This window comes from Saccharomonospora cyanea NA-134 (assembly GCF_000244975.1).
In the GTDB taxonomy this organism is placed as follows: domain Bacteria; phylum Actinomycetota; class Actinomycetes; order Mycobacteriales; family Pseudonocardiaceae; genus Saccharomonospora; species Saccharomonospora cyanea.
This window is the reverse complement of sequence record NZ_CM001440.1, coordinates 331875-388290: the sequence shown is the minus strand read 5'-3', so window position 1 is coordinate 388290 and position 56416 is coordinate 331875. Positions and strand designations below refer to the sequence as shown.

General features: G+C 70.2%; 59 protein-coding genes (2 of these 59 only partly in view). 9 read left to right on the top strand and 50 right to left on the bottom strand.

What is annotated here, in order from left to right; all coding sequences use genetic code 11:
• From SACCYDRAFT_RS01980 to SACCYDRAFT_RS01910, 15 genes are all read right to left on the bottom strand, one after another.
• Window positions 1–1148, bottom strand: partial view of an NADH-quinone oxidoreductase subunit M gene (locus SACCYDRAFT_RS01980; protein ID WP_005453110.1) — the 5' portion only. Its footprint begins 445 nt before the window's first position; 1148 of the gene's 1593 nt are visible here — the first part of the coding sequence; its start codon is at window positions 1146–1148; its stop codon lies beyond the left edge, outside the window.
• Complete coding sequence (gene nuoL / locus SACCYDRAFT_RS01975) at window positions 1145–3043, bottom strand: NADH-quinone oxidoreductase subunit L (protein WP_005453109.1); 1899 nt, start codon at window positions 3041–3043, stop codon at window positions 1145–1147. Before nuoL ends, SACCYDRAFT_RS01980 begins: the two co-directional genes overlap by 4 nt.
• Window positions 3044–3065: 22 nt before the next feature.
• The gene (gene nuoK, locus SACCYDRAFT_RS01970) at window positions 3066–3365 is read right to left on the bottom strand and encodes an NADH-quinone oxidoreductase subunit NuoK (protein ID WP_005453108.1); all 300 of its coding nucleotides are present in this window, start codon (window positions 3363–3365) and stop codon (window positions 3066–3068) included.
• The gene (locus tag SACCYDRAFT_RS01965) at window positions 3362–4279 is read right to left on the bottom strand and encodes an NADH-quinone oxidoreductase subunit J (protein WP_005453107.1); all 918 of its coding nucleotides are present in this window, start codon (window positions 4277–4279) and stop codon (window positions 3362–3364) included. The genes nuoK and SACCYDRAFT_RS01965 overlap by 4 nt, the downstream gene beginning before the upstream one ends.
• Entirely contained in the window at window positions 4276–4842 is a 567-nt protein-coding gene (gene nuoI, locus SACCYDRAFT_RS01960; RefSeq protein WP_005453106.1) for an NADH-quinone oxidoreductase subunit NuoI, read from the bottom strand. Before nuoI ends, SACCYDRAFT_RS01965 begins: the two co-directional genes overlap by 4 nt.
• On the bottom strand, window positions 4829–6217 hold the full coding sequence (gene nuoH / locus SACCYDRAFT_RS01955) for an NADH-quinone oxidoreductase subunit NuoH (protein WP_198284995.1): 1389 nt from the start codon (window positions 6215–6217) through the stop codon (window positions 4829–4831). The genes nuoI and nuoH overlap by 14 nt, the downstream gene beginning before the upstream one ends.
• A gap of 14 nt (window positions 6218–6231) precedes the next feature.
• A complete protein-coding gene (locus SACCYDRAFT_RS01950; protein ID WP_005453104.1) occupies window positions 6232–8727 on the bottom strand; it encodes an NADH-quinone oxidoreductase subunit G in 2496 nt (831 codons plus the stop codon).
• Window positions 8724–10013 carry an NADH-quinone oxidoreductase subunit NuoF gene (gene nuoF, locus SACCYDRAFT_RS01945; RefSeq protein ID WP_005453103.1) on the bottom strand — a complete coding sequence of 430 codons (1290 nt, stop codon included), beginning with the start codon at window positions 10011–10013 and terminating at the stop codon, window positions 8724–8726. The genes SACCYDRAFT_RS01950 and nuoF overlap by 4 nt, the downstream gene beginning before the upstream one ends.
• Window positions 10010–10882 (bottom strand): NADH-quinone oxidoreductase subunit NuoE, encoded by an 873-nt coding sequence (gene nuoE / locus SACCYDRAFT_RS01940; protein ID WP_005453101.1) that lies wholly within the window; start codon window positions 10880–10882, stop codon window positions 10010–10012. Before nuoE ends, nuoF begins: the two co-directional genes overlap by 4 nt.
• Entirely contained in the window at window positions 10879–12261 is a 1383-nt protein-coding gene (locus tag SACCYDRAFT_RS01935; RefSeq protein WP_005453099.1) for an NADH-quinone oxidoreductase subunit D, read from the bottom strand. Before SACCYDRAFT_RS01935 ends, nuoE begins: the two co-directional genes overlap by 4 nt.
• Window positions 12258–13025, bottom strand: a complete 768-nt coding sequence (locus tag SACCYDRAFT_RS01930) for an NADH-quinone oxidoreductase subunit C (RefSeq protein ID WP_005453098.1) — start codon at window positions 13023–13025, stop codon at window positions 12258–12260. The genes SACCYDRAFT_RS01935 and SACCYDRAFT_RS01930 overlap by 4 nt, the downstream gene beginning before the upstream one ends.
• On the bottom strand, window positions 13025–13573 hold the full coding sequence (locus SACCYDRAFT_RS01925; RefSeq protein ID WP_005453097.1) for a NuoB/complex I 20 kDa subunit family protein: 549 nt from the start codon (window positions 13571–13573) through the stop codon (window positions 13025–13027). The genes SACCYDRAFT_RS01930 and SACCYDRAFT_RS01925 overlap by 1 nt, the downstream gene beginning before the upstream one ends.
• A gap of 7 nt (window positions 13574–13580) precedes the next feature.
• Window positions 13581–14000: an NADH-quinone oxidoreductase subunit A gene (locus SACCYDRAFT_RS01920; RefSeq protein WP_005453096.1), complete on the bottom strand. Its 420-nt coding sequence runs from the start codon at window positions 13998–14000 to the stop codon at window positions 13581–13583.
• 408 nt (window positions 14001–14408) lie between these two features.
• Window positions 14409–15683, bottom strand: coding sequence for a geranylgeranyl reductase family protein (locus tag SACCYDRAFT_RS01915; RefSeq protein WP_005453095.1), 1275 nt, complete (start codon window positions 15681–15683; stop codon window positions 14409–14411).
• Window positions 15684–15692: 9 nt separating this feature from the next.
• Window positions 15693–16391, bottom strand: a complete 699-nt coding sequence (locus SACCYDRAFT_RS01910) for a demethylmenaquinone methyltransferase (protein WP_005453094.1) — start codon at window positions 16389–16391, stop codon at window positions 15693–15695.
• Between the two features lie 241 nt (window positions 16392–16632).
• On the opposite strand from SACCYDRAFT_RS01910, the gene SACCYDRAFT_RS01905 reads away from it, so the two are divergent.
• Window positions 16633–17514: an inositol monophosphatase family protein gene (locus SACCYDRAFT_RS01905; protein WP_005453093.1), complete on the top strand. Its 882-nt coding sequence runs from the start codon at window positions 16633–16635 to the stop codon at window positions 17512–17514.
• A gap of 14 nt (window positions 17515–17528) precedes the next feature.
• Here SACCYDRAFT_RS01905 and SACCYDRAFT_RS01900 read toward each other — a convergent pair whose 3' ends face one another.
• From SACCYDRAFT_RS01900 to menD, 3 genes are all read right to left on the bottom strand, one after another.
• Window positions 17529–18038: a DUF3592 domain-containing protein gene (locus SACCYDRAFT_RS01900; RefSeq protein ID WP_005453092.1), complete on the bottom strand. Its 510-nt coding sequence runs from the start codon at window positions 18036–18038 to the stop codon at window positions 17529–17531.
• A 21-nt stretch (window positions 18039–18059) separates the two neighbouring features.
• Window positions 18060–19559, bottom strand: a complete 1500-nt coding sequence (locus tag SACCYDRAFT_RS01895; RefSeq protein ID WP_052309164.1) for a M1 family metallopeptidase — start codon at window positions 19557–19559, stop codon at window positions 18060–18062.
• Window positions 19560–19622: 63 nt separating this feature from the next.
• The gene (menD, locus tag SACCYDRAFT_RS01890) at window positions 19623–21305 is read right to left on the bottom strand and encodes a 2-succinyl-5-enolpyruvyl-6-hydroxy-3-cyclohexene-1-carboxylic-acid synthase (RefSeq protein ID WP_005453089.1); all 1683 of its coding nucleotides are present in this window, start codon (window positions 21303–21305) and stop codon (window positions 19623–19625) included.
• Window positions 21306–21407: 102 nt separating this feature from the next.
• On the opposite strand from menD, the gene SACCYDRAFT_RS01885 reads away from it, so the two are divergent.
• Complete coding sequence (locus tag SACCYDRAFT_RS01885) at window positions 21408–22331, top strand: 1,4-dihydroxy-2-naphthoyl-CoA synthase (protein ID WP_043536075.1); 924 nt, start codon at window positions 21408–21410, stop codon at window positions 22329–22331.
• A gap of 61 nt (window positions 22332–22392) precedes the next feature.
• Here SACCYDRAFT_RS01885 and SACCYDRAFT_RS26555 read toward each other — a convergent pair whose 3' ends face one another.
• Window positions 22393–22536, bottom strand: coding sequence for a hypothetical protein (locus SACCYDRAFT_RS26555; protein WP_005453086.1), 144 nt, complete (start codon window positions 22534–22536; stop codon window positions 22393–22395).
• An 18-nt stretch (window positions 22537–22554) separates the two neighbouring features.
• Here SACCYDRAFT_RS26555 and menE point away from each other — a divergent pair, with 18 nt between their 5' ends.
• On the top strand, window positions 22555–23733 hold the full coding sequence (gene menE, locus SACCYDRAFT_RS01880; RefSeq protein WP_005453085.1) for an o-succinylbenzoate--CoA ligase: 1179 nt from the start codon (window positions 22555–22557) through the stop codon (window positions 23731–23733).
• Between the two features lie 5 nt (window positions 23734–23738).
• Window positions 23739–24614: a 1,4-dihydroxy-2-naphthoate polyprenyltransferase gene (locus SACCYDRAFT_RS01875; protein WP_043536988.1), complete on the top strand. Its 876-nt coding sequence runs from the start codon at window positions 23739–23741 to the stop codon at window positions 24612–24614.
• Window positions 24615–24623: 9 nt separating this feature from the next.
• Here SACCYDRAFT_RS01875 and cds1 read toward each other — a convergent pair whose 3' ends face one another.
• Together cds1 and SACCYDRAFT_RS01865 are read right to left on the bottom strand one after the other, a co-directional pair.
• The gene (cds1, locus tag SACCYDRAFT_RS01870) at window positions 24624–25688 is read right to left on the bottom strand and encodes an L-cysteine desulfhydrase Cds1 (protein WP_005453083.1); all 1065 of its coding nucleotides are present in this window, start codon (window positions 25686–25688) and stop codon (window positions 24624–24626) included.
• Window positions 25685–26026: a DUF4229 domain-containing protein gene (locus SACCYDRAFT_RS01865; protein ID WP_043536073.1), complete on the bottom strand. Its 342-nt coding sequence runs from the start codon at window positions 26024–26026 to the stop codon at window positions 25685–25687. The genes cds1 and SACCYDRAFT_RS01865 overlap by 4 nt, the downstream gene beginning before the upstream one ends.
• Before the next feature lie 154 nt (window positions 26027–26180).
• Between SACCYDRAFT_RS01865 and SACCYDRAFT_RS25605 the strand changes: the two genes are divergently transcribed.
• A complete protein-coding gene (locus SACCYDRAFT_RS25605) occupies window positions 26181–26390 on the top strand; it encodes a BldC family transcriptional regulator (RefSeq protein WP_005453080.1) in 210 nt (69 codons plus the stop codon).
• 141 nt (window positions 26391–26531) lie between these two features.
• Window positions 26532–26717, top strand: coding sequence for a hypothetical protein (locus tag SACCYDRAFT_RS01855; RefSeq protein ID WP_005453078.1), 186 nt, complete (start codon window positions 26532–26534; stop codon window positions 26715–26717).
• Between the two features lie 15 nt (window positions 26718–26732).
• On the opposite strand, the gene SACCYDRAFT_RS01850 is transcribed toward SACCYDRAFT_RS01855, so the two are convergent.
• The 17 genes from SACCYDRAFT_RS01850 to SACCYDRAFT_RS01770 all read right to left on the bottom strand — a co-directional run bounded on the left by SACCYDRAFT_RS01850 (window position 26733) and on the right by SACCYDRAFT_RS01770 (window position 43326).
• On the bottom strand, window positions 26733–27887 hold the full coding sequence (locus tag SACCYDRAFT_RS01850; protein WP_005453075.1) for a MinD/ParA family ATP-binding protein: 1155 nt from the start codon (window positions 27885–27887) through the stop codon (window positions 26733–26735).
• A gap of 80 nt (window positions 27888–27967) precedes the next feature.
• Window positions 27968–28957, bottom strand: coding sequence for a c-type cytochrome biogenesis protein CcsB (ccsB, locus tag SACCYDRAFT_RS01845; RefSeq protein WP_005453073.1), 990 nt, complete (start codon window positions 28955–28957; stop codon window positions 27968–27970).
• A complete protein-coding gene (resB, locus tag SACCYDRAFT_RS01840; RefSeq protein ID WP_005453072.1) occupies window positions 28957–30597 on the bottom strand; it encodes a cytochrome c biogenesis protein ResB in 1641 nt (546 codons plus the stop codon). The genes ccsB and resB overlap by 1 nt, the downstream gene beginning before the upstream one ends.
• Entirely contained in the window at window positions 30594–31367 is a 774-nt protein-coding gene (locus tag SACCYDRAFT_RS01835; protein ID WP_043536986.1) for a cytochrome c biogenesis CcdA family protein, read from the bottom strand. Before SACCYDRAFT_RS01835 ends, resB begins: the two co-directional genes overlap by 4 nt.
• 82 nt (window positions 31368–31449) lie before the next feature.
• Window positions 31450–32052 (bottom strand): TlpA family protein disulfide reductase, encoded by a 603-nt coding sequence (locus SACCYDRAFT_RS01830; protein WP_005453070.1) that lies wholly within the window; start codon window positions 32050–32052, stop codon window positions 31450–31452.
• The gene (locus tag SACCYDRAFT_RS01825; RefSeq protein ID WP_005453069.1) at window positions 32049–32687 is read right to left on the bottom strand and encodes a histidine phosphatase family protein; all 639 of its coding nucleotides are present in this window, start codon (window positions 32685–32687) and stop codon (window positions 32049–32051) included. The genes SACCYDRAFT_RS01830 and SACCYDRAFT_RS01825 overlap by 4 nt, the downstream gene beginning before the upstream one ends.
• Complete coding sequence (hemL, locus tag SACCYDRAFT_RS01820; RefSeq protein WP_043536070.1) at window positions 32684–33988, bottom strand: glutamate-1-semialdehyde 2,1-aminomutase; 1305 nt, start codon at window positions 33986–33988, stop codon at window positions 32684–32686. Before hemL ends, SACCYDRAFT_RS01825 begins: the two co-directional genes overlap by 4 nt.
• Before the next feature lie 25 nt (window positions 33989–34013).
• Window positions 34014–34400, bottom strand: coding sequence for a hypothetical protein (locus SACCYDRAFT_RS01815; protein WP_005453067.1), 387 nt, complete (start codon window positions 34398–34400; stop codon window positions 34014–34016).
• 36 nt (window positions 34401–34436) lie between these two features.
• Window positions 34437–34829, bottom strand: coding sequence for a hypothetical protein (locus SACCYDRAFT_RS01810; protein WP_085979184.1), 393 nt, complete (start codon window positions 34827–34829; stop codon window positions 34437–34439).
• A gap of 50 nt (window positions 34830–34879) precedes the next feature.
• Window positions 34880–35440, bottom strand: coding sequence for a hypothetical protein (locus tag SACCYDRAFT_RS01805; protein WP_005453066.1), 561 nt, complete (start codon window positions 35438–35440; stop codon window positions 34880–34882).
• A 10-nt stretch (window positions 35441–35450) separates the two neighbouring features.
• On the bottom strand, window positions 35451–36422 hold the full coding sequence (gene hemB, locus SACCYDRAFT_RS01800; protein WP_005453064.1) for a porphobilinogen synthase: 972 nt from the start codon (window positions 36420–36422) through the stop codon (window positions 35451–35453).
• A 132-nt stretch (window positions 36423–36554) separates the two neighbouring features.
• Window positions 36555–38090, bottom strand: a complete 1536-nt coding sequence (locus SACCYDRAFT_RS01795; RefSeq protein ID WP_005453062.1) for a bifunctional uroporphyrinogen-III C-methyltransferase/uroporphyrinogen-III synthase — start codon at window positions 38088–38090, stop codon at window positions 36555–36557.
• 72 nt (window positions 38091–38162) lie between these two features.
• Entirely contained in the window at window positions 38163–39125 is a 963-nt protein-coding gene (gene hemC / locus SACCYDRAFT_RS01790; protein ID WP_005453060.1) for a hydroxymethylbilane synthase, read from the bottom strand.
• Complete coding sequence (locus SACCYDRAFT_RS01785; protein ID WP_005453053.1) at window positions 39122–40450, bottom strand: glutamyl-tRNA reductase; 1329 nt, start codon at window positions 40448–40450, stop codon at window positions 39122–39124. The genes hemC and SACCYDRAFT_RS01785 overlap by 4 nt, the downstream gene beginning before the upstream one ends.
• The gene (locus tag SACCYDRAFT_RS01780) at window positions 40450–41298 is read right to left on the bottom strand and encodes a redox-sensing transcriptional repressor Rex (RefSeq protein ID WP_005453051.1); all 849 of its coding nucleotides are present in this window, start codon (window positions 41296–41298) and stop codon (window positions 40450–40452) included. Before SACCYDRAFT_RS01780 ends, SACCYDRAFT_RS01785 begins: the two co-directional genes overlap by 1 nt.
• Window positions 41299–41486: 188 nt before the next feature.
• Complete coding sequence (locus SACCYDRAFT_RS01775; protein WP_005453049.1) at window positions 41487–41735, bottom strand: glutaredoxin family protein; 249 nt, start codon at window positions 41733–41735, stop codon at window positions 41487–41489.
• On the bottom strand, window positions 41728–43326 hold the full coding sequence (locus tag SACCYDRAFT_RS01770) for an AMP-binding protein (protein ID WP_005453047.1): 1599 nt from the start codon (window positions 43324–43326) through the stop codon (window positions 41728–41730). The genes SACCYDRAFT_RS01775 and SACCYDRAFT_RS01770 overlap by 8 nt, the downstream gene beginning before the upstream one ends.
• Before the next feature lie 134 nt (window positions 43327–43460).
• Here SACCYDRAFT_RS01770 and SACCYDRAFT_RS01765 point away from each other — a divergent pair, with 134 nt between their 5' ends.
• The 3 genes from SACCYDRAFT_RS01765 to SACCYDRAFT_RS01755 all read left to right on the top strand — a co-directional run bounded on the left by SACCYDRAFT_RS01765 (window position 43461) and on the right by SACCYDRAFT_RS01755 (window position 46267).
• Complete coding sequence (locus SACCYDRAFT_RS01765; protein WP_005453045.1) at window positions 43461–44099, top strand: sigma-70 family RNA polymerase sigma factor; 639 nt, start codon at window positions 43461–43463, stop codon at window positions 44097–44099.
• An 81-nt stretch (window positions 44100–44180) separates the two neighbouring features.
• Window positions 44181–45245, top strand: coding sequence for a DUF5667 domain-containing protein (locus SACCYDRAFT_RS01760; protein WP_005453044.1), 1065 nt, complete (start codon window positions 44181–44183; stop codon window positions 45243–45245).
• Window positions 45246–45307: 62 nt separating this feature from the next.
• Window positions 45308–46267, top strand: a complete 960-nt coding sequence (locus SACCYDRAFT_RS01755; RefSeq protein WP_005453041.1) for an HAD family hydrolase — start codon at window positions 45308–45310, stop codon at window positions 46265–46267.
• A gap of 135 nt (window positions 46268–46402) precedes the next feature.
• Here the strand turns inward: SACCYDRAFT_RS01755 and SACCYDRAFT_RS01750 are convergent, their stop codons facing one another.
• From SACCYDRAFT_RS01750 to SACCYDRAFT_RS01700, 12 genes are all read right to left on the bottom strand, one after another.
• Window positions 46403–47347, bottom strand: coding sequence for a lysophospholipid acyltransferase family protein (locus tag SACCYDRAFT_RS01750; RefSeq protein WP_005453039.1), 945 nt, complete (start codon window positions 47345–47347; stop codon window positions 46403–46405).
• 19 nt (window positions 47348–47366) lie between these two features.
• Entirely contained in the window at window positions 47367–48338 is a 972-nt protein-coding gene (locus SACCYDRAFT_RS01745) for an NAD-dependent epimerase/dehydratase family protein (RefSeq protein ID WP_005453037.1), read from the bottom strand.
• Between the two features lie 154 nt (window positions 48339–48492).
• Entirely contained in the window at window positions 48493–48594 is a 102-nt protein-coding gene (locus SACCYDRAFT_RS25600) for a 30S ribosomal protein bS22 (protein WP_005453035.1), read from the bottom strand.
• 98 nt (window positions 48595–48692) lie between these two features.
• Complete coding sequence (locus tag SACCYDRAFT_RS01740; RefSeq protein ID WP_005453031.1) at window positions 48693–48905, bottom strand: helix-turn-helix domain-containing protein; 213 nt, start codon at window positions 48903–48905, stop codon at window positions 48693–48695.
• Window positions 48906–49098: 193 nt separating this feature from the next.
• Entirely contained in the window at window positions 49099–49908 is an 810-nt protein-coding gene (gene proC, locus SACCYDRAFT_RS01735) for a pyrroline-5-carboxylate reductase (protein ID WP_005453030.1), read from the bottom strand.
• 53 nt (window positions 49909–49961) lie between these two features.
• Window positions 49962–50786, bottom strand: a complete 825-nt coding sequence (locus SACCYDRAFT_RS01730; RefSeq protein ID WP_005453029.1) for a thioesterase family protein — start codon at window positions 50784–50786, stop codon at window positions 49962–49964.
• Window positions 50783–51709: a proline dehydrogenase family protein gene (locus SACCYDRAFT_RS01725; RefSeq protein WP_005453028.1), complete on the bottom strand. Its 927-nt coding sequence runs from the start codon at window positions 51707–51709 to the stop codon at window positions 50783–50785. Before SACCYDRAFT_RS01725 ends, SACCYDRAFT_RS01730 begins: the two co-directional genes overlap by 4 nt.
• Window positions 51710–51777: 68 nt before the next feature.
• Window positions 51778–52578 carry a sugar phosphate isomerase/epimerase family protein gene (locus tag SACCYDRAFT_RS01720; protein WP_005453027.1) on the bottom strand — a complete coding sequence of 267 codons (801 nt, stop codon included), beginning with the start codon at window positions 52576–52578 and terminating at the stop codon, window positions 51778–51780.
• A 1-nt stretch (window position 52579) separates the two neighbouring features.
• Entirely contained in the window at window positions 52580–54196 is a 1617-nt protein-coding gene (locus tag SACCYDRAFT_RS26190) for a hypothetical protein (RefSeq protein ID WP_043536063.1), read from the bottom strand.
• Window positions 54197–54248: 52 nt separating this feature from the next.
• Window positions 54249–55220, bottom strand: coding sequence for a Ppx/GppA phosphatase family protein (locus SACCYDRAFT_RS01710; RefSeq protein WP_005453025.1), 972 nt, complete (start codon window positions 55218–55220; stop codon window positions 54249–54251).
• 92 nt (window positions 55221–55312) lie between these two features.
• The gene (locus tag SACCYDRAFT_RS01705; RefSeq protein WP_005453024.1) at window positions 55313–56002 is read right to left on the bottom strand and encodes a response regulator transcription factor; all 690 of its coding nucleotides are present in this window, start codon (window positions 56000–56002) and stop codon (window positions 55313–55315) included.
• On the bottom strand, window positions 55999–56416 hold the 3' portion of the coding sequence (locus tag SACCYDRAFT_RS01700) for a sensor histidine kinase (protein ID WP_005453022.1). 839 nt of this gene lie beyond the right edge of the window; 418 of the gene's 1257 nt are visible here — the last part of the coding sequence; its start codon lies beyond the right edge, outside the window; its stop codon occupies window positions 55999–56001. Before SACCYDRAFT_RS01700 ends, SACCYDRAFT_RS01705 begins: the two co-directional genes overlap by 4 nt.

Sequence of the window (56416 nt, the reverse complement as noted above, 5' to 3'; positions counted from 1 at the left end):
AGCATGCCACCGAGGATCGGGGTCAGCTTGAACATGCCGCCGTAGTCCGAGATCCGCGTCGAGGTGCCGCGCGCGGCGACGATGCCGATCACGAGGATCAGCATGCCCGTGGCGAGGCTGTGGTTGAGCATGTACGTCGCCGAACCCACCATGGCCTGCGGCGTGAACGCGAAGATGCCGAGCGCGATGAATCCGAAGTGGGCGATCGACACGTAGGCCACGAACCGCTTCATGTCCTGCTGGCCCGCCGCGAGGATCGAGCCGTAGATCACGCCGAGCACGGCCAGCACGAGCACCAGCGGCGCGAGCTGCACGCTCGCGTCGGGGAACATCGGCAGGCTGTAGCGCAGGAAGCCGAACGTGCCGACCTTGTCGAGCACACCCACCAGCAACACCGTGACGGCGATCGGGGCCTGGCCCGCAGCGTCCGGAAGCCAGGTGTGGAACGGCACGAGCGGCGCCTTGATGGCGAACGCGACGAAGAACCCGAGGAAGAGCCAGATCTGGGTCTCCAGCGGAGCGTCGCTGACCACCGACACCAGCGTGGCCCAGTCGAACGTGCCCTCACCCAGCTCGTCCGCGGCCAGCACGTACGCGCCGATGGCGGAGGCGAGCATGATCAGGCCGCCGAGGAACGAGTAGAGGAAGAACTTCACGGCCGCGTACTGCCGCTTCGGCCCACCGTAGAAGCCGATGAGGAAGTACATCGGCACGAGCATGATCTCGAACAGGACGTAGAACAGGAACACGTCGGTCGCCGCGAACACGGCGACGGTCAACGCCTCCTGCACCAGGACCAGCGACAGGAACCCGCCCGCCGAACGGCCCTCGGGCAGACGGTCCGTGGAGTTCAGCGCACCGATCACCACCGGCACCAACAGCGCGATCACCGCGATCATGACGAGCGCGATGCCGTCGACGCCGAACGAGATGTGCACACCCAGCGCGGGAATCCAGTCGACCGACGTGGCGAGCTGGATCCGGTCGCCACCGGGGTCGTAGGCCAGCCAGGTGGGCACGATCAGCAGCAACTCCGCAACGGACACGGCCAGCGCCACCAGCGTCGCCGCCCGGTCGTTGTTGCGCAGGCCGACCACCGCCAGTGCGCCCACCAGCGGCAGCAGGATCAGGGCAACGAGCCAACTCATGAGAACCTCACCAACAGCAGTGCGGCGACGAGCAGGAACGACCCGCCGAGCATCGACAACGCGTACGACCGCACGAACCCGGTCTGCATCCTGCGCAGGCGGCTGGAGCCGCCACCGAACACCGCGGCGAGCCCGTTCACCGCGCCGTCGACCCCGCGGTTGTCGAGGAACACCGCGAAGCGGGTGAGCCACAGCCCCGGCGTGGCGACGAGCGCCTCGTTCAGAGCGTTGCCGTACAGGTCCTTACGGGCCGCCCGGACGGGCCAGGACACGCGCTCCGGCCGTTCGACCGGGGTCGGCCGCCTGCCGAACAGCGTCCAGGCGAGCAGCACGCCGAGCGCGGACAGCCCCACGGTCAGCCACGGCACCAGTGCGTGCGGGAGGGCGCCGTGCTCGGCCTCGGCCAGCGTGCCCACCGAGGGCACGAGGAACTCGGCGAGCGTGTCGCCCGACATCAGCAAAAAGCCCGCGGCCACCGAACCGACCGCCAGCACGATCATCGGCACGGTCATCACCGGTGGCGACTCGTGCGGGTGGAACTCGCGGCCGTCGGCCGACGTCGTCTCGCGCCAGCGTTCCTTGCCGAAGAACGTCAGCAGTACCAGCCGTGTCATGTAGAAGCCGGTGATGCCCGCGGCCAGCAGCGCGGCGCCACCGAACACCCAGCCGCGCCAGCCTTCCTGACCGAACGCCGCCTCGATGATGGCGTCCTTCGTCCAGAAACCGGACAGGAACGGGAAGCCGATGATCGCGAGGTAGCCGAGACCGAACGTGGCGGCCGTGATCGGCATCTTCTTCGCCAGCCCGCCGAACTTGCGCATGTCGACCTCGTCGTTCATGGCGTGCATGACCGAGCCCGCGCCGAGGAACAGCCCCGCTTTGAAGAAGCCGTGCGTGAGCAGGTGCGCGATGCCCAGCGCGTAGCCGAACGGTCCGAGGCCGACGGCCAGCATCATGTAGCCGATCTGGCTGACGGTCGAGTACGCGAGCACCTTCTTGATGTCGTCGTAGGCGCAACCGATGATCGACCCGAGCAGCAGCGTGAACGCACCGACGATGGTGACGACCAGCCGCCCGTCCTCGGTGAGGTTGTAGATCGGCGCGGCGCGGGCGATGAGGTACACGCCCGCGGTGACCATCGTGGCGGCGTGGATCAGCGCCGACACCGGCGTCGGGCCCTCCATCGCGTCGGGCAACCACGCCTGGAGCGGGAACTGACCCGACTTGCCGCACGCACCGAGCAGCAGCAGGAGCGCGATGGCGGTGATCACGCCCGGCGAGAGATCACCGACGCCCGCGAACACCTCGGTGTAGCTCGTGCTGCCGATGTACTTGAACATCAAAAAGATCGCCAGCGCCAGCCCCACGTCGCCGACGCGGTTCATCAGGAACGCCTTCTTCGCGGCGGTGGCCGCCGACGGCCGGTCCTGGTACCAGCCGATCAGCAGGTACGACGCCAGACCGACGCCTTCCCAGCCCAGGTACAGCATCACGAAGCTGTTGCCGAGCACCAGCACCAGCATCGCGGCGACGAAGAGGTTGAGGTACCCGAAGAACCGGCGCCGCGAGGCGTCGTTCGACATGTACCCGATCGAGTAGATGTGGATCAGCGCGCCCACACCGGTGATCAGCAGGACGAACGTCACCGACAGCGGGTCGATGCGCAGTCCGAAGTCGACCTGCAACGACTCGACGGGAATCCACGAGTAGACCGTCGTGTCGGCGGCCTCGGACAGCGACTCGCTGAAGAACAGCGCCAAGCCGTAGACGAACGACGCGATGACCGTCGCGCAGCCCAGCACGTGCCCCCACGCGTTGGTGCGGTTACCACCGACCAACAACACAAGGGCGCCGAGCGCGGGAAACGCGACCAGCAGCCACGATAGAGCGATCAAGGTAGTTCCCTGTGGTTGGAGGCTAGTACTTCAGCAGGTTGGAGTCGTCGACCGAGGCCGAACGCCGCGTCCGGAAGATCGACATGATGATCGCCAGCCCGACCACGACCTCGGCCGCGGCGACGACCATCACGAAGAACGCCATCACCTGACCGTCGATCGAGCCGTTGATGCGCGAGAACGTCACCAGCGACAGGTTCACGGCGTTCAGCATGAGTTCGATGCACATGAACACCACGACGGCGTTGCGGCGCACGAGGACGCCGACGGCGCCGATCGTGAACAGCAGCGCCGACAGCAGCAGGTAGTACGTGGGGCTCACTTGTCCTCCCCCTCGTCGGAGCCTGCGTCGGAGGTCTCGCGCGCGGTGTCGGAACCGACGAGAGCCTTCGCGCCCGGCTTGTCCGTCTCACCGGCCACCCGCCCGCGCTGCGCCTGCAACCTGGCGGTGGGGGTGGACTCGATGAGCTCGGACAGCGACTCGGGCGCCACCGATCCGTCAGGTAGCAGGGCGGGAGTCGCCACCGAGGTGGACGTGGCGAACACGCCGGGGCCGGGCTTCGGGGACGGCCGCTCGTACTCGCCGCGGAACCGTGCGACGACGAGCTCGCGTTGGCTGCGTTTGCCGCCCTTCACGTGCCGCGTGGTGAACGACAGCACCATGCCCGCCATCGCGGCGGTGATCAGCAGCGCCGCCGTCAACTCGAACGGGAACAGGTAGTCGGTGAAGATGATGCGGCCGAGGCCGCCCGCACCGCCGCCCTCGTCGCTCCACGGGTCGAGCGGCTGCGCCGGGGTGACGTCCACGAAGGCGCGGGTCAGCGAGGCGGCCAGCAGCACGGCGACACCGATGCCGACGAGGCCGGCCAACAGTCGTTGCCCGCGCAGCACTTCGACCACCGAGTCGGACGACTCGCGGCCCACCAGCATGAGCACGAACAGGAACAGCATCATGATCGCGCCGGTGTAGACGATGATCTGGGTGAACCCGAGGAACTGCGCCTGTTGCGTGAGGTACAGCAGCCCGAGCGAGAGCATCGTCAACACGAGCCACAGCGCCGAGTGCACCGCGTTGCGGGCGAACACCATGCCCAACGCGCCCGCCAGCGCGATCGGACCGAGGATCCAGAACGCGATCGCCTCGCCCGTCGACACGGTCGCGCCCGCCTCGGCCTGGGCCAGGACACCGTTCGTCAGCGGCGTGGTCAGCGCCGTCAGAGTCATCCCGGTGGTCATTGCACTGCCTTCTCTCCGGACGTCTCGACCACCTCGCCGGAAGGCACGCCGCGCTGCCGGGCGAGCTCGGGTCCCTTGACGTAGTAGTCCTGCTCGTCGTCACCCAGCCGCATGGGGTGCGGCGGCTGCTCCATGCCCGGCAGCAACGGTGCGAGCAGGTCCTCCTTCGTGTAGATCAGCTTCTGCCGGTCGTCGTCGGCGAGCTCGTAGAAGTTGATCATGGTGAGGGAGCGGGTGGGGCACGCCTCGACGCACAGGCCGCAGCCGATGCACCGCAGGTAGTTGATCTGGTAGTCCTTGCCGTACCGCTCGCCCGGCGAGTAACGGGCCTCCTCGGTGTTGTCCCCGCCCTCGACGAAGATCGCGTCGGCGGGACACGCCCACGCGCACAGCTCACAACCGACGCACTTCTCCAGCCCGTCCGGGTGCCGGTTGAGCTGGTGGCGGCCGTGGTAACGCGGCGCGGCGGGGGCCCCGATCTCCGGGTACTCCTCCGTGGCCACCTTCTTGAACATCATTCCGAAGGTGACGCCGAAACCCTTGATGGGATCAAACATTCCCATCGGTGCTCTCCTTACCTGAGGTGACCGACGCCGGCTCCGCCCGCTCGGCTTCGTCGGCCTTTCCGGCCTCCGACTGTCCGGTCTCGACGGACTTGCGGGTCGAACGCTGTTTCGCCTTCAGCGCCTTCTGGCGGGGGGTCGTCTTGGGCACCGCGAGGTCGAGCGGTGGCAGCGGGTAGTCGCTGCCGGTGACGGGCACCGCGTCCGACTCGGGGGCCTGCTTCTCCGGCAGCAGCAGTGTGAGCAGCACCAGCACGGCGATGATGATGGCGCCCACGACAAGGATCTGCCCCGTGGAGACGTTGCCGTCGGTGCGCAGCGCCCTGATCGCCGAGATGACCAGGATCCAGACCAGGCCGACCGGGATGAGCACCTTCCAGCCGAGCTTCATGAACTGGTCGTAGCGGAACCTCGGCAGCGTGCCGCGCAGCCAGATGAAACCGAACAGCAGGAGCAGCATCTTGCCGAAGAACCACAGCACCGGCCACCAGCCCTGGTTGAGCGGCGAGTCGAGGCCGACGAACGGGAACATCCAGCCGCCGAGGAACAGCGTGGTGGCGAACGCCGAGACGATGACCATGTTGGTGTACTCGGCGAGGAAGAACATCGCGAACTTCATCGAGCTGTACTCGGTGTGGAAACCACCGACGAGTTCGGACTCCGCCTCCGGGAGGTCGAACGGCGCACGGTTGGTCTCACCGACCATCGAGATCAGGTAGATGACGAAGCTCGGCAGCAGCAGGTAGAAGTACCAACCGCTCGCCTGCGCGTCCACGATCTCGCCCGTGGACAGCGACTGCGCGTACAGCGCCACGCCCACGATGGACAGCCCCATCGCGATCTCGTAGGAGATCACCTGGGCCGCCGAGCGAAGACCACCGAGCAGTGGGTACGGCGAGCCGGACGACCACCCGGCGAGCACGATGCCGTACACGCCGACCGAGGCGCCCGCGAGGATCAGCAGCACGCTGACCGGCAGTTCGATCAGTTGCAGCACGGTGCGCTCGCCGAAGATCGTCACCTCGGGGCCGAACGGGATGGCCGCGAGCCCGATCAGGGCGGGCACCACGGTGATGACGGGCGCGAGGAAGTAGATCTTGCGATCGGCCGTGTCCGGGATGATCTGTTCCTTGAACGGCAGCTTGATCGCGTCGGCGACGGACTGGAACCAGCCGCCGGGGCCCACGCGGTTGGGCCCGGGACGGTTCTGCATCCGGCCGATGATCTTACGTTCCCCGACGATGAGGAACACCGTCAGGATCGGGCCGATGAGCAGGATGACGACTGCCTTGAGCAGGATCAACCACAGCGGGTCGTCCGCCAGCAGTTCCGCCCTCGTCATCGGCTCCTGTGCCTGTGCGAGGAAGGGAACCATCGAGGTCGCTGGGCTCACCGTTCACCTCCGGCAGCGATCGAGACCACGGCGCCGTGTCCGACCCCGAGCGTCGCTCGGAGCTTCGAGCCCGGCGAGTTGCCCGGCAGCCACACGACGCCGTCGGGAAGGTCGGCGATCTCCACGGGCAGCGTGACCGACCCCCGGTCGGTGGACACGGTCACCGACGACGGCTCGTCGAGCGAGGCGGCCGTGGCCCGGGAGATCCTGGCGACCACGCGTCGCGCGGTGCCGGCGAGGTGTGGCTCGTCGACCTGGAGCGCGCCGTCGTCGAGCAGTTGCCGCCACGTCGCGAGCAGTGCCTGCCCCGGACCGAGCGACGGCACCGCCGCATTGGGGACGTCCGGGGCCGCGGGGCGTGGGCCGTCCGCGAGTCCCTCGGTGCTCCGGGCGAGGTCACCGGCCGCGGCGGTGGGCGTCTGCGTGAACAGGTCGACGTCCATCTCGACGGCGAGCGTGTCGAGCACCCGGCAGTCGGGCAGCGCTCCGGTGCCGTCGAGCGTCACCGAGAACTCACGCCTGCGGCCCTCCCAGTTGAGGAAGCTGCCCGACTTCTCGTCCACCGGGGCGATGGGAAGCACCACGTCGGCGTGTTCGGTGACCTCGCTGTGCCGCAGTTCGAGGCTCACCACGAACCCGCACCGCCGCAGGGCTTCGCGCGCCAGCTCCGGGTCGGGGAGGTCGGCGAGTTCGACACCGCCCACGAGCAGCCCGTCGAGGTCGCCGCTCCGGACGGCGGTGAGGATGCCGTCCGTGTCGCGTCCCACCCGCGCGGGCAGCGATCCGGCTTCGAGCTTCCACGCGCGCTCCAGCGCCGCGCGGGCCTCGGCGTCGGTGACTGCCGCGCCACCGGGCAGCAACGTCGGCAGGGCCCCCGCTTCGAGGGCCCCTCGCTCCCCCGCCCTGCGCGGCACCCACGCGATCGGGGCTCCCGTGCGCTCGGACAGCCGATGCAGCGCCGAGTACAGGCCCGGCACTTCGGCGGCCCTCTCACCGACGAGCACGACCGAGCCCTCGGCACGCAGTTGTTCGTCGACGTCGGGGGCGTGTTCGGCCAGCCCGTCGAGGGCTCCGGCCTCCGCGCCCGGCGCGCAGGCCAGTAGCTCGCCGAGGGTCTTGCGCACCGCCGGGGTCGTCCACTGACCGATGTGGACCACCTTCGTGCCGTGCTTGCGGGCGCCCTTGCGCAACCGCAGGAACAGCACGGGGGCCTCCTCCTCCGGCTCGAACGCCACGCACAGCACCAGCGGCGCGGTCTCGAGCTGGTCGAAGGTGACTCCGGTCTCCGGCGTGGTGCCCACGACATGGGAGGCGAGGAAGTCCGCCTCCTCCGACGAATGGGCCCGGGCTCGGAAGTCGATGTCGTTCGTGGCCAACGCCGCCCTGGCGAACTTGCTGTAGGCGTAGGCGTCCTCGACCGTCAGCCGGCCGCCGGGCAGCACCCCGACCCCGTGGCCGTCGCGGGCCTTCGCCAGTCCCTCGGCGGCCACGCGCAGCGCCTGCGTCCACGACGCCTGCTCCAGCTCGCCCGTCTCGGGGTTGCGCACGAGCGGGTGGCGGATGCGGTCGGCCGCTCCGGCGTAGCGGAACGCGAAGCGGCCCTTGTCGCAGAGCCACTCCTCGTTGACCTCCGGGTCGTCGCCCGCGAGGCGACGCATCACCTTGCCGCGCCGGAAGTCGGTGCGCATCGCACAACCCACCGAGCAGTGTTCGCACACGCTCGGCGACGACACGAGGTCGAACGGCCGCGAGCGGAACCGGTACTGCGCGCTGGTCAGCGCCCCCACCGGGCAGATCTGGATGGTGTTGCCGGAGAAGTACGACTGGAACGGCGTGCCGCTGCTGGTGTGCGATGCGGCATCGAGCACGTCCGCCGTCTCCGAAGTACCGATCTGCTGCTGCGCACCGCGCTCCAGCAGGTCGATGAAGGAGTCGCCCGCGATCTGGGCCGAGAACCGCGTGCAGCGCTGGCACAGCACGCAGCGCTCGCGGTCGAGCAGCACCTGCGTGGAGATCGGCAGCGGCTTCGGGAACGTGCGCTTGCGGTCGCGGAACCGGGACTCGGGCCGCCCGTGCGCCATCGCCTGGTTCTGCAGCGGGCACTCGCCGCCCTTGTCGCAGACCGGGCAGTCCAGCGGGTGGTTGATGAGCAGCAGCTCCATCACGCCCTGCTGCGCCTTGTCCGCGACGGGCGAGGTGCGCTGGGTCTTCACCACCATGCCGTCGGCGACGGTCATCGTGCACGACGCCTGCGGCTTGGGCATCGGACGGCCGTTCATCTCGACCTCGACCAGGCACTGCCGGCACGCGCCCGCCGGGTCGAGCAGCGGGTGGTCGCAGAACCGCGGGATGACGGTGCCCAGTCGCTCCGCCGTGCGGATCAGCAACTCGCCCTTGGGGGCGATGACCTCCTCACCGTCGATGGTGAGCTTGACGTGGCCCTCCGGAACCGGGGTCTTGTCCTTCGAGGCCGCCTCGGGTGCGATGGTCATGATGCTCCCACCAATTCGGGCGAGCGCGCCCGGTTCTTCTCACACAGTTCGACGAACTCGTCGCGGAAGTACTTGATGGCGCTGGTGATGGGGCTCGTCGCACCGTCACCGAGCGCGCAGAACGAGCGGCCGAGGATGTTGTCGCAGATGTCGAGCAGCGTGTCGATGTCCTCTTCCGTGCCGTGACCTTCCACCATGCGTTCGAGGATCTGCGCCAGCCAGTAGGTGCCCTCGCGGCACGGCGTGCACTTGCCGCAGGACTCGTGCTCGTAGAACTGGGTCCACTTCATCACGGCCCACGGCACGGACACCGTCTCGTTGAACACCTGCACGGCCGTGGTGCCGAGCATCGAACCGGCCTCGGCCGCGCCCTCGAAGTCCAGCGGCACGTCGAGGTGCTCGGCGGTGAACAGCGGGGTCGACGAACCACCCGGCGTCCAGAACTTCAGCGGGATGCCGTCCTTCATGCCGCCCGCCATCTCAAGAAGCTGCCGCAACGTGGTGCCGAGCGGGGCCTCGTACTGGCCCGGCCGCTCCACGTGCCCGGAGATCGAGTAGATCTTCGGACCCGGCGACTTCTCGGTGCCCATCCGCCGGAACCAGTCGGCGCCGCCGTTGACGATGTAGGGCACGCTCGCGATGGTCTCGACGTTGTTCACCGTGGTGGGCGCGGCGTAAAGGCCCGCGGCGGCGGGGAACGGCGGCTTGAGCCTCGGCTGCCCACGTCGCCCCTCCAACGAGTCGAGCAGCGCCGTCTCCTCACCGCAGATGTAGGCGCCCGCGCCCGCGTGGACGGTGATGTCGAGGTCGAAGCCCGAGCCGAGGATGTCCCTGCCGAGGTACCCCGCCTGGTACGCCTCCCGCACAGCCGAGTTGAGCCTGCGGATGGGGTGCAGCGCCTCGCCTCGCACGTAGATGAAGCAGCGGTGCGACCGCATGGCGTAGGAGGCGATGACGCAGCCCTCGATGAGCGAGTGCGGGTCGGCCATCATCAGCGGGATGTCCTTGCAGGTGCCCGGCTCGCCCTCGTCGGCGTTGATCACGAGGTAGTGCGGCTTGTCCTCGTTCGGCGGCATGAACGACCACTTCACGCCCGCCGGGAAACCGGCGCCGCCACGGCCGCGCAGCCCGGCGTCCTTCACGAGCTGCACGAGCTGCTCCGGCGTACCGGACAACGCCTTGCGCAACGCCGTGTAGCCCTCGAGCTTCTCGTACGTCGCCAGTCGCCACGACTGCGGCGAGAGCCACCGCTTCGTCAGTACCGGCGTCAACGGATCCGCTGTCATTTCGCCTCCACCTCCGGCAAGGGCGCGTTGTCCGGCATCACCGGCGCCGTCCAACCGCGGTCCGCGGCGAGCTGCGCTCCCCGCAACGTCTCCACGGCCTGCGAGGGTCCGTCCACGTCGGAGCGGAACACGTCCTCCTCCTCGGGGAAGAACCCGGCGAGCTGACGTTCCACGGACTTGAAGTCGGTCAGCGGCGCACCACGTGTCGGCTGCGGCTTCTCACCGCGGCGCAGCGCGTCGACCAGCTCGACCGCCTTCTCCGGGGTCTGGTTGTCGAAGTACTCGTAGTTGACCTGGACGACCGGCCCGAAATCGCAGGCGGCCAGGCACTCCGCGTGCTCCAGCGTGATGGACCCCGGCTCCCCCGGCTCGCCCGATGTCTCCTCGTGGCCCAGGGGTTTGCCGTCCTCGCCGAGGTGCTCGGACAACGTGCGGTAGATGTCGTCACCGCCCAGGACAGCGCACAGCGTGTTGGTGCACACGCTCACGAGGTGCTGCCCGCACGGCCTGCGCTTGTACATCGTGTAGAAGGTGGCGACCGCGCTGACCTCGGCCTCGGTGAGGTCGAGCTGCCGGGCGCAGAACGCGATGCCCTCCTGGCTGACGTAGCCCTGCACCGACTGCACCAGGTGCAGCATCGGCAACAGCGCCGAACGCGACTGCGGGTAACGCGCCGCGAGTTCCTTCGCGTGGGCGTCGATGTCGGGGCCGAACGGGTCGGAGAGCCGCGACTCCGTCAGGGCCTCCTCGTCGGTGACCGGCGAGATGGCCCTGACGTCGACGTCGTCGGAGGCGGCGGCGTAGGTCCGCTCGGCAGGCTGCGAACCGGGCTTCGGTGTCTCCGACGGCTGCTGCGACGGTGTGGTCATCGGTCCACTCCCCCCATCACCGGGTCGATCGAGGCGATGGCCGCGATGACGTCGGCGACGAGGCCGCCTTCCGCCATGGCGGGCATCGATTGCAGGTTCACGAAGCTCGGTTCCCTCACGTGGACGCGAAGCGGCCGGGTGCCGCCGTCGGACACGAGGTGGAAGCCGAGCTCGCCTCGCGGCGACTCCACGGGGCAGTACACCTGGCCCGGCGGGACCCGGAAGCCCTCGGTGACCAGCTTGAAGTGGTGGATGAGCGACTCCATCGACTGGCCCATGATCTTGCGGACGTGTTCGAGGGAGTTGCCCATGCCGTCACTGGAGATGGACAGCTGCGCGGGCCACGCGATCTTGCGGTCCTCCACCATCACCGGCCCGGGCTCCAGCATCTTCAGCACCTGCCGGACGATCCGCAGGGACTGGTGCATCTCCTCCACACGCAGGAGGTAGCGCGCCCAGCAGTCGGCGTCGGTGGACGTGGGCACCTCGAACTCGATCTCGTCGTATCCCGAGTAGGGCTCCACCTTGCGCAGGTCCCACGGGATTCCGGCCGAGCGCAGCACCGGCCCGGTGACGCCCAGCGCCAGGCAGGCGTCCAGCGGGAGGAAGCCGACGCCCTTCAGGCGGTTGCGCCAGATCGGCTGCCCGGTGAACAGCTTGTCGTACAGCGGGAGGCGCTTGTCCATCACCTTGCAGAACTCGGTGACCTTGGCGTGGAAGTCCTCCGGCATGTCCTGCGCGAGCCCGCCGGGCCGGATGAACGCGTGGTTCATGCGCAGGCCCGTGAGGTGTTCGAGCAGGTGCAGTACCTCCTCGCGCTCACGGAAACCGAGTGTCATGGCGGTGGTGGCGCCGAGCTCCATGCCGCCCGTGGCGATGTAGACGAGGTGCGAGGCGATGCGGTTGAGCTCCATGAGCATGATCCGCAACAACTGCGCGCGACGGGGCACCTCGACGCCGAGGAGCTTCTCCACCGCCATGCAGTAGCCCATCTCGTTGAACAGCGGCGAGAGGTAGTCCATGCGGGTCACGAACGTGACGCCCTGGGTCCACGTCCGGTATTCGCAGTTCTTCTCGATCCCGGTGTGGAGGTAGCCGATCACCGACCGGAGCTGGGTGACGGTCTCGCCCTCCATCTCCAGTACGAGCCGGAGCACACCGTGCGTGGACGGGTGCTGCGGTCCCATGTTGATGACCATGCGTTCGGCGTGGGTGGCGTCGGAGAGGACGTCGTCCCAGTCACCGCCCGAGACCGTGTAGACACGACCTTCGGTGGTGTCACGGTGTTCGGCGTAACGGGTGCTCTCCGTGCTGGTGCTGCCCTCGGCCGTGGTGTCGGTGCCGGTGCTCGCGTCGGCGATGCGGTCGCTCGTGGTCATGAGTAGGACCTCCGCGTGTCGGGCGGCGGGATTTCCGCGCCCTTGTACTCCACCGGGATTCCGCCCAGCGGGTAGTCCTTGCGCTGTGGGTGGCCTTCCCAGTCGTCCGGCATGAGGATTCGGGTCAGCGCCGGGTGCCCGTCGTAGACGATCCCGAACATGTCGTAGGCCTCCCGCTCGTGCCAGTCGGCCGTCGGATAGACCTCCACAATGGACGGCAGGTGCGGGTCGTCGACATCCAGCGTGACCTCCAGCCGGATTCGCCGACGGTAGGTCATCGACAGCAGGTGGTACACCGAGTGCAGCCGCTGCGGGACGTCGGCTCCGTAGTCCACACCGGACACCGAAACGCACATCTCGAACCGCAGTCCCGCGTCGTCGCGCAGGGTCCGGCAGATTTCGAGGAGATGTTCGCGCCGCACGTAGAACGTGATCTCGCCGCGGTCGACGGTGACCTGCTGGATCGCCTCGGCCGGAATCCCGTTGTCCGACAACGCGGCGAAGAACTCGTCGGCGAAGGAGTCGAACCAGCCGCCGTACGGCCGTTCGGCGGGCGGCGGCGAGTACGCGGGCAGGCGCAGCCCACCGTATCCCGAGGTGTCCCCGCTGCCCGACACCCCGAACATGCCGCGGCGTTCGCGACCCGCGACCACCGGCTCGACCGGCCTTGCCGGCTCCGAGCCCTGCGGGCGCAGGCCGTTCTCGCTGTGTTCGGCGCTCGACAACTCGTCGCCGGTCTCTGGCTTCTCGTCAGGCATGCCCATCACTTTTTCGCGTACTTGATCGACGACGGGATGATCTCCGTCTGCTTCCCGCTCGCGGCACGCAACGCCGCCCGCCGGGGACCCATGGGCTCGTCCTGCACCTTGGCGTGCAGCTTGAGGATCGCGTCGAGCAGCATTTCCGGCCGCGGCGGACATCCGGGCAGGTACATGTCGACCGGGACGATGTGGTCGACCCCCTGCACGACGGCGTAGTTGTTGAACATCCCGCCGGAGGAGGCGCACACGCCCATGGCGAGCACCCACTTGGGCTCGGCCATCTGGTCGTAGATCTGGCGCAGGACCGGAGCCATCTTCTGCGTGACCCGGCCCGCGACGATCATGAGGTCGGCCTGCCGAGGCGTGGCGCTGAAGCGCTCCATGCCGAACCGCGAGATGTCGTAGCGCGACCCACCGGTGGTCATCATCTCGATGGCGCAGCAGGCAAGGCCGAACGTGGCGGGCCACATCGAGTTCTTGCGTGCCCAGTTGACCACGCCCTCCAGCGTCGCCAGCAGGATTCCGTTCGGGAGCTTCTCTTCGAGACCCATGGTTCGATCAGTTCCAATCCAGCCCGCCGCGCCGCCACACGTAGATGTCGGCGATGAAGAACGTCGCGATGAACACCGAGACGGCGGCGACACCCCACAACCCCAGGAAGTCCGCCGACACGGCGTAGGGGAAGAGGAACACCATCTCGATGTCGAAGAGGATGAACAGCATCGCCGTCACGTAGTAGGCGATGGGCATGCGGCCGCCGCCCACCAAGGGTTGCGGGGACGGTTCGATGCCGCACTCGTACGCGGAGAGCTTGGCCTTGTTGTACCGGCTGGGGCCGAGCAGCGGTCCGAGCAGGACGGAGAAGAGCGCGAACGCGAGCGCGAGCCCGAACAGCAACACCAGGGGCAGGAAAACGCCGAGGCCGGAATCCGCGCCCTCCTGCGCCAGAACCTCCATCGCGGACACCGAGGAGATCACTGCGGCACCATCCTTTCACGCGCCGCTGCGTAACGGACATGGTCGACAACTGACTGTCGTGGCCAGACCTTAAGGGACCTACGCCACACCGCCGGGGGTAAGGACCGCCTTACTTTGTGTTCTCGACCACCTCTGTCACGAACGACGCAACCAACCCGGCTTGTGAAAGAGTTCACAATCTGGTCTGCGCGGTTGTGAAGCCCTTCACAAAACATGGGTGCAGTGTAAGACGCAACTCACACCTTGTCGCTAGCGCCCGGCGGAACCATTCGTGACGCGACGACGTTCCGACTTTTCCGGCCCCCGAGGGGGCACCCTGTGCGACCTGCGTAAAACACTCGGGAACGTGTCCCGGAACACATAGAAGTACGCGCGTACTGTGATGTTTCCCACTGACTGGGCGGCCGGTCAGCGCGGCGCGGGCGCCAGCCGTGACAACGTGGCCACGAGACGGTCGACGACGTCGCCGCCCTTCGGGTCGTAGCAGCCGGAAAGGCCCTTGAACACCAGCGGGATCAACGGGCTGACGCGCAGCCCGTACTTCGTGGCCGCACGCATGACCTTCGGGTTGCCGATGGCCTTGGCGAACAGGTTGCCGAGCCGGTAGTACCCGCCCATCAGCTCCGCGACCGCGCGCGGATAGCCCTGCAACGCGCGCTCCCGCGACGGCCCCTCCGGACGGGCGAGCGCCTGCACCACGTGCTCGGCCGCCACCTTGGCCGACTCCATCGCGGCCCCGATGCCCTCACCGTTGAAGGGGCTCACCATGCCGCCCGCGTCACCGAGCAGCAGGAGCCCGTCGCGGTAGTGCGGTGTGCGGTTGAAACCCATCGGGATACCGGCGCCACCGATGCGCCCCACCGCGTTCTCCTCGCGGTAACCCCACTCGTCCGGCGTCGAATCGAGCCACGAACGCAGCAACGCGCGGTAGTCGATGTTGCGGAACGACTTCGAGGTCGACAGCATCCCCAGCCCGACGTTCACCGTGCCGTCGCCGAGCGGGAACGCCCACCCGTAGCCGGGCAGCAACTGCGGGTCGCGCGGATCACTGCGGTCCCACAGCTCCAGGTGGCCCTCGATGTAGGCGTCGTCGTGGCGGGGGCTGCGGTAGTAGCGGCGCACGGCGACCCCCATCGGACGGCTGTCGTTCTTCCGGATGCCCACCGAAAGCGCCAACCGCGCGGACACCCCGTCGCACGCCAGCACCAGCGGAGCACGGTAGGAGACCGGCTCGCGCTCGGGTCCCTGCTTGGCCTGCACCCCGACGACCCGGCCCGTGCGTTCGTCGGTGATCGCGCCGGTCACCGTGGTGCGCTCCAACAGCCGGGCACCCGACTTGACGGCGGTCTTCGCCAGCAGGTCGTCGAAGTCGTGGCGGGTGCGGGTCACCCCGTAGGGCGGGTAGGCGGTCAGGTCGGGCCAGTCGAGCTCCAGAGTCAACTCGCCGGTGAGGATGCGCAGTCCCCTGCTGTGCACCCAACCCGCCTCGCGGCTGGTGTCGATGCCGAGGTCGATGAGCTGTTTGACGCCGCGCGGCGTCAGGCCGTCACCGCACACCTTCTCGCGGGGGAAGCTCGTCTTCTCCAGCAGGAGCACGTCGACACCCGCACGGGCGAGATAGGTGGCCGCGGTGGAGCCCGCCGGGCCCGCACCGACGACGATGACCTCGGCGTCGTGAGTCATGCGGCGAGTCTACGAGTCGTCCGGGTTCTTCCACGCACGGTGGATGGCCACCACGCCGAATGTGAGGTTCATCCACTCGACGCCACGCCAGCCGGAATCGGCGATGAGCTCCGCGAGCCGCCGCTGGTCGGGCCAGGTCAGCGCGGATTCGAACAGGTACGCGTACGCGTCCGGGTTCGACGACACCCGCCGACCGACCCAGGTCAGCAGGGGCAGCATCAGCTTGTGGTAGGCGAACCGGATCGGAGCGAACGTCGGCGTCGACATCTCACACACGACCAGCCTGCCCCCGGGCTTGACCACCCGGGCGATCTCGGTGAGCGCTGCCTTGGTGTCGACGAAGTTCCGGATACCGAAGGAGATCGTGACCGCGTCGAAGGACGAGTCGGCGAACGGCAGCCGCAACGCGTCGGCGGCCACCATCGGCACCCGGCGGTGCTTTCCACCTTGCAGCATGCCGATCGAGAAGTCCGCGGCGACGCACCACGCCCCGCCCCTGGCGTACTCCTCGGTGGACACGGCGGTTCCCGCGGCGAGGTCGAGCACCTTCTCGCCGGGGCGGGCGTCGAGCACCCGGCCCGTGATGACGCGCCACCGGCGGTCGAAGCCGAACGTCATCACGGAGTTCGTGCGGTCGTAACGCTTTCCGACGTCGTCGAACATCGCCGCGACATCGGCTGGGTCCTTGTCCAGGCTCGCTCGGGCCATGTCGGGAGTCTAGTCGGGCCCCCTCGACCGGCTGTGGCCCGCGACCCCGGCGTCCTCCGCGAGCCCGCTCCGCCCAGCGCGGGCGTCGCGGAGCCGGGCGCCCACCGGCGCGGTCCGCGTTCGCCGACCGAGTCGGATGCCCCGATCGGGCGACGTGTGACGTCAGGGTTCACGCAGGTCGCGCCGGGTCGTCACCTCGGTGTCGCGTCGCCGACACCCTCACCGGCCACACTGAACCGGCATGGCACTTCTGTCGTCCGCACCCGCGTGGCCCACCGAGCCCGGTTTCGTGTCCCGCGCACTGGACGTCGCCGCGCACCTCGCCGACGAGGCGGGCGACGTCCTCTCGGCCACGGCGGGCAGGGCGACGAGACCCGGCGGTAGCAACTCGCCGTTCGACGGCGGTAGCAACTCGCCGTTCGACGGCGGTAGCAACTCGCCGTTCGACGGCGGTACCGACTCGCCGTTCGACTGGGTACGCGACACGCACGCCGTACTCGACCGGCACACCCGGCGGGTGCTCGCGGCCGAGTTCCCCGGTATCCCCGTGCTGGGACCGGACTCGCGGCCCGACGACCCCGGCGCGACGCCGTACCGCTGGCTGGTGACACCCCTGGACGGCGAGGCGAACTACGTCGCGGGCCTGCCCTGGTACGCCTACAGCCTGGCGCTGATGGACCCGTCCGGCCCGGTGGTCGGGGTGGTCACCGCCCCTGGTGGCGGCACGACGTACGCGGCGGCACGTGGTCGCGGGGTGCGCACGCAGGAAGGCCCCGTGCGCCCCCACCGGTGCCGCGACACCGAGGGCGCGATCGTGTGCGTCGAACCGGACCCGGAGTGCCCGTGGCCGGGCCTGGCCACGTTCGTCGATCGGGCCGGCGCCGCGCGGGCGTCGGCACGCGTGCTCGGTTCGGCGGCGCTGTCGGTGACGCAGGTGGCGCTGGGACGGGCCGCGGCGGCGATCCTGCCCCGGTACCGCGAGGCGGAGGTGGCGGGAGCACTCGCACTGGCCGTCGAAGCGGCGGCCGTCGTCGTCGAGGACGCGATCGGGCTGCCGGACGGCGCGTTGCTGCTCTGCGCTCCCGGGGTGGTCGGTGAGGTGCTGTCGTGGCTGCGTGACTAGGAGCTCCAAGCCGCTCAACCGGTCGGCCCGGCAGGTTCCGCCGCTCCGGCCGGCGCGGCCAGCGCGCGCAGTCGGGAGCGTAGGAACCACACCAGCGGGCCGGCCACGAGCCACGTGACGAGCAGTGTCGTCGAAACGGGAAGCAGGGTGAGCAGCCACGTGCGCTCGGCGACCTTGGCGAGTTCGGGATCGGTGGTGTCGTACTCGATGCGGACGAGCTGTCCGGCGGTCAGTCCGTCCGGGTAGAGCACGCCGTTCTCGGGGCTGTGCGACACGCCGTCGGGTGTCTCGTACCGGATGAGGGTGCGGTCGAACAGCACCTGCTCGACCAGGGCCGTGGCCGTGCCGTGGTTCTCGGCGATCACCTGGTCGTTACGGAAGGCACCCATCACGAGCACCACGCCGAGCAGAGTGATCACGAACGCCGCGCCGAGCACGCCCCAGGAGCCCAGGCGCAACGCGTGTGCGCGCCGCGCCTCGGGCACCTGCGCTTCCCGGGTGTGCTCGGGGCCGACGGTCCTCACGTCGCGAGCATATCGACCCGCTTACTGGCGCTTCGCCAATTGCTGGTGGGTGAAGGCGATCTCGCGGTAGGACTCGGGTTCGGTCACCGCCGCTCGCGCCTCGGCACCACCGGGCCCGACCTCCGGCTTGCCCTTCGTGAACAGCCACACCTCGAACACCTCGTCGAGCTGCGTGCCCGACAACTCCTCGGCCAGCGCGACGAACTCCTCGATGGTCCCGTGGCCGTCCCGCCGCTCGTCGAGCCACGTGCGCAGCAGCTCGAAGAACACCTCGTCACCCACCGTCGTGCGCAGGGCGTGGACCGCCAGAGCGCCCCGGTCGTAGACGGCCGGGTGGAACTGGTTCTCCGCACCCGGATCACCGGGCAGCACCTGCCAGAACTCGTCGTCGGCCGGAATCGAGTCGTAGAGGTACCGCGCGAGTTCGGCGGCCGTGCCCTCACCCACGTGCTCCGACCACAGGAACTCCGCGTAGGTGGCGAAGCCCTCGTTGAGCCAGATGTCGCTCCACTTCCCCAGCGACACGGAATCCCCGAACCACTGGTGGGCGTTCTCGTGCACCACCACCGACATGTTCGAGCCTCGGGCGAAGAACCCCGCGTCGTACACCGACCGGGTCTGGGTCTCCAGCGCGAAACCGAGGCCGTGGGTCACGACACCGCCCTGCGCCTCGAACGGATACGGGCCGAAAAGCCCCTCAAGGAACTCCACCACCTCGGGGGTGCGCTCGACGCTGGCCTCCGCGGCGGGCCGGATGTCCCCCAGGGCCGTGTCGTAGGCGTTGACCACCGGAAGGCCGCTCGGCGCGGTGGAGTACCGCACGTCGTAGTCGCCCACAGCGAGGAACGCCAGGTAGGTGGCCTGCGGCTCGGTGCTGCGCCAGTTCCAGCGCGACCAGCCGGGACGCTGCTCGGTGCGGCTGGTGAGCACGCCGTTCGACAGGGCGGCGACGCCGTCGGGCACCTCCACCGACACGTCGTAGGTCGCCTTGTCGGTGGGGTGGTCGTTCGACGGGAACCACCACTCGGCGATGTGCGGCTGGTCGACGGCGAGGGCACCGGTGTCGGTGCGCTTCCACGCGGTGAAGCCGTCCACCGCCACCTTCGACGGCGTGTCGGCGTAGCGGACGACCACCGTCACGGGGTCTCCGGCCCGCAGGGAGCGCTTCGGGGTGACCACCACCTCGGTCGGGTCGGTGGCGTCCCGCTCCACTCGGGCCGGACTGTTGTTCACGCGGACCGACTGGATCCTCAACGCGAAGTCGAGGTTGAAGCTCGACAGCTCCGTGGTGGGCGTCGCCAGGATCGTCGTGGTGCCGGACAACCGGTCGGTTTCCGGCTGGTAGGTCAGCCGGACGTCGTAGTGCGTGACGTCGTAGCCACCGTTGCCGTCACCGGGGTAGTACGGGTCGCCGACCCCGGGAGCTCCCGGTGCGGGCACGGCACTCGCCGTGGTGGCGGTCAGCACCGTGACCAGGCACGCCGCGACGCCGCCGGAGTAGACACGTGTTCGCATACGCATGCTCACGAACGGTAGCGCCCTCGACACCGGTCGAACACGGGCGAAAGTGGGCTGATCGCGTCCCTATCGGGTGGCGACGGCCCTGGCCACCGCCGCCCGCAGCGACGCGTGCAGGTCACGGTGGCGCGAGCGGTCGACCCGCACCTCCACCACCCGCAACCCTGGCGCGGGCCGGAGCGCCTCCCGCAGCGCCGTGCGCGATTCGGCCAGCGTGTGTGACACCCCGTATCCCGCGCACAGCGCCGACAGCTCGGAGCCGTGCGGCGTGCCGAAGACCCGTTCGAAGCTGCCGCGGTGCTGCTCCTCGCCCTGCTCCAGCAGCGAGAAGATGCCTCCGCCGTCGTCGTTGAGCACCACGATCGTGAGGTCGGGCCGCAGCTCCGCCGGGCCCGTGAGCAGGCCGTTGATGTCGTGCAGGAACGTCAGGTCCCCCACGAACGCGTACGACGGACCCGGGTGCGCCAGTGCCGCGCCCATCGCCGTGGAGACCGTGCCGTCGATGCCCGCGACCCCGCGGTTGCGATGCACCAGCACGTCCGGCCTGCACCCACCGACCAGAGCGACGTCGCGCGCCGGGTTGGACGAGCCCACCACCAGAAGTGAGTCCTCCGGCAGTGTCTCCACCAACTCGTGCGCCACGCTCAACCCGCTCGGCCACGGTCGCGCCGCCAACGTCTGCCGCACCGCCGACGCGGCCGCCGCGTCGGCCCGGCGCCACCGCAACAGCCAGTCCGGATCGGCGGGTTTGGCCGGCTCGTCGAACCACTGCCCCACCTGCCGCACGTTGTGCGCAGGAGCGGGCCAGTCGGAGTCTGGCCGCACGAGCAGCACCTCGACGTCGGGATCGGACAGCACCCGCTGCACCTGTCGGAACACGGTGGGCCTGCCGATGCACAGCACCTGCTCCGGCTTGTGCTCGGCGAGGAACTCCTCCAGCCCGAGCAACCACACCCCGGCCGAGATCGCCGTCGTGCCGCCGAGACCAAGACCGCCGGTCTCCGCGATCACCGGCCAGCCGTGCAGCTCGGCCCACTCACCCGCCGCCCGCACTCCCGCGTCACACGCGATCACCAGGCCGTGCCGCGCGGAGGGCACCACGAACGACGGCAACGCGCCGAAGTCGGGCAGCTCCGTCCAACGAGCTCCCTGGGGCCTGCCGTCGAGCGACTCGGGCCAGTCGGCGTCCGAACCGTTCGAGGTGTCGGGCACGAGCGGTTCGCGGAACGGAACGTTGAGGTGCACGGGACCGCAGCGCCACTCGCCGTACGCCGCGTTCCACGCCCGGCAGACCTGGCTGCGCCAGTACGCGTTCTGGCCCGGCCTGCGCTCGGCCACGGCCAACTCGTCGAAGTAGCGCACCGCGTCCCCGTACAGGCCGCGCTGGTCGATCACCTGGTTCGCCCCCGAGGCCCGCAGCTCGGGCGGCCGGTCGGCCGTCAGCACGATCAACGGCACCCCGGCCCGGTCGGCCTCCAGCACCGCTGGGTGGAAGTTCGCGGCGGCCGTACCCGACGTGCACACCACCGCGACCGGCCTGCCGGTGCGCGCGGCGATGCCGAGCGCGAGGAACGCCGCGCTGCGCTCGTCGATGCGCACGTGCAGCGTGAGCCTGCCCTGGGCCGCGGCGTCGTGAAGGGCGAACGACAGCGGTGCGTTACGAGAGCCGGGACTGAGCACCACGTGCGAGACCGTGTTGCGCACGAGCTCGTCCACGAGAACGCGGGCCTGCGCTGTGGAGGGATTCACCGGTCGGCCCCCTCCGCCTCGCTACCTCGCCGTGACCGCTGACGGCGGATGCGGCTCGCCGGGGCGTCGATCGGGGGAAGCACACGGCCTATTCTCCCAGGCGTGCGCCAAACCCAGGTTTCGGAGCTGTTCGACCCCGCCGAGTGGGACGAGGTCGCAGGCTTCGACTTCACCGACATCACATACCACCGTTCGAGGAGAACCCGGTCCGGCAAGCGCGTCGTGCGTGTGGCGTTCGACCGGCCGGAAGTGCGCAACGCCTTCCGCCCGCACACCGTGGACGAGTTGTACCGCGCCCTCGACCACGCTCGGATGAGCTCCGACGTCGGATGCGTCCTGCTCACCGGCAACGGACCCTCTCCCAAGGACGGCGGTTGGGCGTTCTGCTCCGGTGGTGACCAGCGTATTCGCGGCCGGTCCGGCTACCGGTACGCCAGCGGCGAGACGTCGGACACCATCGACCCCGCCAGGGCGGGCAGGCTGCACATCCTGGAGGTGCAACGCCTGATCAGGTTCATGCCGAAGGTCGTGATCGCAGTCGTGCCGGGCTGGGCCGCGGGTGGCGGTCACTCGCTGCACGTCGTGTGCGATCTCACGCTCGCCTCGGCGGAGCACGCACGGTTCAAGCAGACCGACGCCGACGTGGGTTCCTTCGACGGCGGGTTCGGCTCGGCCTACCTGGCACGGCAGGTCGGTCAGAAGTTCGCGCGCGAGATCTTCTTCCTCGGGCGGCCCTACACGGCCGAGGAGGCTCACGCGATGGGCGCCGTGAACAGGGCCGTGCCGCACGAGCGGCTGGAGGCCGAGGCGTTGGAGTGGGCGTGGGACGTGCTCGGCAAGTCGCCCACGGCGCAGCGGATGCTCAAGTACGCGTTCAACCTCGTCGACGACGGCCTGGTGGGCCAGCAGGTGTTCGCGGGTGAGACCACCAGGCTGGCCTACATGCAGGACGAGGCCGTGGAGGGCCGCGACGCCTTCCTGGAGAAGCGCGACCCGGACTGGTCGGACTACCCGTACTACTACTGACCGGCTGACATACCGACCTACGGGCACCGTGTCCGCATGCTGTGCACGCGTGTCCGCGCCGTCAGGCCCCCTGCTTGGGCCCGCCCGGGGCCTGACGGGCCTCCCGGATGCCGTCGCGAACGGCGGCCCTCACCACGAAGTAGAGGATGAAGAAGAACACCGCGGTGAGCGCGCCGTAGGTGAGTAGTCCGGGAAAACCTGCCATGTGAAGGGACCGTGAAGCATGCGCGTGATCTGGTCGGACGGGCGTTCCGAGTCGGTGGCCGAACTCACCCACGCCGTGCTCGACGCGCTCGACGGTGGGCCCACCGTGCTGCCCCTCGATCCCCGCAACCCCGTCGCCGACGCCGTCCGCGACGCCATGCGGCCCGACGAACCGGTGGAACCCGACACCGCTGTGATCATCACCACCTCCGGCTCGACGGGACGGCCGAAGGGCACGTTGCTGTCGGCGCGGGCGCTGCTCGCCTCCGCCCGCGCCACCCACGCGCGACTCGGCGGCCCCGGCAGGTGGCTGCTCGCCACCCCGCCCGGCTACGTCGGCGGGCTCCAGGTGCTCGTGCGCTCGCACCTCGCGGGCACCACCCCCGTGGTCATGGACTCGTCCCGTGGCTTCCGGCCGGAGGCGTTCACCGATGCCGCCCGCGAGGTCCTGGCCTCGCCGGGGCCGCACTACACCGCGCTGGTGCCGACCCAGCTCGCCCGGCTGCTCGACGCGGGCGGCGCGGCGGTGACCCTGGCGGCCTCGTTCGACGCGATCGTGCTCGGCGGGGCCGCGTACCCGGACGACCTTCGGAGCAGGGCCGAGCGCGCCGGGCTCTCCGTGGTGCCGTCGTACGGGATGAGCGAGACCGCGAGCGGGTGCGTCTACGACGGGGTGCCGCTCGACGGCGTGCGGGTCCGGCTCGGTGAGGACGACCGCGTCGAGATCTCCGGTGCCGTGCTCGCCCACGGTTACCGGCTCGACCCCGAGCTCACGGCGGCGTCGTTCGCAGGCGGCTGGTTCCGCACGAGCGACGTCGGCAGTCTCACCGACGACGGCAGGCTCCAGGTGCTCGGCCGCGTCGACGACATGATCAACACGGGCGGGGTGAAGGTGCCCGCCCGGCAGGTGGAGGACGCGCTCACCGCCTGTCCCGGCGTGCGCGCCGCGTGCGTCGTCGGGCTGCCCGACCCGGAGTGGGGGCAGCGGGTGGCGGCCGTCGTCGTGACCACCGAGGACGTTCCCGTCGAGCGGCTCCGCGACACGGTGAGGGCCGACCTCGGTGACGCCGCCGCGCCCAAGCAGGTGCGGGTGGTCGACGAGTTGCCGTTGATCGGGCCGGGGAAGGTCGACCAGGGTGCCGTGCGCCGCCTTCTGCTCGGCCACCTCGATCGCTCGGTCGCCGATGCCCAACAATGATCCGCATGGCAACCGTCGCTGAGTGGATCGAGGGCGCGCGGCCGCGCACGCTGCCCAACGCCGTCGCCCCCGTGCTGGTGGGCGTGGGAGCGGCGGCTCAGCTCGACGCGCTGTCGTGGTGGCGCTCGCTGCTCGCTCTGCTGGTCGCGCTGGCCCTGATCGTCGGCGTGAACTTCGCCAACGACTACTCCGACGGCGTCAAGGGCACCGACGCCGAGCGCGTGGGTCCGCTGCGGCTGGTGGGTTCGGGAGCCGCGCCACCGAGGGCCGTGCTGGCCGCGGCGCTGACGTCGTTCGCGGTGGCGGGACTGCTCGGACTCGTGCTCGTGCTGGTGACGGGCGAGTGGTGGCTGCTGCTGGTGGGGGCGGCATGCATCGCCGGAGCGTGGTTCTACACCGGGGGTTCCCGCCCGTACGGCTACGCCGGGTTCGGCGAGGTCGCGGTGTTCGTCTTCTTCGGACTCGCCGCCGTGCTCGGCACCGTCTACGTGCAGGCGGGCCGGGTGAGCTGGGAGGCTCTCGGCTGCGCGGTGGCCGTCGGGTGCCTGTCGATGGCGGTGCTCGTGGCCAACAACCTGCGGGACATCCCCACCGACCGCGTCGCGGGCAAGATCACGCTCGCCGTGCGGCTCGGTGACGCGGGCACCCGCCGGTTCTACGTCGGGCTCGTGGCCGTGCCGTTCCTCGTCACCGTCGCGCTGGGCTTCGCCCATCCCGCGACGCTCGTGGGTCTGTTGACGGCGGCGCTTCTCGTGAACCCGGTGCGCACGATCACGAGCGGTCAGGGAGGTCTGGCGCTCATCCCGGTGCTGCGCGACACGGGTTTCGCCATGCTCGCGTGGGCGGTGCTCACGGGCACGGCACTCGCACTCGCGGGCTGAGCGAGGACGTCAGCCGGGGAACATCCCGGTCTCCAGGAAGCGCTCGCACGCCTTGAGGTGCGGCTCGACGTCCAGCCCGCGCTCGGCCAGCCAGGTGTCGTCGTAGTACGTCCCGGCGTAGCGCTCGCCGCCGTCGCAGAGCAGCGTCACCACGCTGCCGCGCTCCCCTCGGGCGAGCATCCGCGAGATGAGCGTGAAGGCGCCGTAGAGGTTGGTGCCCGTCGAACCGCCGGCCCAGTGCCCGGTGTGGCGGCGCAGGAAGCGGATCGCCGCCAGCGACCCGGCGTCGGGAACCTGGATCATCTCGTCGATCACCTCGGGGAGGAACGACGGCTCCACCCTCGGCCGTCCGATGCCCTCGATCCGTGACGGCATGCCCGTCTGGTAGTCCCGCGCTCCGGTCTGCCACGCGCCGTAGAAGGCGGAGTTCTCGGGGTCCACCACGGCGATCTTCGTCGCGTGCCTGCGGTAGCGGACGTACCGGCCGAACGTCGCGCTGGTGCCGCCCGTGCCGGCGCCGACCACGATCCACGAGGGCACCGGGTGGCGCTCCGAACGCAACTGCGTGAACACCGATTCGGCGATGTTGTTGTTGCCGCGCCAGTCGGTGGCCCGCTCGGCGTAGGTGAACTGGTCGAGGTAGTGGCCGCCGCACTCGGCGGCGAGCCGCTCGGCCTCGGTGTACATGTCCGGCGGGCGGTCGACGAAGTGACAGCGTCCGCCGTAGAACTCGATGAGGTCGATCTTCTCCTGGCTCGTCCTCCGCGGCACCACGGTGACGAACTCCAGCCCGAGCATCCGCGCGAAGTACGCCTCCGACACCGCCGTCGATCCACTCGACGCCTCCACCAGCACCGTGTCGGGACCGATCTGGCCGTTCACCAGGCCGTAGAGCAGCAGTGACCGCGCCAGCCGGTGTTTGAGCGAGCCGGTGGGGTGGACGGACTCGTCCTTGAGGTACAGGTCGATCCCCCACTCAGCGGGCAGGGGGAAGACGTGCAGGTGGGTGTCCGCGCTGCGGTTGGCGTCGGCCTCGATGATGCGGACGGCTTCCCGCACCCACTCGTCGTTCACCGCTCCTCCGTCTCGTCGGCGCCCTTGCGGTCGACACCGTGTGACTCGGCCTCGTCGTCGGTGTCGAGTCTCTCGCCGCGCAACTCGGCCCGCAGGCGTGCGCGTTCGGTGGCTCGCCGTTCGTTGCGCGCCGCGAGCCCGGCGGTCACCTTGGCGTTGAGGGACCGGAACAGCAGCAGACCGAGCGGCAACCCGACGACCAGCCCGATGACGAGGCCGACGAGCAGCGGCACCTGGACGAGCACGAGGATCGCCGTGATCACCGCGACGAGCGAGAACCGGGCGAGGACGTACAGAGCAAGATCACGGACAAGCGTGTCGGATCGGCGGTCACTCACGCCATCCGAGGCTACGCCGTGTCCCACCCGACCGGTGGAGCGCCCGAACAGCACCGTTTGTCCCTTACTACCTCTTTACTCATTGACAACCGTTCGAGTACCCGGCGGGGGAAGTGACACGATTGTGATCTCCGAGTAGTGAAGGAGGCGAAGAGTGACCGCGAGCACTGGAGGCCGGCTCCTGACGCCGGGCGAAGTCGCCGCTTTGTTCCGAGTCGACCCGAAGACGGTGACGCGCTGGGCGACGGCGGGTCGGATCGGATCGATTCGCACCCCTGGGGGCCATCGCCGTTTCCGCGAGTCCGAGGTCAACCAGCTCCTTGCCGAGCTGACCACGGACGCACGTGAGCGTCCTCGTAACTGACCCCTCGCTACGGGGTGTCCTTCGCGTGCCTTTCCGGTCCCCTGCTCTCGCGAAGGACACCCCGAACAGCGCAATGGACAAAAGGGCTAATCTCGGGTGCAGTAGTGTGGTCACTCGCGCGACACACCGAAAGGAGCGAGCATGATCTACCTGCTCGCGGCGATCGGCGCCGCCACTGTCGCTTTCCTCCTGTGGCGCATGCTCGGTGCCGACCGCGTCGGCGTGTCCGCGCGGCAGGCCCCGGTCGCGCCTGACGACGACCCGGAGTTCCTGCGCCGCCTCTCCGAGCAGCAGAAGAAGCGCAAGGACGACGACCCCAGCAGCTGACCCGTTGGCCGGACGTCAGCGCAACAGCGGCGTTCCCGTCACCCCGAACCCGTCGGCGAGCGCGGCGGCGAGTTCCAGCAGTGCCGCCCGGGTGTCACCGGAAAGGCGGTCGAGTTCGATCTCCGCGCCCTCCTCAAGGTGCGGGTCGAACGGGATGCGCACCACCGCGCGCACGCGGGCCGCGAAGTGCGCCGCCAGCCTGTCCAGGTCCACCGACCCCGCTTTGGGGCGGACCGAGTTGATCACCGCTACCGAACGTCCCACGAGGTCGCCGTAGCCGTGTGCCTCGAGCCAGTCGAGCGTCGTCGACGCACTGCGTGCGCCGTCCAGCGAGCCCGACGACACCACCACGAGCGCGTCGGCGGAGTCGAGCACGCCCTTCATCGCCGAGTGCATCAGGCCGGTACCGCAGTCGGTGAGCACGATGTTGTAGAAGCGTTCGAGCACCGCCATGACACGCAGGTAGTCGTGTTCGGAGAACGCCTCCGACGCGGCGGGATCGGCGTCCGAGGCCAGGATCTCCAGCCTGCTGGGCCCCTGTGAGGTGTAGGCGCGTACGTCGCTGTAGCGCGTGATGCGGTCGGCGTCACGCAGCAGATGCCGTACCGTCGCCGTGGTCTCGATGGGAATCTTCTGCGACAGCGTGCCCGCGTCCGGGTTGGCGTCGACGGCGATCACCCGGTCGCCTCGCAGCGACGCGAACGTGGAGCCGAGCGTGGTCGTGGTGGTGGTCTTGCCCACCCCGCCCTTCAGGCTCAGCAGCGCGATGCGGTGGCAGCCCCGCAGCGGCTGGTTCACCCGCGACACGAGTTCCCTGCGCCGTCGATCGGCAGGCCCCTCACCGGGATTGACCAGCTTGCCCGTCGCCAGGTACACGGCTCTGCGCCAACCCGACTTGGGTTCCCGCTTCGGCTTGCGCACGAACTGCGTGCTGTCGAGCCCCGGCGGGCCGCCGGGATACGGATAGCCGGGCTGGTGCCGCGGCTGGGGCAGGGGCGGCTGCCCCAGCCCGTCGAACCGGGCCTGCGGCGCGGCGGGCGGCACGGCACCCTGCCAACCGGAAGGCGGCCCCTGCTGCCAGGCCGGCTGCGCCGGGTGGGGTGTCGAGTCCGTGTTCGCCTCGGAATAGAGCGGATGATCCTGCCCGCCGCGTTCGTTGGGTGCGGTCACCGCGTCAGTCCTCCGATGGGTTGCCGAGCGTCCCCCTCACGCTTCACACGTGTGACGGTAGCCCCAGCAGCGCGGGGACGTCAGCCGACTCCGGCATACGAGTGAAGACCCGCCGAGACGAGGTTGACGAAGAACAGGTTGAACACGGTGGCCGCGAAGCCGACGACGTTGATCACCGCGGCCCGCGTGCCCCGCCAGCCCGCCGTGGCGCGGGAGTGCAGGTAAGCGGCGTAGATGACCCACGCGACGAAGGCGACCGTCTCCTTGGGGTCCCAGCCCCAGAACCGGCCCCACGCCGCCTCGGCCCACACCGCGCCGCACAGGATGCCGAAGGTGAACACCGGGAAGGCGAACACGGTGGTCCGGTAGGCGACCCGGTCGAGCACGTCGGCCGCCGGCAGCTTCGGCCCGAGCTTGCCGAACTTCACCGGGTCCCGGTCGTAGGCGGACCGGATCAGGTACAGGATGCTCGCCACGCCCGGCACCAGGAAGACACCCGAGCCCACCGCGGCCGCGGTGACGTGGATGACGAGCCAGTAGGACTGCAACGCCGGCTGCACCGGGGCCGCGACGGCGTAGAGCATCGTGCCGCCGACGAACATCAGGATGACGACGGGCAGCAGCATGAACGCCGACAGGTGGCGGATGGGGTGGTTGCGCATCATCACGAGCCACGCGGCCACGGTGACCAGCGTGATGGCCATGATGTACTCGTACATGTTCCCCAGGGGGAACCGGCTGGTGGCCAGACCGCGGAGCACCAGCGCGGCCAGGTGCAGGAGCACCCCCAGGACGGCGAGCGCGACTCCCATCCGGCCGATGCGCTCGGTGCGTGTCCTCGGCGACCTGCCCGCTCCGCCGTCCTCGGCGGACGACTGCCGGGACACGTCGGCGGAGGAACCACCGCCGACACCGGCGAGTTGCCTGGTGCGGGTGCGTTCCGCGGCCCGGACGCCGCGTTTTCCGAACGACTGCTCCACGAGGAAGAAGATCATCGCCAGCACGTACACCACGACAGCCGTGGTGTACGACCAGTCGCTGTACTGCGACAGCGTCTCGTTCACCGGCATCAGCGTGCCTTTCTCTCCTGCGGCGTGCGTTCGAGGATGTCCCGCGCGATGGCGGTGAACTCCTCGCCGTACCCGGCCTGATCGGTACGGGCGAGCCCGCCCAACTCTACTACAGTGCGTCGGAGATCACTGTCGGCACCGTCACCGTCCGGCGTCACCCGAACCCAGAAACGGCGGCGCTTCACGAACAACGACGCTCCGAGCCCGGCGAACATCACGATGGCGAACCCGAGCATCCAACCCTGGGTGGGGTCGTGCGACACCTGCAACGACACCCAGCGCCGGACACCGTCGAAGCTGACCGTGGTGCCGTCGTCGAGCGTGATGCTCTCGCCGACCCGCAGGTTCTCCCGAGCCACCCGCTCCAGCCTGCCGGCATCGACCATCCGCTGGTCGATCTCGAAGATCGACTGCGAACGTCCGGACTCCACGCCCAGCTCCCCGCGCATGACGTCGACCGCGACCGCGGGGTCGGTGAGATCGGGGAACGACGACGTGAGGATGTTGCCGTGGAACGCCGCCGTGGGCGCGAACAGACCCGTGACCGCGAGCTGGTTCTTCCTGCGCTCCACCGAGTCGCTGATGCCGGGCGGATCGAACTTCGTCGCGCCCTGCGACAGCATCGTCGTCACGTCGGTGGGCCGCCACTGAATGGTCTGCGTCCGCGACTCGCCGTCGGGCCAGGTCACCGTGAACGTCGGCGCGTAGCCGTGCCCGAGCAGGTACACCCGGTCGCCGGCCGTCCGCAGCGGCTCGTTGACCTCCAGGTGGTAGTCACGCCACGTTCCCGACTCCAGGTCGGCGCCCGACTGGTACTGGATGTCTGCCTCGTAGCTGATCGGCTGGCCCGCGTCGGTGAAGTCGGCCTCGAAGTCGTTCACCCTCACGCAGAACGGCGAGAGCTGGGTGCCGTCGACCCGCAGCCCCGGATCGAAGGAGTCGTAGGCGAAGACACCGGAGTTGCAGAACTCGTGGCCGTCCGCGTGGACGATCACCTGGCCCTCGTACGAGTACATCGCGCCGAGCGCGAAGGTGGCGATGAGGCCGAGCATCCCGAAGTGGAAGACCAGGTTGCCGGTCTCGCGCAGGTAGCCGCGTTCGGCGCTGACCGTGCGCGTGCCGTCGTCCTGCGTGCGTTCGGCCACCCGCCAGCCACGCAGCCTTCGCCGCACCACCGCGAGCACCTCGTCGGGGTCGCCCTCGACCTCGGCCCTGGTGTGATGGGGCAGCCTCGACAGGTTCCTCGGCGTCAGAGGCGGCCCGGCCCGCATGGCGCGCAGGTACTCGCCCGTCCTCGGCACCAGGCACCCGATCAGCGACACCATCAGCAACAGGTAGATGGCCGAGAACCAGGCACTCGAGTAGACGTCGAAGAACTGCAGCCGGTCGAGCAGCCGCCCCCACCAGCCGTACTCGGCGATGTATTCCTCGGTCTTGGCGGCGTTCAGGTCCCACTGCGGCAGCAGAGCGCCCGGCAACGCCGCGAGAGCCAGCAGGAAGAGCAGCACGAGCGCGGTGCGCATGGACGTGAGCCCGCGCCACGTGTTGCGCAGGAACGCCAGCGCCCGGCGGACGGGCGTCTGCCGGTAGGCCGGTCGTGGGGACTCCGTCGGTTCGGTCGTCGTGGTCTTCTCGCTCACAGCGGCAGCCTCGTGTCCGTGATGAAGGCGTCACGCATCCAGCTCGTCAGGTCGGTCCACAGGCCCGTCACCAGCAGCACGCCGACGACGAGCAACAGCACCCCGCCGAAGACCTGCACCTTGCGGCCGTTGCGGCGCAGCCACTCGGTGGCCCCCACGGCCCAGCGCGCTCCCGCGGCGAGCAGCAGGAAGGGCAGCCCGAGACCGAGGCAGTACAGCAGGACGAGGAAGACCCCCCTGGCGCCCGTGGCGCCGCTGGCCGTGGCGATCGTCAACACACCGGACAGCGTCGGGCCGATGCACGGTGTCCAGCCGAGACCGAACACGGCACCGAGCACGGGAGCTCCCCACAGTCCCATCCGAGGGACGTGGTGGAGGCGGGCGTCCTTCTGGAGCATCGGGATGAAGCCGAGAAAGACGAAGGCCATCGCGATGGTCACCACACCGCCGACGCGTTGCAGCAGCTCCTGGTTGAGCAACAGGGCGTCGGCCAGCCACACCAGCCCTCCGACCCCGGCGGCGAACACCACGGTGAACCCGAGAATGAACAGCCCCGCCGCACCGACGACGGCGAGCCGCCCCTTCTTACGCTCCTCGCCGACCCGCACCGCGGGCGCGTCGGCGCCGACGAGCGCAGCGAGGTAGGCCAAGTAGCCGGGCACGAGCGGGACCACGCAGGGTGAGGCGAACGAGATCGCCCCCGCGAGCAGCGACAGTCCCGCGGCGAGCAACAGCGGCCCGGAGGCCGCCAGCTCGGATACCGCATTCACGCGCATCAGCGTAGGGAATACGGTCCGCGTGAAGCCCACTGGCTGGTGGGACGAGTGAGCTGGATGACCGGAATGCCGGGCTCTAGGACGCCTTCTCGGCTGCCAGCCGGTCGACCAGCGGGCGCAGGTCCTCGGCCAGCAGGTCGCGCAGGAACACGGCCGCGACGCGGCCCTGCCGGTCGACCACGATGGTCGACGGCACCACACTGCGCGGATAACCGGACAGGTTGAGCAGCGACCGGCCCGACGGGTCGTAGATCGACGGGTAGGTCAACCCCCGGTCGCGCATGAAGTCCTGCGGAGCCGAACGGTCGTGGTCGCGCACGTCGATACCGAGCACGACCACGCCGTCGTCCTTGGTCTCGTCGTAGAGCTTCTGCATCTCGGGGGCCTCCGCGCGACACGGACCGCACCACTGGCCCCAGACGTTGATGACGAGGACGTCGCCCTCGTAGTCCGAGGCGGCGATGCGCTTGTTCGGATCGAACAGGTCCTCGCCCGCCACCTCGGGCAGCTCCTGCCGCTGCCCCTCGTCGTAGTAGATGTCGGACTTGCCACCGGGAGCCACGAAACTGAAGCTCCCGCCGCTGACCACCGCGTCGTCGCCGGTGCTGCACCCGGTGAGAGCCACGGCGGCCGCCGCCATCACCGCGGCGGCGATCCTGCGCGTCGACTGTGCCCTCATGCGCCGGTCACCCTCGGGTCGGTGCTTCCTGCCGGTTCGCTGTAGACGATATCCACGAGTTGCTCGTCGACGAACACCAGGCTGGTGAGCGAGGCGAGTGAACACTGCCGCCGCCTCGGGTCGTGCCACAGGCGCTTGCCCTCCAGGTAGCGGCGCAGCGTCCAGATCGGGAGCTGGTGTGACACGCACAGTGCCTCGTGTCCCTCGGCCGCCGCACGCGCGGCGTGCACGGCACCCAGCATCCGGTGGGCGATCTCCAGATACGGCTCGCCCCACGACGGCAGCAGCGGGTTGCGCAGTTTCGGCCAGTGCCTCGGCTGGCGGAGCGCGCCGTCGCCGACACTGACCTTCGACCCCTCGAACTGGTTGTCCGCCTCGATGAGGCGCTCGTCGGTGGCCACGTCGAGCCGGTGCGCCGCGGCCGACGGCGTTGCGGTCTCCTGCGCCCGCTCCAGTGGCGAGGCCACGACGTGCGTGAGCCGGTGGGACGCCAGCGCTTCCGCGACGAGCAGCGCCTGCTGCCGTCCTCGCTCCGACAGCCGGTAACCCGGCATCCGGCCGTACAGCACGCCCTCCGGGTTGTGCACCTCACCGTGCCGCAACAGGTGGACGATGGTGCGCGTGCCCCGGCTCATGGCCGCTCCGCCGAGGCAGCGGCCTGCGCGGCCTTCGGCAGAGCCGCCTCGATGATCTCGAACGCGGCGTCGTCCATGGCGGCGTTGACGAACCACGCCTCGAACGCGCTCGGCGGCGGGTACACGCCGGCGTCCAGCAACGCGTGGAAGAACGGCTTGAAGCGCCACGTCTCCGACGCCGCGGCGGCGGCGTAGTCGTGCACGGGCGCGTCGGTGAAGAACACCGAGACCAGGTTGCCCGCGTAGGACACGGTGTGGGCGACACCGGCCGCGTCGAGCGCCCGCCCGAGCAGGCCGCCGAGACGCTCGGCGCATGTGTCGAGTGCGCGGTAGGTGGACTCGCCCGCCAGCCGGAGCGTGGTCAACCCGGCCGCGACGGCCACGGGGTTCCCGGACAGCGTGCCCGCCTGGTACACCGGCCCGGTGGGCGCGAGCCGTTCCATGACGTCGGCCCGACCGCCGAACGCGGCGGCGGGCAGCCCGCCCGACATCACCTTGCCGAACGTGTAGAGGTCGCCCGCCACACCCTCTCGGCCGTACCAGCCCGCGGCAGAGACCCGGAAGCCGGTCATGACCTCGTCCATGATGAGCAGCGCACCGTGCTCGTGCGCCAGGTCGCGCAACCCGGCGTTGAAGCCGTCGTGCGGCGCGACGGCGCCCATGTTGCCCGCCGCGGCCTCGGTGATCACCGCGGCGATCGAGTCGGGGTTCTCGGCGAACGCCGCCCGCACGGCGTCGAGGTCGTTGTACGGGAGCACCAGCGTGTCCGCGGCCTGCGCGCCCGTGACCCCCGGCGACGTCGGCAGGCCGAGCGTGGCCACCCCGGAGCCCGCCTGAGCCAGCAGGGCGTCCACGTGACCGTGGTAACAGCCGGCGAACTTGATGATCTTGCTGCGGCCCGTGAAGCCTCGGGCCAGCCGGATGGCGCTCATCGTGGCCTCGGTGCCCGAGTTCACGAGGCGCACCCGCTCCACCGGCTCCACCCGCCGCACGATCTCCTCGGCGAGTTCCACCTCGCCCGACGTCGGCGTGCCGAACGACAGCCCGGACGACGCGGCCGCACGCGTCGCCTCCACCACCTCGGGATGGGCGTGTCCGAGGATCATCGGCCCCCACGAGGACACCAGATCGACGTAGCGGTTGCCGTCGGCGTCCCACAGGTACGCGCCCTCGCCGCGCACCATGAACCGGGGAGTTCCGCCCACCGCCGCGAACGCTCGTACCGGCGAGTTCACCCCACCGGGCGTCACGGCCGTCGCCCGTTCGAACCAGGACCTGGACTGCTCGACTGCTCCTGTCACGTCTGCCAGTCTCGCAAAGTCGGCTTCACCGTGCGTCGGCCGGCCGGGCCTGGGGAGACACACGTCGCCTCCGGCGCCGCCGGGTCCGCACCCCCAGCACGATCTGCCGCGCACCGTCCACGAGCAGCAGTCCCGCGACCGCGGCCGCGACGAACGCCAGGCCGATCCAGTTGCCCTCGTACACGTGCGAGACCAGCTCGGTCCCGTCGTCGGCGTGAATCGTCACCGTGGTCACGGCGGAACCCCAGCACCATGTCGCCGCCCAGCCCGCCGCCACCGCGAGCACCAGCTCCACCGCCGCCACCGCCAGCCGCCACGGCTGGTGCAGCCGGTCGTCCCGAGCCGGGACCGCGGTCGAGGTCGAAGGGTCGGCAGCGTCGGTCACGGCGGGCAGTGTCTCACGCTGTCTCACGCTGTCTCACACTCTCCCTTGCCGCCTCACGCGGTCTCAGGCTCGGTCCCGCAGCCCCGAGCGCAGAGCCTCACGCAGCGCGGCGCCGTCACGGGCCCAGGCGAGCACCACCGTGCCGTCGGTCAGCCGCAACGGCACCTCGGCGAACCTGCGTGGCACTCCGAGCCCGCCACCGAGCACCCGCGTTCCGGGAGGCGCCTCCACGTCGTCGACCGCAGCGATGCGGTCCACCGGGAGCTGCTCACCGCCCTGCCACAACTCGGTACCGGTCAGCCGCACGCTCAAAAACCGGCGCCGCGCGTACACCCACAGCGCCGTCAGCGCGAGAAGCCCGGCGCCCACCAGCAGCCACAGCCCCGCGTGGGCCCGCACCCCGGCGAGCAGTTCGAGGCAGTAACCCGCCAGCGCGAACAGTGGGCCCCACGTCAGGGCCCACCCGCTCGCGCCGGGCTCGTGGTAACGGACGTCTCCCGATGCGCTCAGCGCCGCCCGCCCCCGAAACCTCTGACGGGTGGGAAGTAGCCGGCCACGCTCGGCAGGTAGAGCAGCGCCGTCGCCACCACCGCCAGGAAGGCCGCGACCAGGACCGGCAGGCTGGTGGAGAACAGCAACAACTGGATCAGCAGCGTGATGGCGGCGAGCACCGTGAGGATCGTGCGGGCCGACCGCGTGCCCTCCCTGGCCTTCCAGCCGAACAGCGCGAAGAGGATCGCGAACACCACCGAGCCCACGAACAGCGTCCACAGCAGTGTCGTCACACCGGTCCGGATCTGCTCCTCGTCGAGGCTGTCGTTGGTGTTGAGGTCGATCAGCGCGTTCGACACGGCCTCCTGCTGGGTCAGCGTGTAGGCGAACGAGGCCACGAGGACGAGTCCCGCCAGCACGTAGAGCCAGAAGGCGACCGTGACCGGAGTCGGCGGCTTCCCCACGCTCCCGGCCTGCCCCGGCACGCTCGGCTCGGGCGGCAGCCCCTTCGCGCGACGCTCGTCGTCCGACTCCCGGCGCTCCGGTGCGCCGTCCGATTCGCCTGGCTCAGTCACAACCCCGAGCCTAGTCCAGCCAGGCTGCCGCTTCAGCCGCCCAGTACGTGAGGACCAGGTCGGCTCCCGCCCTGCGGATCGAGGTGAGCACTTCGAGGATCGTGCTCCGCCGGTCGACCCAGCCGTTGGCGGCGGCGCCCTCGACCATCGAGTACTCGCCGGAGATGTTGTAGGCCGCCACCGGCACCGGCGAGGACTCCGCAGCGGCCTTCACGACGTCGAGGTAGGCCAGCGCGGGCTTCACCATGACCATGTCGGCGCCCTCCGCGACGTCCAGCTCGATCTCCCGCAGGGCTTCCCGCGCGTTGCCGGGATCCTGCTGGTAGGTCTTGCGGTCGCCGGTGAGCTGCGAGTCGACGGCCTCACGGAACGGGCCGTAGAAGGCGCTCGCGTACTTCGCCGAGTAGGCGATGATGCCGGTGTCGGTGTACCCGGCGTCGTCGAGGGCACGGCGGATGACGCCGACCTGGCCGTCCATCATGCCGCTCGGACCCAGCATGTGCGCCCCGGCCTCCGCCTGCGCGAGCGCCATCTCGGCGTAGCGCTCCAGCGTCGCGTCGTTGTCGACGACGCCGGACGGGTCGAGCACCCCGCAGTGGCCGTGGTCGGTGAACTCGTCGAGGCAGGTGTCCGCCATCAACACGGTGTCGTCGCCGAGGTCGGCACGCAGATCACGCAACGCGACGTTGAGGATGCCGTCGGCGTCGGTGGCGGCGCTGCCCACGGCGTCGCGGGTCGCCGGAATCCCGAACAGCATCAGGCCGCCGACTCCCGCCTCGACGGCTTCGGCGGCGGCCTTGCGCAGGGTTTCGCGGGTGTGCTGGACCACACCCGGCATGCTGGCGATGGGCCGAGGCTCCTCGGCGCCTTCGGCGACGAACAGGGGCAGGATCAACTGGCGCGGGCGCAGCGTGGTCTCACTCACCAGGCGACGCATGGCGGGAGTGGTGCGCAACCGACGGGGACGATGCTCCGGAAACACCCTCCCGAGCTTACCTCGCGGTAGGCGCGGAAATACCCGCTGACCACGGACCCGACGGGATACCGGGATACGTCGAAGGCCACCCATCCGCACGGGCATGGGTGGCCTTCGACGGCGACGCTGTCGACGCTCTCAGGAGCGGCGGGTCCGCTTGGCCTTGCGCGGCGGCGGCAGGGCGCCCTCGGCGCGCAGCTTGGCCGCGTGCTCGGCAAGGGCGTCCACGAGCATCACCGCGTTGGGCTTCTCCGGCCGCACGTCCACGCGAAGCCCGAACTCCGTGGCGGTCTCCGCCGTCTTCGGGCCGATGCACGCCACGAGCGTGCGCGCGTGCGGCTTACCCGCGATCCCGACCAGGTTGCGGACCGTGGACGACGAGGTGAAGCACACCGCGTCGAAACCGCCCGTTTTGATCATCTCGCGGGTCTCGGCAGGCGGCGGCGCGGCACGCACGGTGCGGTAGGCCGTCACGTCGTCGACCTCCCAGCCGCGCTCCTGCAGGCCCGCCGACAGCGTCTCGGTGGCGATGTCGGCCCTCGGCAGCAGCACGCGGTTGACCGGGTCGAGCACGTCGTCGTAGGGCGGGAACTCCGCCAGCAGCCCCTCGCTCGACTGCTCACCGCTGGGCACGAGCTCCGGGATGATGCCGAACGAACGCACCTTCTCGGCGGTCGACTCGCCGACGCAGGCGATCTTCACACCGGAGAACGCCCTGGCGTCGAGACCGAACTCACCGAACTTCTCCCACACCGCACGCACGGCGTTGGCCGAGGTGAACACGATCCACTGGTAGCGGCCGTCGACGAGGCCCTTCACCGAGCGCTCCATCTGCGCGGGGCTGCGCGGTGGCTCCACCGAGATCGTGGGCACCTCGTGGGAGGTCGCGCCGTGGCTGCGGAGCCGCTCGGCCATGTCACCGGCCTGCTCCTTCGTCCGCGGCACGAGCACCTTCCAGCCGTAGAGCGCACGCGACTCCCACCACGACAGCTTCTGCCGGTTGCTCACGGCCTCGCCGATGCTCACCACCAGCGGGCCAACGAGCTCGCCCGCGTCGGCGGCCAGTGAGGCCAGAGTGGAGTCGAGCGTGCGCTGCGTGTTGATGGTGCCGTTGGAGGTCACCGCGACCGGTGTCTGCGCCGAGAGACCGTGCTCGACCAGCTCCGACGCCGCCTCCGCGAGGTGGCTGGACGTCGCGTGCAACACGATGGCACCGGGGGTGGCCGCGAGCTTCGCCCAGTCGACCTCGCCTGCCCGCAGGTCCACCTCGGCGTGCGCGGCACCGAGTGCCACACCCGCGTACGCGGGGACCGCCGTGCCCGCGGACACGCCGGGCACCACGTCGAAGACCGCGCTGGTACGCGACACCGCCTGCACCTCGGCCACGACCGCCTGCTGGGTCAGCGGGTCACCGGCCGTCAGCCTCAGCACCAGCCTGCCCGCCTTGGCCTCCGTCGCCAGGTCCTTGGCCACATCACCGGGGTCGCCCACGGCGGGACGCACCTCGGCGTCGGCACCGGCGAAGGCGAGCACTCCGGAAGGCACATCGGGGTCGGTGACCACGAGGTCGGCCTTCGCGAGCAGCTCCTGGGCCCGGACCGTCAACAGCCCGGTGTCCCCGGGGCCCGAGCCCACGAAAGCGACACGCCCCGTGGTTTTGCGTGCGCGGGTCATTACGTCGTCTCTCCTCGTCGTCGACCGCGCTTGCCACGGTCGACCGTTCGTTCTTCCTTGCTTTCGGGAATGTCAGCGCGCCAGGGCGCCGGCGCCGAGATCGAGCAACTCGGCGGCCAACATGCGGCCGAGCTTGTCGGCCTCGGACTTGTCGGCGGTCGCCGACGCCCGAAGGATCTGCACGGAGTCACCCTCGGTCGCGGCGGCGGCGACGCCCCGCATCGAGAGCCGTTCGACCACAGCTCCTTCGCTGTTCAGATCCTCGACGACCTCGGCCAGCGCACCCACGGGTGCACTGCAACCTGCCTCGAGCGCCGCGAGCAGCGCCCGCTCGGCCGTCACGGCCACCCGCGTCGCTTCGTCGTCCACGACGGACTGAAGCAGGTGCTCGGTGTCCACGTCGTCGACGCGGGTCTCGACGGCCAGCGCGCCCTGCGCGGGCGCGGGCAGCATCTGGATGGGATCGAGCGTCTCGGTGATCAACCCGATCCGGTCCGTGCGCGCCAAACCGGCACGGGCCAGCACGATGGCGTCGAGCTCCCCCGACTCCACCATGCCGAGCCGCCGGTCGATGTTGCCACGGATCGGCACCACGTTCAGCCCGAGCCCGAGTGCCCGGAGCTGGGTCATCCGCCGGGGCGAGCCCGTCCCGACGGTGGACCCCGGTGGCAACTCCCCCAGGGTGAGCCCGTCGCGCGCCACCAGCGCATCGCGCGGGTCCTCGCGCTTCGACACGGCCGCCAGCGCGATGCCGGGCTCCGGTGCCGTGGGCAGGTCCTTGAAGGAGTGCACGGCGATGTCGACCCTGCCCTCCAGCAACGCCTGGCGCACGGCGGACGTGAACACGCCCACCCCGATCTCGGCGATCGGCGCGGACGACTGGTCGCCCGGCGTGGCCACGGGGACGAGCTCGACGCTGCACCCCGCGTCCTCCAGCATTCTCGCGATCGTGCCGGTCTGGGCCATCGCGAGCCTGCTGCCGCGCGTGCCGATGCGGATGGTTCTGCCGACGTTCGTGCCAGCCGTCTCAGTCACTGTCGTTCACCGTCGATCTGTTCGTGCTTGGAAGCCACCGACGGGCTCGACAACACGGTGGGCGCCTGCGGGTCGAGTCCGAACAACTCCCGCAGTGCGTTGGCGTAATCGGTGTCGGCCTTCTCGGCAGCGAGTTGCTTGACGCGCACGGTCGGAGCGTGCAGCAGTTTGTCCACGACGCGGCGGACCGTGCGGCCCAACTCGTCACGGACGTCGGCGTCGAGGTCGGGCAGACGCCGGTCGAGCCGGAGCAGCTCGGCGTCCACCACCTCGGCCGCCCGCTTGCGCAACGCCGTCACCGTGGGTGTCACCGCGGCGCTGCGCTGGCCCGCCAGATAGGCCCGCACCTCGTCGAGGACGATGCCGGACGCCTTGGCGAGCTGCTTCTCGGTGGTGGCCGTACCGGCCTCGGCCATGCGCCTGCGCACCGTCTCCAGGTCCACCAGCGTGACGCCGGGGACGTCTCCGACGCCGGGCTCGACGTCTCTCGGCAGGCCGAGGTCGCAGATCACCACGGGGCGGTCGGTACGCGGCGCGACGTGCTCGGTGTCCAGCACGGGCGTCTTCGCTCCGGTACACACCACGACGACGTCGGCACGCCCCACCTCCTCGGCCAGCTCGGCCATCGGGACCGCCCTGGCCGCCACGCCCTGCTCGCTGATCGAGGTCGCCAGCCTCGCCGCCCGCTCGGCCGTGCGGTTGACCACGGCGATCTCGGCGACCCCCGCCTTGCGAAGCTGCGACGCCGACAGCGCGCCCATCGACCCCGCGCCGACGACGAGTGCCCGCGTTCCGACCAGCTCACCGGCCGCGGCCAGCGCCTCGGACACCACGGAGGCCCCGAGCCGGTCCAGACCGGTCTCGCTGTGCACGCGCTTGCCGACGCGCAACGTCGTCTGCACCAGTTCGTGCAGCGTGCTGCCGACCGTGCCCGCCTGCCGAGCCACGGCGTAGGCGGAACGCACCTGACCGAGGATCTGGGTCTCCCCGACGACCATCGAGTCCAGCCCGGACGCCACCGAGAACACGTGCTCGACGGCGGCACCCGCGTAGTGCACGTAGAAGTGGTCGTAGAGCTGCGCGGCCTCCATACCCGCCTGCCTGGCGAGCACCTCGGCGATGCCGGAGAGGCCGCCGTGGAACGTCTCGACGACCGCGTAGACCTCGATCCGGTTGCACGTGGACAGCAGCATGACCTCGGACACGTCGTCCGCCTGCTGGAGCTCGTGCAGCACCTTCTCGACCTCGGCTGCGGGAACGGCGACCCGCTCCAGCGTCGCGAGGCCCGCCGTGCGATGCGACAACCCGATCGCGAGAACGCTCATCAGGACACCACCACATCCTTCGTGCCATCGGCATTGCTGTCGCGCGCGCGGCCTTCCGCCTCGCCTGCCGTCCTCCGCGCCACGTGGAAGGACAGGATCTGCAACTCCACCGCCAGGTCGACCTTTCGCACCTCGATATGTTCGGGCACCTGCAGGACCACGGGGGCGAAGTTCAGGATGCACTGGACTCCACCGGCCACGAGCCGGTCGCACACCGACTGCGCCGCGGTCGGTGGCGTCGCGATGACGCCTATGGAGATGTCTCGCTCGGCGCACACCTCGGGGATTTCGTCCAGATGTGACACCGGCACCCCACCCACCGGCACCCCGATCAGGTCGGGGTCGATGTCGAACAGGGCCTCGACGGGAAAACCCCGTCCGGGAAAACCGCCATAGTTTGCCAACGCATGGCCGAGGTTACCGATTCCCACGACGGCGACCTTGTGCTTGCGGGTCAGCCCGAGTGTCCGCTCGATCTGCCCGATCAGCACCTGGACCTCGTAGCCGACTCCCCGCGTGCCGTACGAGCCGATGTACGACAGGTCCTTGCGCAGTTTCGCGGAGTTCACCCCGGCCGCCGCCGACAGCTCCTCGCTGGACACCGTGGTCGCACCCTGCTCGGCCATGGCGGAGAGCACCCGCAGGTAGACGGCGAGCCGGGCGACGGCCGCCTCCGGGATCGCGCGGACGGTGCCCGAAGCCGCCGGGGCCCCGGCACCCGCACCACCGTCCCCCACCGGCTCGATCAGGGCGTCGGAGGCGGCACCGGCCGCGGAAACCTCGGAAACCTCGGAGGCGCGCCTCGGCGCGGGTGCGGGCCCATTGCGCCGGCCGCGCTGTGCCACCACGCTGGACTCCTGTCACCAGACATCGAAAAAATCAACTCTTGACCGAGCAGGCGCTGTAGTGTTCGATACCGGCGCCGCGCGGCGATGGCACTACGGTAGCCACTTGTGAACGTAGGCACAAAGCGCCTGGTGAGGACGTTGACGCAGGCCACACCGCCCCGCGTTCGCCGACGTGCGGAGGATCACCGTCACGAACGCAGAGCCGACCGCAGCCGCTCCTCGTCCACCGACCAGTAACCGTGCTCGGCGTCGTCGACGAGGATCACCGGAACCCGGTCGCCGTACTCCGCGCGCCACTCGGGGTCGGTGTCCACGTCGGCCGTCGACCACGGCACCCCGAGCTCGACGCAGATCCGCTCCACGTCCTGCTCGGCCCGCTCGCACGCCGAACAGCCGACACGCGTCATCACGACAACGGTGTGCTGGGACTCAGGCATGACTCCCATCCTGACCCACCGCGTCCACGCCCCGAAGGCCGACCCGGCGTACCTTGCCCGTCGCCGAGAGCGGCAGCGCGTCGGTGAACGACACCACCGTGGGCACCTTGTAACCGGCCAACCGCGCCGCGCAGTGTTCGATCACCTGCTGTTCCGACAGCGTGGCCCCCTCCTCGGGCACGACCACGGCCTTCACCGCCTCGCCGCTGTGTTCGTCGAGCACTCCCACCACAGCGGCCTCGCGGACCTGGGGCAGTTCCGAGATCACGCCCTCCACCTCGTGCGGGTAGACGTTGAAGCCGTTGACGATCACCAGATCGCCCGCGCGGTCCACGAGGTGGAGATCACCGTCGGTGTCGACGTAGCCGACGTCACCGGTGCGGAACCAGCCGTCGGCGTCCGGGCCGTGGGCTCCGTCGGGCCAGTACCCGGAGAACAGGTTGGCTCCCCGGACCGCCACCAGCCCGGTGCCGTCGGCGTCGTCGAACGTGTCGTCGGGATCCTCCGGATCCAGCGGGACGCCGCTCTCGGTGCCGTCGCCGTCCACCAACCGCACCTCGACACCGGGCAGCGGCCTGCCGACGGATCCGGGCTTGGCATAGCCCGTGACCAGGGTGGACGTCACCACCGGAGCCGCCTCCGTGAGGCCGTAACCCTCGAAGATCTGCAAGCCCGTGGCGGCGCGGATGTCGGCCAGCACCTTCGGCCGCAGCGGCGCCGCGCCGGAGACGAGCAGCCGCACGGTCGACAGGCTCTCACCGAGTTCGTCGGCGGGCCGCGCCGCCATCGCGACGTACATCGCGGGCACCCCGAGCACCACGGTGACCCTGTGGTTCAGGCAGTCGGACAGCGCGGAGCGCGCCTCGAACCGGGGTGCGGTCACCAGGGTCGCCCCCGCCGCCGTCGGAGCGAGCAGCCCGGGACCGAGCCCGTACACGTGGTGCATCGGTACCGCCACGAACACCCGGTCGGACGGCTCCACCGGCGAGGGCGTGAGCGAACGCAACTGCGCGACGCCCGCGAGCAGGGCCCGGTGCGACAGCATCACGCCACGCGGTGACCCCGTGGTGCCGGACGTGTAGAGCAGGGCGGCGAGGTCCTCCCCTCCTCGGGAGGGTTCCGCCGGGCTCCCGGCGTCGCCCGGCCGCTCAGGCGCGGCGAGCACCGGTTCGACCAGCGTCGCCGACCCCAGGGACTCGTCGCCGAGCACGACCTCGGCTCCGCAGTCCGCGAGCACGGCGGTGGACGCCGACGCGGGCTCCTGTGGGTTCAGCGGCACCACGACACCGTCGGCCCGCAGCACCGCGAAGAACGCCACGGCGAACGCCGCGGACGTCGGCAACCGGACGCCCACCCGGTCGCCGGGCTCGACCCCGGCTTCCCGGAGCCGGTGGGCCGTGGCCCGCACGGCGAGCTCCAGCTCGCCCCACGTCAATGTGGTGCCCGTCGCTGTATCGATCAACGCGAGCCTGTCCGTCCGGGTCCGTGCCGCCTCGGCGGCGAGATCGGCGACGTTGCTGGTCCCACCCGTCACAACCTGCCCCTTTCCCATCTCCACAGTGTCCCAGCGAGCCGTCGCGGGCGCGGACATGAATCGGGGCCGTCTCCGATTCGCAACAAGAACACCACTACCTACTTTGCGGTAACAACACGTATGCTCCATCGGGCGACGTAGTGGCGATGATCACGCGGAGGCCGGGAACGGGCCCGGAGGAGGTGCGACACGTGAGCATGCCGATCGCTGTTGCGGCTGGTCCAGCACCCACGACGCTGGGGGGAGCGAAGCAGGCCGCGCAGGCCGAGAAGACCGTCGCCGAGAACTGGGAACTCGTCCGCGCGGCGCAGCGCGGCGACACCGCGGCGTTCGCGACGCTCTACGACCGCCACGTCGACGGCGTCTTCCGGTACGTGCTGCTCCGAGTCGGCGACCGCCACCTCGCCGAGGACGTCACGAGCGAGACGTTCCTCCGCGCGCTGCGCCGCATCACGTCGATCTCCTACCAGGGCCGCGACGTGGGCGCCTGGTTCACCACCATCGCCCGCAACCTCGTGTTCGACCACGTCAAGTCCAGCCGGTTCCGGCTGGAGATCGTCACCGACGAGGTGGCCGAGCCCGGCGCGGGTCCCAGCGCCACTCCCGGCCCCGAACAGCAGGTCATCAACCGGACCACCAACGACGAACTACTGCGCTGCATCGCCGACCTCGGTGACGACCAGCGCGAGTGCATCATTCTGCGGTTCATCCAGGGCTACTCGGTGTCCGAGACCGCCGCCATCATGCAACGCAACGAGGGCGCCGTGAAGGCGCTTCAACACCGCGCCGTGCGGCGGCTCGCCAAGCTCCTGCCCCGAAGTGTCAGGTGAGTCCCACCGCGTAACCACGGCGGGTCGTGCCTCGTTGCTCCGGCGACGATGTCGGCGAGGTGACCAGTGGAGGCGGGCGCGGTGGGCGAACCTGCGTGGTCCCGCACCCGCCGAGGCGACGACGAGCGGTTCGCCGGAGCCGTCGACTCGGGCATCGGCGCGGCGGAGTTCGGCACCGAACTCGCCGTGGTGGCCGCGCTGCGCCGACTCGGCCGCTCCGTCCCCGTCGAGCCCGACACCCGAGAACGCATCGCACAGCGCATCACCGACACCCGCCCTCGGCGCCGGCCGCTGCCCGTACTGACCACCGCCGCCGTGGCGCTCGCGGCCCTGGCCTGTCTCGCGCTGCTGCTGGCGAAGGACGCACTGCCCGGCGAGCCGCTCTACCACCTGAAACGCGCTCAGGAGGCCGCCACTCTCGGCCTGACCTTCGACGCCGAGGACGACGCCGCTCGCAGGCTGTCCTACGCCTCCCGCAGACTCGACGAGATCACCACCCTCGGCAGGCACGGAGTGCGCGACACCGACACCTACCGGCTCGCGCTGGCCGACTTCACCGAACACGCCACCGAGGGCGCCTCCGAGCTCACGGCGCTCGCCACCCGCACCGACGGACGAGGACTCACCGTGCTCGCCGCGTGGGCGCAGCGGGAGTCCGCCGGGCTCGCCGCTGCCGAAGCCGCGCTGCCCACCACGGTCAGCACTGACGTCACGACCCTGCTGGACCGCATCGAGCGGCGGAGCGCGGCCCTGGCCGAACGCATGGAGTGCTACGAGATCACCTCGGTGCACTCCGACGACCTCGGTGCGCTGCCCGCGGCGGGCGGGTGCGCACCTTCGCCCGCGAAGGACCACGCCGGGAAGCCGCGGCCCCCGGCACCCTCGGAACGGGCGGCGCGGCCCGAACCGCGGAACGGCCATGAGCCACCCTCCGCGGACGAGCCGACCGCCTTCGTCGAGCACCCGCACGCTGCCGAAGCCGATACCCGGACGCCCCTGCGGCCCGCCGACGTGGCAGCGGCTCCGGTCGTTTCCCACGTGCCGTCCCCCGACCGGCCACGGCTGCCCACCCCGGAGCCCGAGGACCCCGCCCTGGTGAGCATCGCGCCGATCCTTCCCGGCTTGCCCGCGGTGACCGTCGGATAGCTCTCCGGTGTTCGCGCCCCGCTCGTTACCCTGTGACCAAGCGCCGGAGGCGGACCATACGTATGGAGGCGGTGTGCGTGTCTCGTTGGCGGAGCCGCGGTAAGGGGCGGGAACGCGAGCGGCTCGCAGCGCTGGCAGGCGAGGCGTCGGCCGAAGCCGCCGTCGCGATGGAGGCAGCCTCGGTCGCGACGGCCGAGGCACCCGAGGCCGAACCCGAGGCGCCCGAGGTCGAGCGGACACCCGTTCCCCAGGACCTCACCGCCGCCGCGTTCTTCGACGTCGACAACACGATGATGATGGGCGCGTCGATCTTCCACTTCGCCAGGGGACTCGCCGCGCGTAAGTACTTCAGCACCTCCGACCTCGCCGGCTTCGCATGGCAGCAGGTCAAGTTCCGGGTGGGCGGCCGGGAGAGCCACCAGGGCGTGCAGTCCAGCAGGGAACAGGCGCTGTCGTTCGTCGCGGGCCGCACCGTCGACGAAATGGTCGCCATCGGCGAGGAGATCTACGACGAGCTCATGGCCGACAAGATCTGGGCCGGCACGCGGGCGCTCGCGCAGACGCACCTCGACGCGGGCCAGCGGGTCTGGCTGGTCACCGCCACCCCGGTGGAGCTGGCAGCCATCATCGCGCGCAGGCTCGGCCTCACCGGAGCGCTCGGCACCGTCGCGGAGAGCACCGACGGTGTCTACACGGGCAGGCTGGTCGGTGACCTGCTGCACGGCAGGGCCAAGGCACACGCCGTCCGGGCACTCGCAGCGCGGGAAGGCCTCAACCTGCGCCGCTGCACGGCGTACTCGGACTCGCAGAACGACGTCCCGATGCTGTCGGTGGTCGGTACCGCCGTGGCGGTCAACCCGGACTCGGGGCTGCGCGAGGTGGCCCGTGCCCGGGGTTGGGAGATCCGCGACTTCCGCACCGGCCGCAAGGCCGCGAAGATCGGTGTGCCCTCCGTGCTGGGCGCCGGCGCACTGGCCGGTGCCGTGGCCGCCGGTCTGGCCTACCGCAAACGCATCGCCTGACATCGTGTCCGCAGGCTACGAACGCGTGTCCGCAGTTCATGCACGCGTGCCCGCGGCGACAACGCGGACACCCGCACGAGAAGTGCGGACACCCGTGCGGGAAATGCGGACACGGACCGCGGCGTCTCGTCGGGATCAGCCGGTGAAGACTCCCCGGCGGCGAGCCAGCCTGCGGTAGAGCATGTTCTGGATGCTTTCCCGCACCTGGTCGGTGAGACCCAGCACCAGCATCTGGTCGTCGTCGGCGTCAGCGGCGTAGCCGTCGGTGCGGATGGGCTCACCGAACTCGATGTGCCACTTCGTGGGCAGCGGCACCGTCCCCAGCGGACCGAGCAGTGGGAAGAACGGCGTCACGGGGAAGTACGGTAGGCGCAGCAGGCGAGCCAACGGCCGGATGTCACCGATCTTCGGGTAGATCTCCTCCGCGCCCACCACCGCACACGGGATGATCGGCGCCGACGTCCGCAGCGCCGCCGACACGAAACCCCCGCGCCCGAAGCGCTGCAGCTTGTACCTCGCAGAGAACGGCTTGCCGACGCCCTTGTACCCCTCGGGCCACACGCCCACCAGTTCGCCGGCACGCAGCAACCGCTCGGCGTCGGGGTGGCACGCGAGCGTCTGACCGCTCCTTCGTGCCAGCGACCCCAGCACGGGGGTGTCGAAAACGAGGTCGGCGGCGAGCATGCGCAGGAACCGGTGCCCAGGGTGTTCGTCGTACACGGCGAACGCCGTCATCATCGCGTCGAGCGGCAGCACACCCGAGTGGTTGGACACGAGCAGTGCGCCGCCCTCGGCGGGAACGTGGTCGATGCCGTGCGTGCTCACGCGGAACCACCGCTCGTACAGCGGCCGAAGCAGTGGGACCAGCACTGTCTCGGTGAACTCGGGGTCCAGCCCGAACTCGTCGACCTCGTAGTCACCGCTGAGCCTGCGCCGCACGAAGTCGACCAGGCCGGAGAGCGTGGTATGCCGGTCGGCGGCCCTGCGCACGGGCAGGGGTACCACGCTCGACCGCGCGTCCTCCCCGTCACGCCTGTCCGGACGCAGCGGCACCACCCGCGCCGCACCTCGTGACGTCACGATGCGTCCTCTCCCCTCGTCACGCCGTCGCCCGCCGTTCTGTCACGGCGTCGTCGAACGCCTCACGCGTCGTCCACCGGGGTGAGTACCCGAACTCGTGGGTCAGCCGCTCCGTGTCGACGACCCGCCCGAAGTTCAACAGCCGCACGAGGTCCGCCGACACGTGCACCTGCCGGGTGAGACGCAGTGCCGTCCCGACGGGCGACATGGCGAGTCGTGGCACCCCGACGCCCACGCGCCCGGCCCTCCGGATCGCCTGGGACAGCGACAACACGCCCGTGCCCGCGACGTTGAACACGCCGGGACGGTCGAGCACGGTGGCACGTTCCAGCACCGCGAGCGCGTCGTCGGCGTGCAGGAACTGCAACCTCGCGTCGAAACCGAGCACGGTCGGCACCACCGGCAGCGAGAAGTACCGGGTGAAGACGGTGTCGAAGTCGGGTGCCACCAGGTCGGCGAACCGGAACGTGGTCACGCCGACGTCGGGCCGCCGCCGAGTGAAGCCGCGGACATAGCCCTCCAACTCGACGGCGTCCTTCGAGTAACCCGCCGCCGCGGCCGGGAAGAGTTCCGCGTCCTCGGTGAACACGGCCTGTGACCGCGCCGAGGCTCCGTAGACGGCCGTCGTCGAGGTGACGACGAGTTTGCGCACGTGCGGCGAGTTCTGGCACGCGGCCAGAAGCCGCATGGTGCCGATGACGTTGGCTTCCTTGATCGCCGCGTACCTGCCGGATCCCGCGGGGTGACACGCGGGCGCGGCGTGCACCACCGTGTCCACCTTCGCGGAGGTCATGATCTTGGCTATCAGCGGGTTGCGGATGTCGACCCGTACGAACTCGGCCCGGCCGAGTTCGCGGAGCACACCGGCACCGGGCGGTGCGGTGTCCACTCCGACAACCCGTTCGAGGTCTGGACGAGCGCCCAGCCTCGACAGCAACCGTCCGCCCAACTCACCGGAGACCCCGGTGACGAGGACGACGTTGGACGGCATCAGACCCCCGTGTGACAGGCGCGGTCGCGACCCCGGACTGTGTGAACCGGGGAGGATGCTACCCCGACACTTCGGTGCCGGGGCGAAACCTCACACGCGCCTCGCCGGACGATCCCCTCGTCGCGGCCGTGCCGACACCCGCGGGCCTGCGGCCTCACTTACCCTGCTTGCGACGCTGCACGCGCGTGCGGCGAAGCAGCTTGCGGTGCTTCTTCTTGGACATACGCTTACGACGCTTCTTGATTACCGAGCCCACACCACGCTCCTAACAGTCGGGTCGCGAACGGCTCTCCAGGTTACCCGGCTGCTTCCGCGTGACGTGCGTGGCCCTCCCCGCTTCCGATGCGGTACGGCCTACCCCACGTCGAAGTAGGCGTTGTCGAGGTAGGCGTGGACGGCCTGCTCGGGCACCCGGAACGACTTGCCCACCCGCACGGCGGGCAGCTCCCCGGAGTGCACCAGTCGGTAGACCGTCATCTTGGAGACCCGCATCAGGGCGGCAACCTCGGCGACTGTCAGGAACTGGACGTGCCTGCCGGGCACATCCTCGCTGTTGTTCGGCGGCATAACGATTCACCGTGTCCCTTGCCACGCGCCGTGCCGCTCGGCTTCCCCACCGAGCGGTACCGACACGCGCGTGCTTTCGTCGAGGGTAACTGGACTCGTGGGGCTGGTGCGACGCCTGTCGAGGGGAAAGGGGCACTCGGACGTAGGCAACACCGCCAGTCACCACCCGCGCGAGTGCCCGGGTTCACCCCGCTCAGTCCTCGTGGGCTCGACCGAGTTCGACGGAGCGGTCGCGCGCCGCCTCGATGGCCGCGAGCAACGCGGCCCGGACACCGTGCTTCTCCAGTTCGCGGATCGCGTTGATGGTGGTACCCGCGGGTGAGGTGACGGCCTCCCTGAGCAGCACCGGATGGCTCTCACCCTCGTCGAGCATCTTGGCCGCCCCGACGGCGGACTGCACGATGAGTCGTTCGGCGACGGCGCGAGGCAGCCCCAGCAGGATGCCTGCGTCGATCATGGCTTCGACCAGGTAGAAGAAGTACGCCGGGCCGGATCCGGACAATGCGGTCACCGCGTCCTGCTGCGACTCCGGCACCTCCACCACCTTGCCCACGCAGCTCAGCAGTTCGGTGACGAGCTCGACGTGTTCCGGGCCCGCGTACCTGCCGGCGGACACGGCGCTCATGGCCTCTCCCACGAGCATCGGCGTGTTGGGCATCACCCGTACCACCGGCGTGCCCGACGGCAGCCTCCGCTCGAACAGCGAGGTGGGCAGTCCCGCGCACAGCGACACCACGAGGGATTCCGGCCGCAGCACCGGCGCGAGATCGGCGAGCACGGGGTCGATGTCCTGCGGCTTCACCGCCACGACAAGCAGGTCGGCCCGCTCCGCCGCTTCCTTCACGGTCACGCCCGTGATCCCGTAGCGTGCCTGGAGTTCGGCCGCCCGATCGGGATGCCGCTCGGTGAAGAACAGGTCCTCGGCGGACCGCCCGCCACTGAGCAGCCCCGACAGCAGCGCTTCACCGATCTTGCCCGCACCCAGTACCGCGATGGTTCCCATGCCCGCAACACTAGGCACCCCGCTCCCGGCCGATGCCCGGCGGGAGGTGCTCGTCACGGCAGAGGCGACAACGCGAGCTGTCTCGCCTGGCACACGATGCGGCCATGGCTGTCGGCGACGACGGCGTCGGAGTCGAACCAGCCCTCGTGCACGGCACGGCAGTCCACCTCGATGCGTAACCACCCCGGATGGGGGCGGGTACGCACCAACGCCGTGAGCTGCACCGTCGGCGCCCACCCCGTCCTGCCGAGGTTGAACACCACCGGCGGGTTGAGGTCACCCGCCAGCAGGAGGAAGTAGGGGTCGGGCTCGCCGTGCCGCGGTCTCGCCCACAGCCGCAGGCGCGGCGGATCGTCACGGCGTCCCGCGAGGAAGCCCGCCGTGGCGGGATCGATCCGGACGTCACAGCCCTTGGCCAGGTGGAACAGTCCCTCGGCGGTGTGGCCCGACAACGCCACCGCGTTGGCGGGCGGGTCCGCGGGAAGCGTCGGCACGTCGTTCCACACGGGTGGCCGCAGCGGGAGCCTGCCCGCCGTCACGCGCGCCTCCACGCAGCTACGGCCCCGTTGTTCCACACTCACGGCCACCACCGTGGCCCGCCTGCCCGCCTTGCGGACCTCGGTACGCAACAACACCGGGCCGAGTGCGAGCGCGTGCAGGAACTCGGCGCTCACCGCGAGCGGCTCGGCGGGCGGCTCCCCCGCCTCCCACAACGCCCGGACCCCGGCCTTCGCCGCGAGAGCGAGCAGGAACCCGCCGTGGGGATGTCTGCCGATCGACCACTCCTGCCGGAGATCCGCCGTGAACGTGCCGTCCCCGAGCGAGCGCACCTCACATGCGGCCGCGAACGTCAGCGGCCCCGAATCGACCGTACTCACGAACGGATGGCCAGGGCTCGAAGGAACAACGCCAGGTTCGCGGGACGTTCCGCCAGCCTCCGCATCAGGTAGCCGTACCACTGTTCACCGAACGGCACGTACACACGCACGGTTTCCCCTTCCGCGGCCAGGCGGCGCTGCTCGTCCGGCCGGACTCCGTACAGCATCTGGTATTCGTAGCTGCCCTGTTCCCTGCCGTACCAACGCGTGCGCTGCCGCAGCAGCCCCACCAGACGTGGGTCGTGCGTCGCGAACATGGCGTACGCGCCGCCCTCCAGGAGCCGGTTGGCGCAGCGCACGTAGCTGAGGTCGACCGCGTGGGCGTCGGCGTAGGCGACGTCGGCAGGCTCGGCGTAGGCACCCTTGCACAGCCGGACCCGCGATCCCTTGTACGCCAACGCGGCGACGTCGGCCTCGGTACGACGAAGATAGGACTGGACCACTGCTCCCACCCACGGCCACGTGCGCCGGGCGTCGCCGACCACGCCCAGCGTGGCGTCGGTCGTGGTGTGGTCTTCCATGTCGACGGTGACCGTGGTGCCACACTGCTCGGCCGCCTCGCAGACCAGCCCCAGGTTCCGCGCGGCGAGCACCCGATCGCCGTCCACAGTCAACGCCGACAGTTTCACGCTCACCTCGGCGTGACCGGACAGTCCCTGCTTCGACAACTCGTCGAGCAATCGCAGATAGGTCCGGACCGTGCTCTCGGCCTGGGCGGGATCGCGCGTGTACTCGCCCAGGTAGTCCAGCGTCGCGCACCGTCCGTCGGCGGCGAGGGTCTTCACGGCCCTCAGGGCGTCGGCCACGGTCTCGCCCGGTACGAAGCGGGCGATGATCTGCCGGGTGCCCGGCGCCGTGGCGGCCACACGCCGGATCACGTCGTTGCCGGCGGCGGCGAGGATCAACGATCGCAGGGGCTCCACGACGCAAACTTTACGGGTCGAACGCCGGAAAGCGAGGCATACCCGGAGGATGATTCACTTTTCGCCGCTCACTGTCCCAGGTGTAGGCGGGTGAACAGCAACGCCTCGGCGAGGTCGGCGACCCGGTTCGCCGGATACTTGGCCGCTCGGGTGTTGATCTCCAGCACCACGGCCCCGTCGTAGCCCCGCTGCACCAGTCTCTCGAGCAGCTCCGCACACGGCTGGTCGCCCCGTCCCGGCACCAGGTGCTGGTCCTTCGGGAGGCCGGTGCCGTCGGCGAGATGCACGTGGGCGAGTCCGTCACCCATCCGGTCGGCCAGCGCCAGCGCGTCCATGCCCGCCGCAGCGGTGTGGGACAGGTCGAGCGTGTAGTGCGCGTAGCCGACGTCGGTGGGATCGATCGACGGACGGAACGCCGACACACGTGCGTTGCGCCGCCCTCCGGGTGGCCGGACCTTGAACATGTTCTCCACCGCGATCGCCACCCCGCTCCGCTGTTCCAGCTCGGCGACGAGGTCGGCGAAGGCGTCTCCGTACCTGCGCTGCCAGCGAAACGGCGGGTGCACCACCACGGTCGAGGCCTCGAGTTCCAGTGCGGCCTCCACCGAGCGGCGCAGCCGCACCTCCGGGTCCGGCGACCACACACGCTGTGTGATGAGCAGCGACGGCGAGTGCACCGACAGCACGGGCACGCCCGTCTCCAGGCTGTGCTTGCGCAGTGCCTCCACGTTCTGGCTGTCCGCGTCGACCCACACCATGACCTCGACGCCGTCGAAACCGAGGTCGGCGGCCAGCTCGAACGCCCGCTTCGCCCGCAGCGGCCACACCGAAGCCGTGGACAGCGCGACCGGGATCGTCGGAGTGGCCACGCTAACGCGACACCAGTAACAACGCGGCGGGCGACACGGTCACCACGAGACCGACCAGCAGTGCCAGCACGGTGGTCTGCGTGTCCTCCGCCCTGCGGACCTTGCGCACGACCCACACGAGGCCGACGGTCACCACCAGCGCGGCGATCAACGCGGCGGCGGGCAGCTTGCCCCACAGCCAGTTGAAGCCGAGCCAGACACCCGCGCCACCGGCCACGCCGAGCGCGAGCTGCCCGGCGAGCACGAGCCACTGCTTCGCGGGCGAACCGTCCTCGACGGCACCCTCGTCCGCGTCGCCGGGCTCGCCTGCCTGCCGTCGCTTCCCCTTGCCGGAGTGATCGAGATCGTCCTCGTCGTCCTCGTCGTCGTAGTCGTCGTCGGCGTAGGCGTCCCCGTACGGATCGTCGGCGTCGCCGCGAGTCCCGTAGCGAGTGTCGTAACCGCTCTCGCCGAGCGGGTCGTCGTCCAGCGCGCCGACACGGGTGACCGCCCCGAGGTCGTCCGCGTCGTCGTCGAAGTCCGGGACGTAGTAGCCGGTGGCCGGACCTTCGTCGTCGGTGTCGACGTCCTCGGTACCGAGCGCGGCGGGGGCGTGGATCTGGGTCGCCTCGGCGGGGGCGTGGATCCGGGTCGCCTCCGCGGGGTCGTCGGCCGAGCCACGGTGACCGGGCCAGCCGACCAGCCCGGCCGGTGGTTCGTCGGCACTCACCGGCTCGGACAGCGTGGTCTTCTCCGCGTCGCTCTCCGACACCGCGGGGAGCTGCTCGGTGTGCGGTTCCGCCTGCGGCGCGGGCGCGCTCCTCGGCGGCCTCCGCCTGCGCGGCGGCAGGGGCGACCGTCCGGAGCGCTGCGCCCGCCCCGCCGGTGGCTGCGCACCGGGCGTGGGCGGCTCCTGCTCGTCCCCCTCACCGAGACCGTCGAGCCTCGCCGCCAGCGTTCCCTCCTGTGGGGACGGAACCGGCGCGGCGGGCACGGGCACCCGGCGGGTGGCCGTCATCCGGCTCGCCGCGTCGTGCGGTGGCGGGTTCGGTGAGCTCGGCGGAGGCGGTTTGGGCGTCGTTCCCGTGGTACCACCGCCAGGGGGCACCGGGTTGGGGCCGCTGCTCTGTTGCTTCGGCGGCAGGCGGAATCCGTTGGTCGTCGGTTTGCCGTAGCCGGTGCTGTGCGCGGTGCTCGGTGGCGGGCTCGACGGCGTGGGAGGCGAGCTCTCCTGCGCCGGCCTCGCACCCTGACCACGCGGTGGCCGCGGCGGGCGGGCGGCTCCCTCGCCGCCGCCCGGCGCCGGGTACCCGCCCGAGTTCTGTGGCCTCCGGGGCGGCACCGGCTGCTGGCCCGTACGCGGTTGACCGGGTCGGCCCCGCGGCGGCTCCTCCCCCTCCGCGGCGCGTCCCCTCGGTCGGCCGTTCGGCGCGCCCCCGCCGGGTGGTGGGCCCTCAGCGCGGACCCGGTCGATGATGGCCTGCGGCGCCGTGTCGGTGACCCCCGGCTGGGGAGGCCCGTCGTCCTCGGCAGCACGGCGCCGCCGACGACGCGGTGTGCCGCCGACCTGCCCGCCGTGCTCGGCGAGAAGCTCGGCCACGGTCTTCTGAGGCCGCCCGCCGTCGCTGTCTCGAGTCATCCTTTCCACCGTGCCCGTCGCCCGTTCGTTACGTCCAGTCTGAACCCAGGCATCATGCGTGCCGCCTCCGGCCGGTCAGCAAAGCGGTCTGTTCTGTGCCGTCGGAGTGGTCCAACCGTTGCAGGATGACACCCTCTCGCAGAGCCCAGGGACAGATTTCCAGGGATTCCAGTGACAGGGCACGCATCGTGCTCTCCGCCACAAGCGCGCCCGCGACGAGTTGGTGGGCGCGGCTGGGGCTCACGCCTTCCAGCTGCGCGAGGTCGTCCGACGACATCCGGGAGATGAACGCGATGAGCTGCCGGAGACCGGCGTGGGTCAGTACCCGGCTCACCCGGGGCCCCGCCGACGACGGCGCCGCACCCGTCAACCGGGCCAGCGACCGGAAGGTCTTCGAGGTCGCCACGACCCGGTCGGGCACACCGACACTCACGACGTGGTCGGCGAGCTCACCGAGCTGATCCTCCAGCCACGCCGTGGTGGAGACCACCTCGGAGCGGGTCGGCGGGTCGTTCTCGAAACGGGTCCGCGTGATGCGTCCGGCGCCGAGGGGCAGCGACTCCGCGAGCTCGGGTTCCTCGTCGACGCCCATCGCGACCTCCAGGGAACCGCCGCCGATGTCGAGCACCAGCAACCGTCCCGCCGACCAGCCGAACCATCGGCGCACGGCGAGGAACGTGAGCTCGGCCTCCTGCTCACCGGTCAGCACCCGAAGCTCGACACCGGTCTCGTCGACGACCCGCTGGAGCACCTCGTCGGCGTTGACGGCGTCCCTGATCGCCGACGTCGCGAACGACATGAGCTCCTCACAACCGAGCCGCCCGGCCGCGTCGCGGGCCTCGGCGACCGCGAGTACCAGCTCGTCAGCCGCCTTCTTGTCCAGCTCTCCGCCCTCGTCGATCCGTTCCACGAGGCGCAACACCGTTTTCTCGGAGTGCATCGGCGTGGGATGGGCACCACGATGCGCGTCCACCACCAACAGGTGGACCGTGTTCGATCCGACGTCGAGTACCCCTAGGCGCACAAAGTCCTACGGTACCGTCCGCCGACGTGATACTGCTGTGACATAGGGCGGGAACCGCTCGACGGTCGCCACGCTGCGCCGAACGTCGCGTTTCAGGCTTCGAACTTATAGCCCAGCCCACGGACGGTGACCAGATGCCGAGGCGAACCGGGGTCCGGCTCGATCTTCGAGCGAAGACGCTTGACATGCACGTCCAGCGTCTTGGTGTCGCCGACGTAGTCCGCCCCCCACACCCGGTCGATGAGCTGGCCGCGAGTGAGCACGCGGCCGACGTTGCGCAGCAGGTACTCCAGCAGGTCGAACTCCTTCAGCGGCAGCGGCACCTCCGTGCCGTCCACCGTGACCACGTGCCGCTCGACGTCCATCCTCACCGGGCCACCCGTCAGCACCGGCTGCGCCTGCTGACCCTCGCCCGAGGGCTCACCGCCCCGCCTGAGCACCGCCCGGACGCGAGCGATGAGCTCCCGGGCCGAGTAGGGCTTGGTGACGTAGTCGTCGGCCCCCAGTTCCAGGCCCACCACCTTGTCGATCTCGCTGTCCCTGGCCGTCACCATGATCACTGGCACGCTGGAACGCTGCCGCAACTGCTTGCAGACGTCCGTGCCGCTCATGCCGGGCAGCATGAGGTCGAGCAGAACGATGTCGGCGCCGTTGCGGTCGAACTCCTCCAGGGCCTGCCTGCCGTCGGTGGCGACGGCGGCCGTGAAACCCTCCTTCCGCAACAGGAAGGCCAACGGGTCGGCGAAGGACTCCTCGTCCTCCACGATCAGCACCCTGGTCACGACACTCCTCCTCTGGTGCTTTCCTGCGCGACCGCAGCCGCGGTGCGCTGCTCACCACTCGAACCCGGTCCGGGCCTTCCGGTGGCCTCGGGCGCGGCGGGGGACACAGCGGCCGGCACCTCACCGACGGGCTGGTCGTCGGTCCCTTGGTGGGCCGGTATGCGTAGCGTGAACGTGGAGCCGACCCCGGGGCTGCTCCACAACCGGACATCCCCGCCGTGGTTGGCGGCGACGTGTTTCACGATGGCCAGGCCGAGCCCCGTTCCACCGGTGGCGCGGGAGCGCGCCTTGTCCGCCCGGTAGAAGCGCTCGAACACCCGCTGCTGGTCGGCCTCGGCGATGCCGATGCCACGGTCGGTGACGGCGATCTCGACGTGGCCGTCGACGAGCTTGCGGCTGATCGACACGGGACTT

What these genes read in the sequence shown, in the direction of transcription:
- SACCYDRAFT_RS01965 (WP_005453107.1), bottom strand. Translation starts at nt 4,279, where the DNA reads ATGACCACCGGGATGACTCTGACGGCGCTGACCACGCCGCTGACGAAC.
- nuoI (WP_005453106.1), bottom strand. Translation starts at nt 4,842, where the DNA reads ATGGGAATGTTTGATCCCATCAAGGGTTTCGGCGTCACCTTCGGAATG.
- nuoH (WP_198284995.1), bottom strand. Translation starts at nt 6,217, where the DNA reads ATGGTTCCCTTCCTCGCACAGGCACAGGAGCCGATGACGAGGGCGGAA.
- SACCYDRAFT_RS01950 (WP_005453104.1), bottom strand. Translation starts at nt 8,727, where the DNA reads ATGACCATCGCACCCGAGGCGGCCTCGAAGGACAAGACCCCGGTTCCG.
- nuoF (WP_005453103.1), bottom strand. Translation starts at nt 10,013, where the DNA reads ATGACAGCGGATCCGTTGACGCCGGTACTGACGAAGCGGTGGCTCTCG.
- nuoE (WP_005453101.1), bottom strand. Translation starts at nt 10,882, where the DNA reads ATGACCACACCGTCGCAGCAGCCGTCGGAGACACCGAAGCCCGGTTCG.
- SACCYDRAFT_RS01935 (WP_005453099.1), bottom strand. Translation starts at nt 12,261, where the DNA reads ATGACCACGAGCGACCGCATCGCCGACGCGAGCACCGGCACCGACACC.
- SACCYDRAFT_RS01930 (WP_005453098.1), bottom strand. Translation starts at nt 13,025, where the DNA reads ATGGGCATGCCTGACGAGAAGCCAGAGACCGGCGACGAGTTGTCGAGC.
- SACCYDRAFT_RS01925 (WP_005453097.1), bottom strand. Translation starts at nt 13,573, where the DNA reads ATGGGTCTCGAAGAGAAGCTCCCGAACGGAATCCTGCTGGCGACGCTG.
- SACCYDRAFT_RS01915 (WP_005453095.1), bottom strand. Translation starts at nt 15,683, where the DNA reads ATGACTCACGACGCCGAGGTCATCGTCGTCGGTGCGGGCCCGGCGGGC.
- SACCYDRAFT_RS01910 (WP_005453094.1), bottom strand. Translation starts at nt 16,391, where the DNA reads ATGGCCCGAGCGAGCCTGGACAAGGACCCAGCCGATGTCGCGGCGATG.
- SACCYDRAFT_RS01905 (WP_005453093.1), top strand. Translation starts at nt 16,633, where the DNA reads ATGGCACTTCTGTCGTCCGCACCCGCGTGGCCCACCGAGCCCGGTTTC.
- SACCYDRAFT_RS01895 (WP_052309164.1), bottom strand. Translation starts at nt 19,559, where the DNA reads ATGCGTATGCGAACACGTGTCTACTCCGGCGGCGTCGCGGCGTGCCTG.
- SACCYDRAFT_RS26555 (WP_005453086.1), bottom strand. Translation starts at nt 22,536, where the DNA reads ATGGCAGGTTTTCCCGGACTACTCACCTACGGCGCGCTCACCGCGGTG.
- menE (WP_005453085.1), top strand. Translation starts at nt 22,555, where the DNA reads ATGCGCGTGATCTGGTCGGACGGGCGTTCCGAGTCGGTGGCCGAACTC.
- SACCYDRAFT_RS01875 (WP_043536988.1), top strand. Translation starts at nt 23,739, where the DNA reads ATGGCAACCGTCGCTGAGTGGATCGAGGGCGCGCGGCCGCGCACGCTG.
- SACCYDRAFT_RS01855 (WP_005453078.1), top strand. Translation starts at nt 26,532, where the DNA reads ATGATCTACCTGCTCGCGGCGATCGGCGCCGCCACTGTCGCTTTCCTC.
- ccsB (WP_005453073.1), bottom strand. Translation starts at nt 28,957, where the DNA reads ATGCCGGTGAACGAGACGCTGTCGCAGTACAGCGACTGGTCGTACACC.
- SACCYDRAFT_RS01830 (WP_005453070.1), bottom strand. Translation starts at nt 32,052, where the DNA reads ATGAGGGCACAGTCGACGCGCAGGATCGCCGCCGCGGTGATGGCGGCG.
- SACCYDRAFT_RS01825 (WP_005453069.1), bottom strand. Translation starts at nt 32,687, where the DNA reads ATGAGCCGGGGCACGCGCACCATCGTCCACCTGTTGCGGCACGGTGAG.
- SACCYDRAFT_RS01795 (WP_005453062.1), bottom strand. Translation starts at nt 38,090, where the DNA reads ATGACCCGCGCACGCAAAACCACGGGGCGTGTCGCTTTCGTGGGCTCG.
- SACCYDRAFT_RS01785 (WP_005453053.1), bottom strand. Translation starts at nt 40,450, where the DNA reads ATGAGCGTTCTCGCGATCGGGTTGTCGCATCGCACGGCGGGCCTCGCG.
- SACCYDRAFT_RS01775 (WP_005453049.1), bottom strand. Translation starts at nt 41,735, where the DNA reads ATGCCTGAGTCCCAGCACACCGTTGTCGTGATGACGCGTGTCGGCTGT.
- SACCYDRAFT_RS01770 (WP_005453047.1), bottom strand. Translation starts at nt 43,326, where the DNA reads ATGTCCGCGCCCGCGACGGCTCGCTGGGACACTGTGGAGATGGGAAAG.
- SACCYDRAFT_RS01755 (WP_005453041.1), top strand. Translation starts at nt 45,308, where the DNA reads ATGGAGGCGGTGTGCGTGTCTCGTTGGCGGAGCCGCGGTAAGGGGCGG.
- SACCYDRAFT_RS01745 (WP_005453037.1), bottom strand. Translation starts at nt 48,338, where the DNA reads ATGCCGTCCAACGTCGTCCTCGTCACCGGGGTCTCCGGTGAGTTGGGC.
- SACCYDRAFT_RS01740 (WP_005453031.1), bottom strand. Translation starts at nt 48,905, where the DNA reads ATGCCGCCGAACAACAGCGAGGATGTGCCCGGCAGGCACGTCCAGTTC.
- proC (WP_005453030.1), bottom strand. Translation starts at nt 49,908, where the DNA reads ATGGGAACCATCGCGGTACTGGGTGCGGGCAAGATCGGTGAAGCGCTG.
- SACCYDRAFT_RS26190 (WP_043536063.1), bottom strand. Translation starts at nt 54,196, where the DNA reads ATGACTCGAGACAGCGACGGCGGGCGGCCTCAGAAGACCGTGGCCGAG.